The 56476-nt window shown below is 68.5% G+C and carries 55 protein-coding genes and 2 tRNA genes (2 of these 57 only partly in view); 13 read left to right on the forward strand and 44 right to left on the reverse strand.

The window, feature by feature from the left end; translation table 11 throughout:
• The 7 genes from deoC to AC1DMN_RS06140 form a co-directional block, all read right to left on the reverse strand.
• On the reverse strand, window positions 1-704 hold the 5' portion of the coding sequence (gene deoC, locus AC1DMN_RS06110; protein WP_477384020.1) for a deoxyribose-phosphate aldolase. 265 nt of this gene lie to the left of the window's left edge; 704 of the gene's 969 nt are visible here — the first part of the coding sequence; its start codon is at window positions 702-704; its stop codon lies off the left edge, out of view.
• Window positions 705-733: 29 nt separating this feature from the next.
• Window positions 734-1687 (reverse strand): sugar-binding transcriptional regulator, encoded by a 954-nt coding sequence (locus AC1DMN_RS06115; RefSeq protein WP_440731501.1) that lies wholly within the window; start codon window positions 1685-1687, stop codon window positions 734-736.
• 146 nt (window positions 1688-1833) lie between these two features.
• Complete coding sequence (locus AC1DMN_RS06120) at window positions 1834-2484, reverse strand: ATP-dependent Clp protease proteolytic subunit (RefSeq protein WP_477229246.1); 651 nt, start codon at window positions 2482-2484, stop codon at window positions 1834-1836.
• A 17-nt stretch (window positions 2485-2501) separates the two neighbouring features.
• Window positions 2502-3092 carry an ATP-dependent Clp protease proteolytic subunit gene (locus tag AC1DMN_RS06125; protein ID WP_440731499.1) on the reverse strand — a complete coding sequence of 197 codons (591 nt, stop codon included), beginning with the start codon at window positions 3090-3092 and terminating at the stop codon, window positions 2502-2504.
• A gap of 80 nt (window positions 3093-3172) precedes the next feature.
• Complete coding sequence (locus tag AC1DMN_RS06130; protein ID WP_440731498.1) at window positions 3173-3667, reverse strand: tetratricopeptide repeat protein; 495 nt, start codon at window positions 3665-3667, stop codon at window positions 3173-3175.
• An 81-nt stretch (window positions 3668-3748) separates the two neighbouring features.
• Window positions 3749-5236 carry a trigger factor gene (gene tig, locus AC1DMN_RS06135; protein WP_441975704.1) on the reverse strand — a complete coding sequence of 496 codons (1488 nt, stop codon included), beginning with the start codon at window positions 5234-5236 and terminating at the stop codon, window positions 3749-3751.
• 63 nt (window positions 5237-5299) lie between these two features.
• Window positions 5300-5373: transfer RNA gene (locus AC1DMN_RS06140), tRNA-Pro, on the reverse strand.
• Window positions 5374-5503: 130 nt separating this feature from the next.
• Between AC1DMN_RS06140 and AC1DMN_RS06145 the strand changes: the two genes are divergently transcribed.
• From AC1DMN_RS06145 to AC1DMN_RS06155, 3 genes are all read left to right on the forward strand, one after another.
• Window positions 5504-5577, forward strand: a tRNA-Gly gene (locus AC1DMN_RS06145).
• A gap of 132 nt (window positions 5578-5709) precedes the next feature.
• Window positions 5710-6078, forward strand: coding sequence for an A1S_2505 family phage non-structural protein (locus AC1DMN_RS06150; RefSeq protein ID WP_440731496.1), 369 nt, complete (start codon window positions 5710-5712; stop codon window positions 6076-6078).
• Window positions 6079-6222: 144 nt separating this feature from the next.
• Window positions 6223-7542, forward strand: coding sequence for a hypothetical protein (locus tag AC1DMN_RS06155; protein ID WP_477229247.1), 1320 nt, complete (start codon window positions 6223-6225; stop codon window positions 7540-7542).
• Window positions 7543-7642: 100 nt separating this feature from the next.
• Here AC1DMN_RS06155 and AC1DMN_RS06160 read toward each other — a convergent pair whose 3' ends face one another.
• From AC1DMN_RS06160 to AC1DMN_RS06235, 16 genes are all read right to left on the reverse strand, one after another.
• Window positions 7643-7999, reverse strand: coding sequence for an RNA polymerase-binding protein RbpA (locus AC1DMN_RS06160; RefSeq protein ID WP_045272527.1), 357 nt, complete (start codon window positions 7997-7999; stop codon window positions 7643-7645).
• Window positions 7999-8247, reverse strand: a complete 249-nt coding sequence (gene secG, locus AC1DMN_RS06165; protein ID WP_251441808.1) for a preprotein translocase subunit SecG — start codon at window positions 8245-8247, stop codon at window positions 7999-8001. Before secG ends, AC1DMN_RS06160 begins: the two co-directional genes overlap by 1 nt.
• A 99-nt stretch (window positions 8248-8346) precedes the next feature.
• Window positions 8347-9138 (reverse strand): triose-phosphate isomerase, encoded by a 792-nt coding sequence (gene tpiA / locus AC1DMN_RS06170; RefSeq protein WP_477384004.1) that lies wholly within the window; start codon window positions 9136-9138, stop codon window positions 8347-8349.
• Window positions 9129-10355: a phosphoglycerate kinase gene (locus tag AC1DMN_RS06175; RefSeq protein WP_477229248.1), complete on the reverse strand. Its 1227-nt coding sequence runs from the start codon at window positions 10353-10355 to the stop codon at window positions 9129-9131. The genes tpiA and AC1DMN_RS06175 overlap by 10 nt, the downstream gene beginning before the upstream one ends.
• Window positions 10356-10365: 10 nt before the next feature.
• Window positions 10366-11376 carry a type I glyceraldehyde-3-phosphate dehydrogenase gene (gene gap / locus AC1DMN_RS06180; RefSeq protein ID WP_477384006.1) on the reverse strand — a complete coding sequence of 337 codons (1011 nt, stop codon included), beginning with the start codon at window positions 11374-11376 and terminating at the stop codon, window positions 10366-10368.
• A gap of 100 nt (window positions 11377-11476) precedes the next feature.
• Window positions 11477-12103 carry a superoxide dismutase gene (locus AC1DMN_RS06185; protein WP_477229249.1) on the reverse strand — a complete coding sequence of 209 codons (627 nt, stop codon included), beginning with the start codon at window positions 12101-12103 and terminating at the stop codon, window positions 11477-11479.
• A 198-nt stretch (window positions 12104-12301) separates the two neighbouring features.
• The gene (gene whiA, locus AC1DMN_RS06190) at window positions 12302-13279 is read right to left on the reverse strand and encodes a DNA-binding protein WhiA (RefSeq protein WP_440731490.1); all 978 of its coding nucleotides are present in this window, start codon (window positions 13277-13279) and stop codon (window positions 12302-12304) included.
• Window positions 13280-13365: 86 nt separating this feature from the next.
• Window positions 13366-14235, reverse strand: a complete 870-nt coding sequence (gene rapZ / locus AC1DMN_RS06195) for an RNase adapter RapZ (protein WP_440731489.1) — start codon at window positions 14233-14235, stop codon at window positions 13366-13368.
• A 27-nt stretch (window positions 14236-14262) separates the two neighbouring features.
• Entirely contained in the window at window positions 14263-16254 is a 1992-nt protein-coding gene (gene uvrC / locus AC1DMN_RS06200) for an excinuclease ABC subunit UvrC (protein ID WP_440731488.1), read from the reverse strand.
• Window positions 16254-19172 carry an excinuclease ABC subunit UvrA gene (gene uvrA, locus AC1DMN_RS06205; RefSeq protein ID WP_440731487.1) on the reverse strand — a complete coding sequence of 973 codons (2919 nt, stop codon included), beginning with the start codon at window positions 19170-19172 and terminating at the stop codon, window positions 16254-16256. Before uvrA ends, uvrC begins: the two co-directional genes overlap by 1 nt.
• A gap of 46 nt (window positions 19173-19218) precedes the next feature.
• Window positions 19219-19782, reverse strand: coding sequence for a hypothetical protein (locus AC1DMN_RS06210; RefSeq protein WP_477229250.1), 564 nt, complete (start codon window positions 19780-19782; stop codon window positions 19219-19221).
• Window positions 19779-21086 carry a DUF58 domain-containing protein gene (locus AC1DMN_RS06215; protein WP_477229251.1) on the reverse strand — a complete coding sequence of 436 codons (1308 nt, stop codon included), beginning with the start codon at window positions 21084-21086 and terminating at the stop codon, window positions 19779-19781. The genes AC1DMN_RS06210 and AC1DMN_RS06215 overlap by 4 nt, the downstream gene beginning before the upstream one ends.
• Window positions 21083-22081: an AAA family ATPase gene (locus AC1DMN_RS06220; protein ID WP_477229252.1), complete on the reverse strand. Its 999-nt coding sequence runs from the start codon at window positions 22079-22081 to the stop codon at window positions 21083-21085. The genes AC1DMN_RS06215 and AC1DMN_RS06220 overlap by 4 nt, the downstream gene beginning before the upstream one ends.
• A 2-nt stretch (window positions 22082-22083) precedes the next feature.
• A complete protein-coding gene (locus AC1DMN_RS06225) occupies window positions 22084-22575 on the reverse strand; it encodes a hypothetical protein (RefSeq protein ID WP_440731483.1) in 492 nt (163 codons plus the stop codon).
• Window positions 22572-23279 (reverse strand): DUF4129 domain-containing protein, encoded by a 708-nt coding sequence (locus AC1DMN_RS06230; RefSeq protein WP_440731482.1) that lies wholly within the window; start codon window positions 23277-23279, stop codon window positions 22572-22574. Before AC1DMN_RS06230 ends, AC1DMN_RS06225 begins: the two co-directional genes overlap by 4 nt.
• An 80-nt stretch (window positions 23280-23359) precedes the next feature.
• A complete protein-coding gene (locus AC1DMN_RS06235; protein ID WP_440732414.1) occupies window positions 23360-23800 on the reverse strand; it encodes a MarR family winged helix-turn-helix transcriptional regulator in 441 nt (146 codons plus the stop codon).
• A 48-nt stretch (window positions 23801-23848) separates the two neighbouring features.
• Between AC1DMN_RS06235 and AC1DMN_RS06240 the strand changes: the two genes are divergently transcribed.
• Complete coding sequence (locus tag AC1DMN_RS06240; protein ID WP_477229253.1) at window positions 23849-24094, forward strand: hypothetical protein; 246 nt, start codon at window positions 23849-23851, stop codon at window positions 24092-24094.
• Between the two features lie 131 nt (window positions 24095-24225).
• Here the strand turns inward: AC1DMN_RS06240 and AC1DMN_RS06245 are convergent, their stop codons facing one another.
• The 3 genes from AC1DMN_RS06245 to AC1DMN_RS06255 form a co-directional block, all read right to left on the reverse strand.
• On the reverse strand, window positions 24226-24558 hold the full coding sequence (locus tag AC1DMN_RS06245; protein ID WP_441978126.1) for a TfoX/Sxy family protein: 333 nt from the start codon (window positions 24556-24558) through the stop codon (window positions 24226-24228).
• Between the two features lie 37 nt (window positions 24559-24595).
• Entirely contained in the window at window positions 24596-26665 is a 2070-nt protein-coding gene (uvrB, locus tag AC1DMN_RS06250; protein WP_440731479.1) for an excinuclease ABC subunit UvrB, read from the reverse strand.
• Between the two features lie 62 nt (window positions 26666-26727).
• Window positions 26728-27288 (reverse strand): hypothetical protein, encoded by a 561-nt coding sequence (locus tag AC1DMN_RS06255; protein ID WP_477229254.1) that lies wholly within the window; start codon window positions 27286-27288, stop codon window positions 26728-26730.
• A 306-nt stretch (window positions 27289-27594) separates the two neighbouring features.
• Between AC1DMN_RS06255 and AC1DMN_RS06260 the strand changes: the two genes are divergently transcribed.
• Window positions 27595-28194 (forward strand): DUF4126 domain-containing protein, encoded by a 600-nt coding sequence (locus AC1DMN_RS06260; protein ID WP_477229255.1) that lies wholly within the window; start codon window positions 27595-27597, stop codon window positions 28192-28194.
• A 3-nt stretch (window positions 28195-28197) separates the two neighbouring features.
• Here AC1DMN_RS06260 and AC1DMN_RS06265 read toward each other — a convergent pair whose 3' ends face one another.
• The 4 genes from AC1DMN_RS06265 to rpsA all read right to left on the reverse strand — a co-directional run bounded on the left by AC1DMN_RS06265 (window position 28198) and on the right by rpsA (window position 32519).
• Complete coding sequence (locus AC1DMN_RS06265) at window positions 28198-28983, reverse strand: GNAT family N-acetyltransferase (RefSeq protein ID WP_477229256.1); 786 nt, start codon at window positions 28981-28983, stop codon at window positions 28198-28200.
• Window positions 28980-29588 (reverse strand): dephospho-CoA kinase, encoded by a 609-nt coding sequence (coaE, locus tag AC1DMN_RS06270; RefSeq protein WP_477229257.1) that lies wholly within the window; start codon window positions 29586-29588, stop codon window positions 28980-28982. Before coaE ends, AC1DMN_RS06265 begins: the two co-directional genes overlap by 4 nt.
• Before the next feature lie 35 nt (window positions 29589-29623).
• A complete protein-coding gene (locus AC1DMN_RS06275; protein WP_477229258.1) occupies window positions 29624-30853 on the reverse strand; it encodes an MFS transporter in 1230 nt (409 codons plus the stop codon).
• 205 nt (window positions 30854-31058) lie between these two features.
• Window positions 31059-32519, reverse strand: a complete 1461-nt coding sequence (gene rpsA, locus AC1DMN_RS06280) for a 30S ribosomal protein S1 (protein WP_477384008.1) — start codon at window positions 32517-32519, stop codon at window positions 31059-31061.
• A gap of 311 nt (window positions 32520-32830) precedes the next feature.
• Between rpsA and AC1DMN_RS06285 the strand changes: the two genes are divergently transcribed.
• Window positions 32831-33766: a 5'-3' exonuclease gene (locus tag AC1DMN_RS06285; protein ID WP_477229259.1), complete on the forward strand. Its 936-nt coding sequence runs from the start codon at window positions 32831-32833 to the stop codon at window positions 33764-33766.
• A gap of 54 nt (window positions 33767-33820) precedes the next feature.
• On the opposite strand, the gene AC1DMN_RS06290 is transcribed toward AC1DMN_RS06285, so the two are convergent.
• Both AC1DMN_RS06290 and trpD read right to left on the reverse strand, forming a co-directional pair.
• Complete coding sequence (locus AC1DMN_RS06290) at window positions 33821-34807, reverse strand: PHP domain-containing protein (protein WP_477229341.1); 987 nt, start codon at window positions 34805-34807, stop codon at window positions 33821-33823.
• A 20-nt stretch (window positions 34808-34827) separates the two neighbouring features.
• Complete coding sequence (gene trpD, locus AC1DMN_RS06295; RefSeq protein ID WP_440731471.1) at window positions 34828-35892, reverse strand: anthranilate phosphoribosyltransferase; 1065 nt, start codon at window positions 35890-35892, stop codon at window positions 34828-34830.
• 181 nt (window positions 35893-36073) lie between these two features.
• On the opposite strand from trpD, the gene ctaE reads away from it, so the two are divergent.
• The 5 genes from ctaE to AC1DMN_RS06320 all read left to right on the forward strand — a co-directional run bounded on the left by ctaE (window position 36074) and on the right by AC1DMN_RS06320 (window position 40946).
• On the forward strand, window positions 36074-36706 hold the full coding sequence (gene ctaE, locus AC1DMN_RS06300; RefSeq protein WP_440731470.1) for an aa3-type cytochrome oxidase subunit III: 633 nt from the start codon (window positions 36074-36076) through the stop codon (window positions 36704-36706).
• A gap of 21 nt (window positions 36707-36727) precedes the next feature.
• On the forward strand, window positions 36728-37525 hold the full coding sequence (gene qcrC, locus AC1DMN_RS06305; RefSeq protein WP_477229260.1) for a cytochrome bc1 complex diheme cytochrome c subunit: 798 nt from the start codon (window positions 36728-36730) through the stop codon (window positions 37523-37525).
• A 33-nt stretch (window positions 37526-37558) separates the two neighbouring features.
• The gene (gene qcrA, locus AC1DMN_RS06310) at window positions 37559-38632 is read left to right on the forward strand and encodes a cytochrome bc1 complex Rieske iron-sulfur subunit (RefSeq protein WP_440731468.1); all 1074 of its coding nucleotides are present in this window, start codon (window positions 37559-37561) and stop codon (window positions 38630-38632) included.
• Window positions 38629-40440, forward strand: a complete 1812-nt coding sequence (gene qcrB, locus AC1DMN_RS06315) for a cytochrome bc1 complex cytochrome b subunit (RefSeq protein ID WP_477229261.1) — start codon at window positions 38629-38631, stop codon at window positions 40438-40440. Before qcrA ends, qcrB begins: the two co-directional genes overlap by 4 nt.
• An 86-nt stretch (window positions 40441-40526) precedes the next feature.
• Window positions 40527-40946 (forward strand): rhodanese-like domain-containing protein, encoded by a 420-nt coding sequence (locus tag AC1DMN_RS06320; RefSeq protein ID WP_477229262.1) that lies wholly within the window; start codon window positions 40527-40529, stop codon window positions 40944-40946.
• A gap of 70 nt (window positions 40947-41016) precedes the next feature.
• Here AC1DMN_RS06320 and AC1DMN_RS06325 read toward each other — a convergent pair whose 3' ends face one another.
• The 6 genes from AC1DMN_RS06325 to AC1DMN_RS06350 all read right to left on the reverse strand — a co-directional run bounded on the left by AC1DMN_RS06325 (window position 41017) and on the right by AC1DMN_RS06350 (window position 46624).
• Window positions 41017-41391 (reverse strand): hypothetical protein, encoded by a 375-nt coding sequence (locus AC1DMN_RS06325; RefSeq protein WP_477229263.1) that lies wholly within the window; start codon window positions 41389-41391, stop codon window positions 41017-41019.
• A gap of 142 nt (window positions 41392-41533) precedes the next feature.
• Window positions 41534-41968: a cytochrome c oxidase subunit 4 gene (locus tag AC1DMN_RS06330; RefSeq protein WP_477229264.1), complete on the reverse strand. Its 435-nt coding sequence runs from the start codon at window positions 41966-41968 to the stop codon at window positions 41534-41536.
• A gap of 3 nt (window positions 41969-41971) precedes the next feature.
• Window positions 41972-43699 carry an aa3-type cytochrome oxidase subunit I gene (ctaD, locus tag AC1DMN_RS06335; RefSeq protein ID WP_441978114.1) on the reverse strand — a complete coding sequence of 576 codons (1728 nt, stop codon included), beginning with the start codon at window positions 43697-43699 and terminating at the stop codon, window positions 41972-41974.
• A gap of 5 nt (window positions 43700-43704) precedes the next feature.
• On the reverse strand, window positions 43705-44610 hold the full coding sequence (gene ctaC / locus AC1DMN_RS06340) for an aa3-type cytochrome oxidase subunit II (RefSeq protein WP_440731462.1): 906 nt from the start codon (window positions 44608-44610) through the stop codon (window positions 43705-43707).
• 121 nt (window positions 44611-44731) lie between these two features.
• Window positions 44732-45091 (reverse strand): iron-sulfur cluster insertion protein ErpA, encoded by a 360-nt coding sequence (gene erpA / locus AC1DMN_RS06345; protein ID WP_233309172.1) that lies wholly within the window; start codon window positions 45089-45091, stop codon window positions 44732-44734.
• Window positions 45092-45208: 117 nt separating this feature from the next.
• Window positions 45209-46624 (reverse strand): M20/M25/M40 family metallo-hydrolase, encoded by a 1416-nt coding sequence (locus tag AC1DMN_RS06350; protein ID WP_477229265.1) that lies wholly within the window; start codon window positions 46622-46624, stop codon window positions 45209-45211.
• A gap of 54 nt (window positions 46625-46678) precedes the next feature.
• On the opposite strand from AC1DMN_RS06350, the gene AC1DMN_RS06355 reads away from it, so the two are divergent.
• Window positions 46679-47236, forward strand: a complete 558-nt coding sequence (locus AC1DMN_RS06355; RefSeq protein ID WP_477229266.1) for a DUF3043 domain-containing protein — start codon at window positions 46679-46681, stop codon at window positions 47234-47236.
• A gap of 95 nt (window positions 47237-47331) precedes the next feature.
• On the opposite strand, the gene AC1DMN_RS06360 is transcribed toward AC1DMN_RS06355, so the two are convergent.
• The 5 genes from AC1DMN_RS06360 to dnaE form a co-directional block, all read right to left on the reverse strand.
• On the reverse strand, window positions 47332-48354 hold the full coding sequence (locus AC1DMN_RS06360; RefSeq protein ID WP_441978113.1) for a quinone-dependent dihydroorotate dehydrogenase: 1023 nt from the start codon (window positions 48352-48354) through the stop codon (window positions 47332-47334).
• 45 nt (window positions 48355-48399) lie between these two features.
• The gene (gene nrdR, locus AC1DMN_RS06365) at window positions 48400-48873 is read right to left on the reverse strand and encodes a transcriptional regulator NrdR (RefSeq protein ID WP_440731458.1); all 474 of its coding nucleotides are present in this window, start codon (window positions 48871-48873) and stop codon (window positions 48400-48402) included.
• Between the two features lie 10 nt (window positions 48874-48883).
• Window positions 48884-50218 carry a histidinol dehydrogenase gene (gene hisD, locus AC1DMN_RS06370; RefSeq protein WP_477384010.1) on the reverse strand — a complete coding sequence of 445 codons (1335 nt, stop codon included), beginning with the start codon at window positions 50216-50218 and terminating at the stop codon, window positions 48884-48886.
• A gap of 6 nt (window positions 50219-50224) precedes the next feature.
• Window positions 50225-51706 (reverse strand): hypothetical protein, encoded by a 1482-nt coding sequence (locus AC1DMN_RS06375; protein ID WP_477229268.1) that lies wholly within the window; start codon window positions 51704-51706, stop codon window positions 50225-50227.
• Between the two features lie 146 nt (window positions 51707-51852).
• Window positions 51853-55371: a DNA polymerase III subunit alpha gene (gene dnaE / locus AC1DMN_RS06380; RefSeq protein ID WP_477384012.1), complete on the reverse strand. Its 3519-nt coding sequence runs from the start codon at window positions 55369-55371 to the stop codon at window positions 51853-51855.
• A 191-nt stretch (window positions 55372-55562) separates the two neighbouring features.
• Here dnaE and AC1DMN_RS06385 point away from each other — a divergent pair, with 191 nt between their 5' ends.
• Complete coding sequence (locus AC1DMN_RS06385) at window positions 55563-56048, forward strand: NUDIX hydrolase (RefSeq protein ID WP_477229270.1); 486 nt, start codon at window positions 55563-55565, stop codon at window positions 56046-56048.
• Between the two features lie 22 nt (window positions 56049-56070).
• Here the strand turns inward: AC1DMN_RS06385 and AC1DMN_RS06390 are convergent, their stop codons facing one another.
• Window positions 56071-56476 carry the 3' portion of a GNAT family N-acetyltransferase gene (locus AC1DMN_RS06390; RefSeq protein ID WP_477229271.1) on the reverse strand. 167 nt of this gene lie beyond the right edge of the window, so the window shows 406 of its 573 coding nt (coding positions 168-573); the start codon falls outside the window, past its right edge; its stop codon occupies window positions 56071-56073.

The following is a 56476-nucleotide window of genomic DNA, read 5'->3' on the forward strand; positions in this document are numbered from 1 at the left end:
GGCAGCGTAGCCGCCGGGGCGACCTTGCCGGTGGAGGTCTTGATGAAATCGCCGCCGGCCAGCATGCCCAGCCACGACGCGCGCTTGATGTTGTCGTAGGTGTTCAGCTCGCCGGTCTCGAGGATGATCTTCAGCGAAGCGGAGGTGCCGTCCTCCCGGCGGCACGCGTCCTTGACAGCCACGATCTGGTCGAACACCTGGCCGTAGCGGCCGGCGAGGAAAGCGCCTCGGTCGATGACCATGTCGATCTCGTCGGCGCCGGCCTCGACCGCGTCACGGGTGTCGGCAAGCTTCACCCCGAGCGATGMGCGGCCGCTCGGGAACGCGGTCGCGACGGCCGCGACCGAGATGCCGCCGTCGTCGGGGTCGCCGTGGCGGGGGCCGAGCGCCTCGACCGCGTACGGCACCATGTCGCCGTAGACGCACACCGCCGCGACCGACGGGCAGGTCGGATCCGAGGCATCGGGCAGCTTGGCTTTGGAGACCAGCGAGCGCACCTTGCCCGGGGTGTCGGCACCCTCCAGCGTCGTGAGGTCGATGAGTCGCACGATCGTGTCGAGAGCCCACGCCTTCGACGTCGTCTTGATGGAGCGCGTCCCGAGCGCGGCGGAGCGCTGCTCCAGGCCCACTGCATCCACTCCGGGCAGGCCGTGCAGGAATCGGCGCAGCGTGAGGTCGTCGGGGTCGCCGCCGAGCACCTCCAGCGCGGTGCGCCGTGCGAGTTCGGTCGTCGTCACTGGTCCTCCAAGAGGGTCCGGGCGGTCGCCTCGTCGGTGACCACCATCGTGCACAGGTTCGCGGTCACGACCGTGCGGGCGATGTCGTGCTTCGCCTCTCCGGCCGTGACGAAGACAGAGGTGCGCGCCTCACGCAGCCGCTCCAGGCTGAGCCCGACCGTGCGGGCATCGAGCTCAGGATCGACGATGTTGCCGTCCGCATCGATGTAGCGGCCCAGCACGTCGCCGACCGCGCCGCGCCGGCCCAGTTCGTCGATGTCCCGGACGCTCAGATAGCCGTTGTCGACGTGGGCGGATCCGGCGTCGCAAACGCCCGCGGTGAAGAGGTAGGCGTCGGCCTGAGCGGCCTGCTCGAGCACGCCGGCGACGGTGCGATCGCGCTCGATGGCCTGCTTGGTCTCCAGCCGCTCCAGGATTGCGGGGCTGGGCAGCAGTGCGACATGCCCCGAGGCGCGCTGCGCGATCGTGGCCGCGAGCGAGGCGGCGCCTCCCGGGCGGCGGTTCACGCTCACGCCGCCGTTCATCTGCACCACGGTCACGCCACGGGCCCAGCCCTCTGCCATGCGGTCGGCGATCGCGGTCAGTGTCCGCCCCCAGCTCACGGCGAGCGTCTTCGGCACGGGCCGGAGCGCGGCGAGGTGGTCTGCGGCACCCTGCGCGACGCGCGCGAGCGTCTCGGCGTCGCTCGGACCGTTCGGGACGACGACGGCGTCGGCAAGCCCGAAGCGCTCGCGCAACTCGCGCTCGATGCCGAGCTTGCGGGCGCGCGGGTGCACGATCTCGATCCGCACGATCCCATCGATCCTGGCCTGCTGCAGGAGCCGCCCGACCTTCCAGCGCGAGATGCCCAGCAGGCCACCGATCTCGTCCTGCGTCTTGTCCTCGTCGTAGTACAGCTCCGCGACGCGGACGGCGAGCAGCTCGTCGTCGTCGATGGCGGATCGGGGCATGCTTCGAGAGTACCCTCCGCCACGCGCACGCGCACCGCCCTGCTCATATGAGCAAGGCTCACCACTCACTCGCGCAACGGGAGCGGGAACGCGAAAGGGCGGCCCGGAAAGAATCCGGACCGCCCTTTCACGGGGGTGTCAGCAGGTCAGCTCAGCGCCTGGCGCTTGCGGCTCGTGAGCACCTGGTCGACGATGCCGTACTCCTTGGCCTGCTCGGCGGAGAGGATGTTGTCGCGATCGATGTCGCGGTTCACCTTCTCGACCGGCTGACCGGTGTGCCTGGCCATGGTCTCCTCGAGCCACGTGCGCATGCGCAGGATCTCCGCGGCCTGGATCTCGATGTCCGACGCCTGTCCCTGACCGGCCTCGCCCATCGCGGGCTGGTGCATCAGCACGCGGGCGTTCGGCAGCGCGAGACGCTTGCCCGGCGCGCCTGCGGCGAGCAGGACCGAGGCGGCCGAAGCGGCCTGACCGAGCACGACGGTCTGGATCTGCGGCGCGACGTACTGCATCGTGTCGTAGATCGCGGTCATCGCCGTGAAGGATCCGCCGGGCGAGTTGATGTACATCGTGATGTCGCGCTCGGAGTCCTGGCTCTCCAGGACCAGCAGCTGCGCCATCACGTCATCGGCGGATGCGTCGTCGACCTGCACGCCGAGGAAGATCACGCGATCCTCGAACAGCTTGTTGTACGGGTCCTGACGCTTGAAGCCGTAGGCGGTGCGCTCCTCGAACTGAGGGAGGACGTAGCGGCTCGAGGGCAGAGTGCCGGCGGACCGGAACGTGGGTGTGTACATGAGTGTCCTCTCCAGCCTTACTTGTCCGCGCCCGTGCCGCCGCCGCCGTGCACGTCACTGGCGTGCTCGCGCATGTGGTCGACGAATCCGTATTCGAGAGCCTCGGAGGCGGTGAACCAGCGGTCGCGGTCGCCATCCTCGTTGATCTGCTCCACCGTCTTGCCGGTCTGCGACGCAGTGATCTCGGCGAGGCGCTGCTTCATCGACAGGATGAGCTGCGCCTGCGTCTGGATGTCGCTGGACGTGCCGCCGAAGCCGCCATGCGGCTGGTGCAGCAGCACCCGCGCGTTCGGCGTGATGTAGCGCTTGCCCTTGGTGCCGCTGGTGAGCAGCAGTTGCCCCATCGAGGCCGCCATGCCGATGCCGACCGTGACGATGTCGTTCGGCACGAACTGCATCGTGTCGTAGATCGCCATGCCGGCGGTGATGGAGCCGCCGGGCGAGTTGATGTAGAGGTAGATGTCCTTCTCGGGGTCCTCTGCGGCGAGAAGGAGGATCTTGGCGCAGATCTCGTTGGCGTTCTCGTCCCGCACCTCGGATCCCAGCCAGATGATGCGATCCTTGAGCAGCCTGTCAAAGACGCTCGTCGCGACCAGGGGTTCAGCCATTTCAGCTCCTGTTTCCGTGTTCGGTGTTTCGAATCTACCGGCGACAACGCACGCGCCCGGCCGTGTTCGCCGTCGGCATATCAGGCGTCGTCGCCTGCGATCTCGTGGGCATAGGCGGTCATCGACCGGTGGTAGCGAGGCATGTGCGGCACGAGCGCCAGGACCGCGACCCCGAGCCCGCGTTCCGGCTGTCCGGCGCTGGCGAGAGCGAGCGCATGCATGGCGGCGATCGCGTCGCGGTAGATCGAGTCCGGGTGCGCCGCGTGCTCGGACTCGATGAGCTCGAGGGCGCCCCGCACGTCGCCGAGGTTGCGCAGCGAGCTGGCGAGCTGGATCGTCGCCTGGGCGCGTCGATCGTCGTCGAGACCGAGCTCGAGGGCACGCCGGTACAGCGGCACGGCTTCGTCAGGCAGCCCCGCGGAATCGCGCGCTCCGGCGCGCTCGAACGCGGCCTCAGCGTCGTCCGGCCCGCGCTCGGCGGCGATCGCGTCGATCCTCGCGATCACCTCTTCGTCGACGAGGCCGCCTGCGGCGGCGTCCCAGACAGCGTCGATCCGCTCCTGCCAGTCCTTCATCTCTGTCCTCGCGTCTTCTCGGGATGCGAAGAGGGCGGGTGCGTGGTGCACCCGCCCTCTTCCGGATCATGGATCCGATGATTACTCGGCGTCAGCGGCCTTCTCGGCGGCCTTCTTGGCCGGAGCCTTGCGGGCGGCCGGCTTCTTCGCGGCGGGCTTCTCCTCGGCGGCGGGAGCCTCATCGGCGTCCGCGACCTTGGCGGGAGCCTTCTTCGCGGGTGCCTTCTTGGCCGGTGCCTTCTTGGCCGGCTTCTCCTCGACCGGAGCCTCGGCGGCGTCCTCGGCCTCGTCCTCGGTGGCCACGAAACCGGTCAGATCCACGGCCTTGCCGTTGGAGTCGACCACGGTGACCTTGCCGAGCGCGACTGCGAGGGCCTTGTTGCGGGCGACCTCGCCGACCAGCACAGGCAGCTGGTTCTGGGACTGCAGCGCCTCGACGAACTCCTGCGGAGCCATGCCGTACTGCGCGGCGGACTGGATCAGGTACTGGCTGAGCTCGTCCTGCGAGACCTGCACATTGGCGCTCTCGGCGATGGAGTCGAGCAGCACCTGGGTGCGGAACTGCTTGGTGCTCGCCTCGGTGACCTCGGCGCGGTGCTCGTCGTCCTCCAGGCGGCCTTCGCCCTCGAGGTGGTTGTGCACCTCGTCCTCGATGAGCTGCGGCGGGACGGGGATGTCGATCTGCTCGAGCAGCGTCTCGACGAGCTTGTCGCGTGCGGCGGAGGCCTGCGTGAACACGCCCTGCTGCTCGACCGACTCGCGCAGGCTGTCGCGCAGCTCGGCGATCGTGTCGAACTCGCTCGCGATCTGCGCGAAGTCGTCGTCAGCCTCGGGCAGCTCACGCTCCTTGACGGCCTTGACCGTGACGGAGACCTCGGCCTCCTCGCCGGCGTGGTCGCCGCCGACGAGCTTCGAGCGGAACGTGGTGTCCTCACCGGCGGTGAGGGAGTCGATCGCGTCGTCGATGCCCTCGAGCAGCTCGCCGGAACCGACCTCGTAGGAGACGCCCTCCGCGCGGTCGATCTCGGCGCCGTCGATCGCGGCGACGAGGTCGAGCTCGACGAAGTCGCCGGCCTTCGCGGGACGGTCGACCGGCACCAGGGTGCCGAAGCGGGCGCGCAGGCGGTCGAGCTCTGCATCCAGGGCGGCGTCATCGGCCTCGACGGCGTCGACGGTCACGGTGATGCCGTCGAGCGAGGGGACCTCGATCTCGGGACGGACATCGACCTCGACCTCGACCTTGAGGTCGCCGGAGAAGTCCTTCTCGTTCGGCCACTCGATGACCTCGGCCGAGGGGCGGCCGACGATACGGAGGTTGTGCTCGAGCGACGCCTCGCGGAAGAAGGTGTCCAGGCCCTCGTTGACGGCGTGCTCGATGACCGCGCCACGACCGACGCGCTGGTCGATGATCGGCGCGGGCACCTTGCCCTTGCGGAAGCCGGGGATCTGCACGTCCTGAGCAATGTGCTCGTACGCGTGCGCGATGCTGGGCTTGAGGTCCTCGGGGGTGACCGTGATGTGCAGCTTGACCCGGGTCGGGGCAAGCTTCTCGACGGTGCTGTTCGCCATGCTGGTGTGTCTCCTTGTGAATGTCCCGCGCGGAGATCCACGCGAGTGCGACGTGTGTGAACGTCGGGGCGACAGGATTTGAACCTGCGACCTCCCGCTCCCAAAGCGGGCGCTCTACCAAGCTGAGCTACGCCCCGGTTAGGACCCGCGCGCGCGGGAACGGCCTCCACGAGTCTAACGGACCAGAGCACCCCCGCCGGTCAGGTATGCTCGTGGGAGTCCGCGGTGTTGTTGCGCGGGCCGGTTCCCTCGCTCGTCGAGGGATCCGGGGCTGTAGCTTAGTGGTAAAGCCTCTGTCTTCCAAACAGATGATGCGAGTTCGATTCTCGTCAGCCCCTCCACTTCTCCCTACTCCTGCAAGGGATCTCAGGCGGATCCCGATCCGACGATCGCCGGGATGCGCTCGATCCGCGACGGCAGGCTCATCTTCTCCCGTTCGCGGCGTAGAGTTCGCTGCGTCGAAGGGAGCGGGCATGGAGATCACCCCCGCGCGCATCACGGCACTCCAGCCGGACCAGGTGTTCGTCTTCGGCTCGAACGCCGAGGGCCTTCATGGCGGCGGCGCCGCCCTGATCGCGTACGAGCGGTTCGGCGCGGCGTGGGGTGAAGGGCACGGTCATCACGGCCAGACCTATGCCATCGACACCATGAGCGGGCTCGAGGTCCTCGCCGCAGAAGCACAGGGGTTCGTCGCATACGCGACCGCTCACCCTGCCCTGCGTTTCCTGCTCACCCCGGTCGGATGCGGGATCGCGGGCTACAGGCCCGATCAAGTCGCGCCGTCGTTCGCCGGCCTGCCTGACAATGTGTCGGTGCCGGCGAGCTTCGTCGCCTTCCTCTGAGGTCGCGGCGCCGAGCAGCCTCGACCGCATGCGTCCGAGCGGGCCCGGCTTGGCCGATCTGCATGAGAGGATGTCCGCACCTGCGACGACATCGAGCCGCCGCACGCCGCATCGCCTGGCCCCTCGGCCCCGAACGACAGGACCGTGATGGAAGAGCCCCGCCCTCCGCGCGGCGACGACGCCCCGTCGCACGTCGATGATGCTCCATCCCTGATCGGCGCGGTCCCGCCGTACCTCGACGGCGCCTCGCCGCTGGGCACGAGCGCCTCCGACCCCGAGACGGGCACAGACGACACCGACGCGACGCAGACCGCTCCCACCGACCCCGACGCCCGTCGTCGCCGGCGGCGCCGCGTCCTGGCCTGGGTGCTGCCTCCCGCGGTCGCCGTGCTGATGCTGGGCGCGTTGGCCGCCCTCGAGCTCACGGCATGGCAGAGCTTCGACCACGAGAGCACCTCGCTGAGCAAGGCACTCGACGATCAGGACGAGGTCACGCGCCAGGTCCAGTCCGCCCTCTCAGGTTCGCGCAGCGTGACCGACGCGGCGACCGCCGTCCTCGCCGTTGCGGACGGCGGGCTGCTCACCGCCGAGGACCGCACAATGCTCACCGACGTCACCCATCAGTCCACCGAGCAGTCCAGGGCCGCCTCAGCGCTGATCCCCGGCAGTCGCCCTCGTGCGGGCACACGGAAGTTCTGGTTCTGGGAGGTCAACACCGACACCGCACGACTCGAGAGGCTCGATGCGAGCGCCCGCGACCGGGCGAAGAAGCTCAGCGCCGCCGAGGGGCCGCTGCGGACCGCCACCGAAGCAACCCGCACCACGGCGTCGACCGCGCTCACGGCGGCGGCGGGTCGCGCTGCAGCCGCGGAGGCCGCGAACGTGCCCGCCGACAACGACGCCGTGCTCGACCTCCGCTACGCCGTCGACCAGGTCAGGCAGCGCGCGTCGCCGTTCCAGCCCCGGGTGTCCGCGGACTACACAGCCCTCGCTCAAGCCGTGCAGAAGCTGCAGGAGTCGCACGCCGCCACGCTCGCCAGCGAATCCGGGCCGCTCGAGCAGTCCCGCCTCGACCTGGAGGCGTTCGCCCGGTCTCTCGCCCCGGGCCTCCTCTTGGACTTCGAATGGGCCGACCTCATCAACGGCCTGGGGGAATCCAACGGTTACCTCTCCGGGGAGACCGCCTGGTGGTACGACAGAGGCGGATATGCGACCATCCGGCTGTCGAACTCGATCGCCCAGGAATGGCCGAGCGACGCCGCCCACGCGATCGTCGCCCACGAGGTCGGGCACGCCATCACGATCCGCTGCCGCACGATGTACGACACGACGAACGATCAGACGGCGGAGGCCTGGGCCACCGCGTGGGCGATCAGCATGGGCTTCACGTCCGACGCCAACGGCACTTCCGCCTACGGCACTCCCCCCGATTCACTGATCCAGACCGCAGCCGGCTGCCGGTGAACCCGGCGCGCCTCGTCGTCCGCACCGTCCGAAGTCGCCCGGACACGACGAGAGCCCCTGCCGAAGCAGGGGCTCTCGGGTGCGACGGTGCGCGACGAAGTCAGGACTGACCGCGCCGCTCGCGCAGCTGTGCGAGGGCGTCGCCGAGAAGCTGCTCGGCCTCCTCGTCGGTGCGGCGTTCCTTCACGTACGCGAGGTGCGTCTTGTAGGGCTCCGCCTTCGCGATCTCCGGCGGGTTCTCCTTGTCCCGCCCGGCGGGAAGTCCGGAGTGCGGGTGATCGATGATGTCCGGGATCTCCTCCTCGGGCAGGCCCGCCGCGAAGTACCGCACGGTCTCGTTGCCGAGCCCGTCCCAGTACGAGATCGCGATGCGGTCGGCGTGATAGCCGTGGTCCTGCTCCCCCATGGGGCCCGATCCGACCCTCGTCCCGCGGATCGCGTTGCCGCCGGTCGCCATCAGATGGCCTCGAACTTCGTGATGAGGCCGAGTCCGACGACCGCCACGAACCAGACCAGGGCGAGAACGACCGTGAAGCGGTTGAGGTTCCGCTCGGCGAGACCGCTGGATCCGACCGCKGASGACATGCCGCCGCCGAACATGTCGGAGAGGCCTCCGCCGCGCCCCTTGTGGAGCAGGATCAGAAGGGTCAGCAGGACGCTGGTGATGCCCAGCAGTACCTGCAGGATGAACTGGAGAATATCCACGGATCGGCCTTTCGCTCGGGCCCGCACGGGCGCGCGGGATCCCGGGTAACGGTCAATTATACGTCGAGACGTCTCCGCCGCTCGGGGCGGAGACGCGTGTCACACCCCGACGTGCTTCTGATAGCGGACGATCGCAGCGAACTCGTCGACGACCAGGCTCGCTCCACCGACCAGTGCGCCGTCCACGTCGGGCTCGCGCATGAACCCGGCGATGTTCGCCGACTTCACCGAKCCGCCGTAGAGGATSCGRGTSCGCGCGGCCGCCTCGTCGCCGAGGACCTTCGCGATSACKCCRCGCAGGACCGCGCAGACATCCTGCGCCTGCTGCGGAGTCGCGGCCTGACCCGAGCCGATGGCCCAGACGGGCTCGTACGCGACGACGATGTCCGCCTTCGCGTCGAGTCCCCGCAACGCCGCCTCGAGCTGACCTGCGGGCACGGCGCTCGCGCCGAATTTCTCCAGGTCCTCCGCCGTCTCACCGACGCAGATCACTGGAACCAGACCGTGCTTGAGTGCGGCCTTGGTCTTGGCCGCCACGATCTCATCGCTCTCCGCGTGGTACTCGCGTCGCTCCGAGTGGCCGATGATGACGTAGCTCGCATCGAGCTTGGCCAGGAACGCACCGGAGATCTCGCCGGTGTACGCCCCCGAATCGTGCTGCGACAGATCCTGCGCGCCGAAGGCGAAGGGGATCTTGTCAGCGTCGATCAGCGTCTGCACGCTGCGCAGGTCGGTGAACGGCGGGAAGACCRCCACCTCGACCGTGCCGTCTTCGTGCTTGGCGTCCTTGAGCGTCCAGTGCAGCTTCTGCACGAATGCGACGGCCTGCAGGTGATCGAGGTTCATCTTCCAGTTGCCCGCGATCAGCGGGGTTCTGCTGTTCATGCCCATCCGAGGACCTCCAGTCCGGGAAGCTTCTTGCCCTCGAGGAACTCGAGGCTCGCGCCGCCGCCCGTCGAGATGTGACCGAACTGATCATCCGCGAAACCGAGCTGACGCACGGCCGCGGCGGAATCGCCGCCACCGACCACGCTCAGGCCGTCGGTCTCGGTCAGCGCCTCCGCGACGGCTCTGGTGCCGGCGGCGAAGGCGGGGAACTCGAACACGCCCATGGGCCCGTTCCAGAAGACGGTCTTGGATCCGCGGATCGCATCCGCGAAGCGGGCGGCACTGTCCGGCCCGATGTCGAGTCCGATGCCCGAGGCCCCGAAGGACGTCGCCTCGATGGCATCGGCGGCGGCGACCTCGTGAGCGGCATCCGCGGAGAACGATGCCGCGACGACCACGTCGGTGGGGAGCACGAGCTCCACGCCGCGCTCGGCTGCTTCGGAGATGTAGCCGCGCACCGTTTCGAGCTGGTCCTTCTCCAGAAGGCTGGAGGCGACCGCGTGGCCCTGTGCCGCGAGGAAGGTGAACAGCATTCCGCCGCCGACCAGGAGGCGGTCGACCCGCGGCAGCAGGTGCGAGATCACGCCGAGCTTGTCGGAGACCTTGGACCCGCCGAGCACGACCGTGTAAGGGCGCTCGGGGTTCTCGGTGAGGCGGTCGAGGACCGTCAGCTCGGCTTCGATGAGCAGACCGGCCGCGGACGGCAGAATCTGCGCGAGGTCGTAGACGCTCGCCTGCTTGCGGTGTACGACTCCGAACCCGTCGGAGACGAGCGCATCGCCGAGGGTCGCGAGCTGCTCCGCGAAGGCGCGGCGCTCGGCGTCGTCCTTCGAGGTCTCGCCCGGGTTGAAGCGGAGGTTCTCGAGCACGACCACGCCACCGGGCTGGAGCGCCGCGACGGCGTCCTGCGCGGCGGCGCCGACCGTGTCGGCCGCGAATGCGACCGGCTGCCCGAGCAGCTCGCCCAGGCGCGCCGCGACGGGCGCCAGGCTGTACTGGGGGTCCGGGGCGCCCTCGGGACGACCGAGGTGGGAGCATACGATCACGCGCGCCCCCTGGTCGATGAGGGCTTTGAGAGTCGGCACCGACGCTCGAACACGGCCATCGTCCGTGATGACCCCGTCCCGCAGAGGGACGTTGAGGTCACAACGGACGATGACGCGCGTTCCGTCGAGCGAACCGACCGATTCCTTCAGGGATTCGAGGGTGCGCAGAGTCATGGATATGAGCTTAGAGCCGCTCGGCCACGTACTCGGTGAGGTCGACCAGACGGTTCGAGTAGCCCCACTCGTTGTCGTACCAGCTGGAGACCTTGACCAGGTTGCCGGAGACGTTGGTGAGCGTCGAGTCGAAGATCGACGAGAAGGGGTTGCCCTGGATGTCGCTCGAGACGATCTGGTCCTCGTTGTACTGCAGGTAGCCGTTGAGGCGACCCTCGGCGGCGGCCTTCGCGTATGCGGCGTTGACCTCGTCAGCCGTCAGGTCCTCGCGGTCCGTGATGAGCGTCAGGTCGACGATCGAGCCGGTGGGGACGGGCACGCGGTAGGAGGAACCGCTGAGCTTGCCGTTCAGCTCCGGCAGCACGAGGCCGATGGCCTTGGCGGCGCCGGTCGATGYCGGGACGATGTTGATCGCGGCGGCSCGGGCGCGGCGSAGGTCGCTGTGCGGGCCGTCCTGSAGGTTCTGGTCGGCGGTGTAGGCGTGCGCGGTCATCATGAAGCCGCGGACGATGCCGAACTCGTCGTTGAACACCTTGGCCAGCGGCGCGAGGCAGTTGGTGGTGCAGGAGGCGTTGGAGATGATGTGGTCCGTCTCCGGGTTGTAGGTCTCCTCGTTGACGCCCATCACGATGGTCGCGTCGTCGCCGGTCGCGGGAGCGGAGATCAGCACCTTCTTGGCGCCGGCCTCGATGTGCTTCTTCGCGAGCTCGGCCTTGGTGAAGAACCCGGTCGACTCGATGACGATGTCGACGCCCAGCTCACCCCACGGCAGGTTCGCGGGGTCGCGCTCCGCGAACGCCTTGATGTGGTGCCCGTCGACGGTGATGCTCTCGTCGTCGTAGCTCACGTCCGCCTTGAGCACGCCGCCCACGGAGTCGTACTTCAGCAGGTGCGCGAGGGTCTTGTTGTCGGTGAGGTCGTTGACCGCGACGATCTCGAGGTCGGCGCCCTGCTCGAGGGCTGCGCGGAAGTAGTTGCGTCCGATTCGGCCGAAGCCGTTGATACCGATCTTGACAGACACGAAAGTCTCCTGGTTCTTACTCAAGGAAGTGCGTGATTCTTGCGGATTGCGCGGACAACGGCGTCCTGATGGGTTTTTCGCCCATCAGGACGCCCATCTTTTACGACAGTACCAGCAGTCCGTTGGTCTTCTCGCGCGCGGCAACGAGGCGCTGGGCGACGTTCTCCCAGTTCGCGATGTTCCACGCGGCCTTGACGTAGTCGGCCTTGACGTTCAGGTAGTCCAGGTAGAACGCGTGCTCCCACATGTCCAGCTGGAACAGCGGCACCGTGCCCTGGGCGGTGTTGCCCTGCTGGTCGAACAGCTGCTGGATGATCAGGCGGGCGCCGATCGGGTCCCAGCTCAGCACGGCCCAGCCGGAGCCCTGGATGCCCATGGCCGCGGCGGTGAAGTGCGCCTGGAACTTCTCGAAGGATCCGAAGAACTCGTCGATGGCGGCCTTGAGCTCGCCCTCGGGCTGGCCGCCGCCGTTCGGCGACAGGTTGGTCCAGAAGATCGAGTGGTTGACGTGTCCGCCGAGGTTGAACGCGAGGTCCTTCTCAAGCTTGTTCACGTTCGCCAGGTTGCCGCTCTCGCGGGCCTCGGCGAGAGACTCGAGCGCCGCGTTCGCTCCGGCGACGTAGGCAGCGTGGTGCTTGTCATGGTGCAGCTCCATGATCTTGCCGCTGATGTGCGGCTCGAGGGCCGCGAAATCGTACGGAAGGTCGGGCAGCGTGTAGATCGCCATGTCGATGTCATCCAATCCGCGCCGCGCTCGCGGCGCTTGCCGGTCCCCCGAAACGCGGTGGTGCGCACGGGGCGGACGTCTTTCATCCTAATGACGGCAACGCGCGGATTGTCCGGATCCTTCCGGATGTGACGACGACGAGGGCCTGCGTCCGGGCGTGTTTCCACAGACCGGAACGCAGGCCCTCGATACGACGTGTCAGACGTCGAAACCGGCGGGTACGGCGGCTTCGGTGCCCGGGATCCCCTCGGTCTGAGCGCGCTTGTCGGCCATCGCGAGAAGGCGGCGGATGCGGCCCGCGACGGCGTCCTTCGTGAGGGGCGGATCGGCGTGGTGGCCGAGCTCGTCGAGGCTGGCGTCGCGGTGCGCGAGGCGCAGCGCACCTGCCGTCTGGAGGTGCTCCGGCACGTCGTCGCCGAGGATCTCGAGCGCGCGCTCGACGCGGGCGCAGGCGGCGACCGCGGCCTGGGCGGAACGGCGCAGATTCGCGTCGTCGAAGTTCACCAGCCGGTTGACGCCGGCGCGCACCTCGCGGCGCTGACGCATCTCCTCCCACGCGGCGGCGGTCTTGGACGCGCCCATCAAGGCGAGCACGGCGCGGATGCCCTCAGGTTCGCGGATGACGACGCGCGGCATGCCGCGTACCTCTCGCGCCTTCGCGGCGATGCCGATCCGGTGTGCGGCGCCGACGAGGGCCATCGCCGCCTCGGACGACGGGCACGCGACCTCGAGCACGGCCGAACGGCCGGGCTCGCTGAGCGACCCCGCTGCGAGGAAGGCCCCCCGCCACAGGCCGGCGAGCTCCTCGCGCGATCCGGTGGTGAGACGGTTGGGCAGGCCGCGCACCGGACGGCGGCGCTGGTCGAGCAGCCCCGTCTGCCGGGCGAGGGTCTCGCCCGCAGCGATCACCCGCACGGCGTACTTGGCGCCGTCGTGGCTGGAAGCACCCTGGATCGGGGCGATCTCGGGACGGACGCCGAAAAGCTCCGCGAGGTCGCGCGCGACGCGCCGTGCGAGCAGCTCCGCATCCACCTCCGCCTCGACCGCGATGCGGTTGGCGATCTGGTGCAGCCCCCCGGCGAACCTCAGCACCGCCGTCACCTCCGCGACGCGCACCGAGGGGGGTGCGTTCCGGATGCTGACGAGCTCGGCCTTGACGTCGGTGGTGAGTGCCACGGGTCTCCTTCTCACGGGCGGCGCCGGATCTCGGCACAAGGGATCAGTTTACCCGGCCGCGGCGCTCATCACCGGCCGGGTCCGCCTCACTCTCGCCCGAGATCGCGGTGCCGGACGGTCACCGCGACCCCTGGGATCTGCCCCAGACGCGCGGCGAGCTCCTCGACCATCGCGACCGAACGGTGCTTGCCGCCCGTGCAGCCGATGGCGACCATCGAATGGCTCTTGTTCTCGCGCTGATACCCCTCCAGCACCGGGCGCAGCGCGGCCGTGTAGGCGTCGAGGAACTCCTGCGCGCCGTCACGGGTGAGCACGTAGTCGCGCACCTCGGAATCCAGACCCGTGGAGCCGCGCAGCTCGTCGATCCAGAACGGGTTGGGCAGGAAGCGCATGTCGGCCACGAGGTCCGCATCCGAAGGCAGCCCGTACTTGAAGCCGAAGCTCATGACGGTCAGCTTGTGGCGCGCGGCGCCCTCCTCGGCGAACACCTCGTTGACCTTGGTGGCCAGCTGATGCACGTTCAGGCTCGAGGTGTCGATGATGATGTCGGCGGCTTCGCGCAGAGGGGCGACCCTGGTCCGCTCGGTGCGGATGCCATCGAGCAGCGTCCCGTCGCCCTGCAGCGGGTGCGGACGCCGGACCGACTCGAAGCGGCGCACCAGCACGTCATCGGAGGCGTCGAGGAACACCACCTGCACGGATCCGTGCTCGCGCAGCGCGCGAGCCACTCCGGGGAAGCCGTCGAAGAGATCGCGCCCGCGCACGTCCACGACCGCAGCAACCTTCGGCAGAGCCGCACCGCCGAGGTTGGCGAGATCGAGCAGGGGACGGAGCATCTGCGGCGGGAGGTTGTCGACCACGTACCAGCCGAGGTCCTCGAGAGCGTTCGCGACCGTCGAGCGCCCGGCGCCCGACATTCCGGTGACGATCAGGAACTCACCCTGGTCGGCGCTCATCTGCTCTCCTCCTCGCTCGTGTCCAGCCTAGCCAGAAGGCGGAGTCTGAGCGGCATCGGAATCGGATCCAGCGCCGACCAGGACGGATTCGACTCCCTCTCGGGATCCTGACACTGCGGCCGACCCGGCAAGATGCACGCGGATCGCCTCGGCGAGGGTCGGCCCGATCCCCTGCACCTCCTGGATCTCGGCGGCATCCGCGCGGCGCAATGCGGCGACGGATCCGAAGTGGCGAAGGAGCGTCTTGATCCGTGCCGCACCGAGCCCCGGGACCTCGGCGAGGATCGAGGCGATGTCGCGCCGGCGACGCTTGCGCTGATGGGTGATCGCGAAGCGGTGCGCCTCGTCGCGCAGGCGCTGCACGAGGTAGAGGGCCTCGCTCGTCCGCGGCAGGATCACGGGATAGTCCTCCCCCGGCAGCCACAGCTCCTCGAGGCGCTTGGCGATGCCGCACAGGCCGATGTCGCTGCGGCCGGCATCGCGGAGCGCCCGCGCCGCCGCCTCGACCTGGGGCTTGCCGCCGTCGACGATGAGCAACTGCGGCGGGTAGGCGAACCGCGGCTTGCGGCGTTCGGTGACGACGAGTTCTTCGCCGTTCTCGTCGAAAGCCGCGGTCTCCGCGGTCTCCTCGGGTGCGTCGATGTGCGCGAGCCGGCGCGTGAGAACCTGGTACATCGAGTCGGTGTCGTCCGTGGTCTCGGCGATGTTGAACGAGCGGTACTGGTCCTTGCGCGGAAGGCCGTCCTCGAACACGACCATCGACGCCACCACGTTCGTGCCGCTCAGATGCGAGATGTCGTAGCACTCGATCCGCAATGGCGCCTCGTCGAGGCCGAGCGCGTCCTGCAGGTCGGTGAGCGCCTGGGTGCGCGTCGTGTAGTCGCTGGAGCGCCGGGTCTTGTGGCGGATGAGCGCCTGCTGCGCGTTGAGAGTGGCGTTGCGCATCAGCTCCGCGCGCTGCCCGCGCTGCGCGACGGCGATCTCCACCTTCTTGCCGCGCCGCTCCCGGAGCCACTCCTCCAGCTCGACGGTGTCGTCCGGCAGCGACGGCACGAGCACACGCCGTGGCACCTGCTCGCCGCTCGCCTCGCCATACACGCGCTGCAGGATCTGGTCCACGAGCTCCGCGCCCGAGATGTCGATCTCCTTGTCGAGCGTGGACGCACGGACACCGCGCACACGCCCGCCGCGGATCACGAAGTGCTGGATCGCGGCGGACAGCTCGTCCTCGGCGATGCCGAACAGGTCGGCATCCTCGTCCTGCGGCAGCACCAAGGCACTGCGACCCAGCACCGCCTCGATCGAGGAGAGCTGATCGCGATACTTCGCGGCGCTCTCGTAGTCCATCGCCGCCGACGCCTCGTGCATCCGCCGCGTCAGGTCGCGGGTGAAGCGCTCGTCGCCGCCCTCCATGAAGGCGATGAAGTCGTCGACCATCGCCCGGTGCTCGGCGATCGTGACCTTCATGGAGCACGGCCCGCCGCACTTGCCGATCTGGCCCGGGAAGCATGGTCGCCCGGTCTGCATCGCCTTGCGATAGCTGGCGTCGCTGCAGGTGCGGATCGGGAACACCTTGATCATCAGATCGATGGTGTCGTGCACYGCCCAGACCTTCGGATACGGCCCGAAGTACTTCGCGCCGGGGATCCGCCGGTTGCGGGTGACGATCACGCGCGGCGCCTCGTCGGCGAGCGTGATCGCCATGAACGGGTAGGACTTGTCGTCCTTGTAGCGCACGTTGAACGGCGGATCGAACTCCTTGATCCACATGTACTCGAGCTGCAGSGARTCGACGTCSGTSGGCACCACGGTCCACTCCACCGACGCGGCCGTGGTGACCATGCGCCGCGTGCGCTCGTGCAGGGTGCGCAGCGGCGCGAAGTAGTTCGACAGCCGCTGCCGCAGGTTCTTCGCCTTACCGACGTAGAGCACCCTGCCCTGCGCGTCGCGGAAGCGGTACACCCCGGGATCGGTCGGGATCTCCCCCTGCCTCGGCTTGTACGGGAGTTCTTCGGCCATCAACCCGCCTTGCGCTCGAGCACGCGCTGCGCGCCGGGGCGCGCTCCGGCCGGTGCCGTGCCGAGGACCTCGGCGAGGAACACGCCGGTGTGGCTGTCGGCGTTGCGCGCCACCTGCTCCGGCGTACCGGTCGCGATGATCTGACCGCCGCCGGATCCGCCTTCGGGACCGAGGTCGATCACCCAATCCGCCGACTTGATGACGTCCAGGTTGTGCTCGATCACGATGACCGTGTTGCCCTTGTCCACGAGTCCGTTCAGCACTTCGAGGAGCTTGCGCACGTCCTCGAAGTGCAGGCCCGTGGTGGGCTCGTCGAGCACGTAGATCGAGCGGCCGTTGCTGCGACGCTGGAGCTCGGTGGCGAGCTTGACGCGCTGCGCCTCACCGCCGGACAGGGTCGTCGCCGACTGGCCCAGCCGCACGTAGCCGAGCCCGACATCGACGAGCGTCTTCATGTAGCGGTGGATCGCCTGGATCGGCTCGAAGAACTCGGCGGCCTCCTCGATCGGCATCTCGAGCACCTCGGCGATGTTCTTGCCCTTGTAGTGCACGGCCAGGGTGTCGCGGTTGTACCGCTTGCCGTGACAGACCTCGCAGTCCACGTACACATCGGGCAGGAAGTTCATCTCGATCTTGATCGTGCCGTCGCCCGAGCACGCCTCGCAGCGCCCGCCCTTGACGTTGAAGCTGAACCGGCCCGGCTGGTAGCCGCGCACCTTCGCCTCGGGCGTCTCGCTGAACAGCGTGCGGATCCGGTCGAACACGCCCGTGTAGGTGGCCGGGTTCGAGCGCGGGGTGCGTCCGATCGGGGCCTGGTCGACGTGCACGACCTTGTCCAGGTTGTCGAGGCCGGTGACCCTGACGTGCTTGCCGGGCACCGTGCGCGCCCCGTTGAGCCGCGATGCGAGCACTCGATACAGGATGTCGTTGACAAGCGAGGACTTGCCGGATCCGCTCACGCCGGTGACAGCCGTGAGCACCCCGAGGGGGAAGTCCGCCGTCACGTTGCGGAGGTTGTTCTCCTTCGCCCCGACCACGCTGAGCATGCGCTTGCGATCGATCCGACGGCGCTTCTTCGGCGTGACGATCTCACGACGTCCCGCCAGGTAGTCGCTCGTCATCGAGGCCTTCTCACGCAGCAGCGCCTCGTAGGGACCGGAATGCACGACCAGGCCGCCGTTCACACCGGCGCCCGGGCCGATGTCCACCACCCAGTCCGCCGCCTCGATCGTCTCCTCGTCGTGCTCGACCACGATGAGGGTGTTGCCGAGGTCGCGGAGCGTCAGCAGCGTCTCGATGAGCCGCCGGTTGTCGCGCTGGTGCAGACCGATCGACGGCTCGTCGAGCACGTAGAGCACGCCGGTCAGCCCGGATCCGATCTGGGTCGCGAGGCGGATGCGCTGAGCCTCGCCGCCGGAGAGGGACCCGGCCGAACGGCTCAGGTTCAGGTAGGACAGGCCGACCTGCAGCAGGAAGTCGAGTCGAAGCCGGATCTCGCGCAGCACCTGCGCGGCGATCTTCGCCTCGCGCGGGCTCAGCTCGAGGCGCTGCATGAACTGCTGCGCCTCGGCGAGGCTCTTGTGAGACACCTCGGCGATCGAGTGCCCGTGCACCCGCACGGCCAGGACCTCCGGCTTGAGCCGGTCGCCGTTGCAGACGGGGCAGGGCACCTCGCGCAGGTACTCGCCCCAGCGGCTGCGCTGGGTGTCGCTCTCCGCCTGCTGGTACTGCCGCTCGATGTAGGGCACCACGCCCTCAAAGCCGGAGGAGTAGCGCATCTCACGGCCGTACCGGTTCTTCCACTTCACGGTGACCTTGTAGTTCTCACCGTGCAGCACCGCCTCCTTCACATCGGAGTGCAGCTTGTGCCAGGGCGTGTCGAGAGAGAAGTCGAGGTCGACCGCGAGGCCTTCGAGCAGGCGCTCGTAGTACTGGAACAGGCCCTTGCCCTGCGTCGTCCAGGGGATGATCGCGCCCTCGCGGATCGACAGGGTCTCGTCGCCGAGCATGAGCTCGGGATCCACCGACATCCGGGTGCCGAGACCGGAGCAGGCGGGGCATGCGCCGAACGGCGCGTTGAAGGAGAAGGTGCGCGGCTCGATCTCGGTGAGCGTGATCGGATGCCCGTTGGGGCACGCCAGCTTCTCCGAGAACGACTGCCAGGCGTCGTCGCCCTCCTCGTCCACGAAGTTCACCTGGACGACACCGCCCGCGAGACCCAGCGCGGTCTCCACCGAGTCGGTGACCCGGCCGAGGATGTCGGGAGCCGCCACGAGGCGGTCCACGACCACGCCGATGTCGTGCTTGTAGCTCTTCTTCAGCACGGGGGGCTCGGCCAGCTGCACGAGCTCGCCATCGACGATCGCGCGCGCATAGCCCTTGGCTCCGAGCTCGCGGAACAGGTCGACGAACTCGCCCTTCTTCTGGCTCACCACGGGTGCGACGATCTGATACCGGGTGCGCTCGGGCAACTCCATCAGCTGATCCGCGATCTGCTGCACCGTCTGCCGCTGGATCCGCTCACCGCATTGGGGGCAGTGCGGGACGCCGATGCGCGCCCAGAGCAGGCGCATGTAGTCGTAGATCTCGGTGATCGTGCCGACCGTGGAGCGCGGGTTGCGGTTCGTCGACTTCTGGTCGATCGACACCGCCGGGCTCAGCCCCTCGATGAAGTCGACGTCGGGCCGGTCGACCTGTCCGAGGAACTGGCGGGCGTACGCGCTGAGGGACTCGACGTAACGGCGCTGCCCTTCGGCGAAGATCGTGTCGAACGCCAGGCTCGACTTCCCGGATCCGGAAAGACCGGTGAAGACCACCAGCGAGTCGCGCGGGATCTCGAGGTCGACGTTRCGGAGGTTGTGGACACGAGCGCCTCGGACGCTGAGTCTTCCGGGGCTGGTTACGGGTACGATCGGCACCCGTCAAGTCTAGGAGCGGCCGCCGACATTGGATCCGGAAGGCCCCTCAGCGCATCCGATCAGCGTCGGGCGGGGAGCTGGAAGGCGTCTTCGGCGCGGGATCGGGCCCCCACGAGACCCGCAGAACAGCGGCGCTCACCCCGGTGAGAACGGCGGCGCCGAGCGGCGCCAGCCAGGCGAATCCGGGTCCGTGCAACGGCGGCACGGCGAGCAGCATGAGCGTCGCGGCCGATTGCGCGATCGCCTGGATCAGAAGCAGACGGCGCACGCCGGGCAGCAGCACGGCGGGCCGGATGCGGGAGCGCCATGGCACGGCCCACGCCCAGGCGGCGAGGACGTGCGCGGCATGGATGAGCAGGACCGCCAGGGCCGTGCGGCCGGCCGACGGCTCGGTCAGGATCATGCCCACAGCCATGCACGCGATGCCGATCCAGGACCCCATCGATCGTGGGACGATCACCGAGAGGAGCGATGCGCCTCCCGCCACCCACCACCACATCGGATACGGGTTCAGCAGCAGAACGCCGCCGGTGATGATCGCCGCTGTGCCGATGCGCAGCACCGGTGCCGGTAGCGAACCCGGAGCGATCAGCTCATGCGGACCCCTCATCTCCGCGCTCCGCGTCCGCGATCGCGTCGCGCGGTGCGGGCCGCGATCCGGAGGGCCGCCATCGGATCGTCCGCATCCCAGGAGATCACCTCGACTCCGGCGCCGCGGAGATCCTCGAGCACGCCGGCACGTTCGAGCAGCAGGGTGCGCATCGCGAGGTTCTGCGCCGGGGTCAGCCGCTGCGTCCGCGGCGCCGGTAGCACGTCGATCGCCACGACAGCCTGTCCTCCCGCGCTCCAGCGCAGCGCGAGATCCGCCGCGACCCCGTCGAAGAACGTCGAGAGCACGAACACGATGGACCCCGGCGGCACCGGCGGTGTGCGCCGGTACCGAGTGCCGTCGCCGTCCACGCCGGTGCCGGCGATCACGCCGCGCAGCCGCTCCAGATGCCGGGCGCCGGATCCGCTGCGCAGCGAACGGCCGCCCGGTGAGAGCGCATGGAATGCGACGCGGTCACCGGCCCCGATCGCCGCTGTCGCGACTGACAGCGCGGCTTCCCGCCCGAAGTCCATCGATGTGGGGCCGCTGTGCGCGGTCGCGCCGCTGCCCCAGGTCGCCACCACCGCACCCAGGTCGTCCGCGGTGTCCAGCGCGATGACCACGGCACTGTCGCTCAGCGCGTTCGTGCGCCGCACCAGCAGTTCGCCGGGACGCCGGGCCATTCGCGCCGTCGCACGCCAGTCCACGCGGCGCAGCTCGTCGCCCGGCGCGTACGGATGAATATCGCGGAAGTCGCCGCCGGTGCCTCCGCGCTGCCCGTCGTGGGCGCCGTGCAGACCGATCAGACGCGATGAGAGCGGGAGCTCGGCGACCCGCCGCGTCCGCGGCGCTGCCGCCCACATGGCAGAGAGACGCGCCGTCGGCGCGCTCGCCCAGGCGCCGTCGTGCTGCAGCGCCCGGGCTGAGACGGCGAGCGCCTCGGACGGACCGGAATGCAGCGTCCGGGTGCGGGTGCGCGCCGCCTCCCCCTGGCACGTCTCGACCTCGCCCGTGCGCTCGCAGCCCTGATCGACGGCGAGCTGGATCCACTCCGCGTCCGTCACGAGCTCGATCCGGCCCTGCACGGACTCCCGGTCCGCCGCCGCGTCCACGCTCAACTCGATCTCCATCGACGTCGATCGAGGCGGTCGCGCCAGCGCCCACACCCCGGCGAGCGCGAGCGGGAGCCCTGCGGCGATCACGTCGGGACGGCCGAACACCAGGCCCGCGCCCGCGAGGAGAACCGCCCCGGCGAACGCCGCAGCCAGGATGGGCGTGCGCTGCCAGTCCAACCACGCGCGCAGCGTCGAGTGGCTCTCAGTCATGTGCGGATCGCACCCGCTTCCGCCACCGTCGGCGGCACGGGGGTCGCGTTGACGACCGCGGCGACGACGCCCGCCGGATCCACGCCCTGCGCCCACGCCTGAGGGGTCAGGGTCAGCCGGTGCGCGAGCACGGGGACCGCGATGCGCTTGACGTCGTCGGGGCGGACGTAGCCCCGTCCTTCGATGGCCGCGACGGCCCGTGCGAGCAGGATCAGCGCCTGCGATCCACGCGGCGAAGCCCCGACCGCGACGTTCTGAGCAGTACGGGTGGCACGGGCAAGGTGCACGGCATAGCGGATCAGGTCGTCCTCGACGTGGATCCGTTCGACTGCCGCCTGGAGCGCGAGCAGCTCCACGGCCTCGATCACGGCGTCCACCTCCGTGTGCTCCCGCTGCCGACGGATGCGCTGTTCGACGATGCCCGCCTCGTTCTCGGGCTCCGGGTACCCCACCGCGAGCCGCACCATGAACCGGTCCAGCTGCGCTTCGGGCAACGCGTACGTGCCCTCGTATTCGATCGGGTTCGATGTCGCGATCACATGGAACGGGTCGGGCAGGGGGTACCGCCGTCCCTCGACCGTCACCTGACGCTCCGCCATCGCCTCGAGCATCGCGGACTGGGTCTTCGGCGTGGTGCGGTTGATCTCGTCCGCGAGCAGCAGGCCGGTGAAGATCGGACCGGGGCGGAATCGGAACTCCCCCGAGTCCGGGGCGTACACGAAGGATCCGGTGACGTCGCCCGGGAGCATGTCCGGCGTGCATTGCAGCCGTCGGAACTCCAACCCGAGCGCCGCCGCGAGGCTGCGGGCGGCGAGCGTCTTGCCCAGACCGGGGACGTCCTCGAACAGCACATGACCACCGGCGAGGATCGTGGCCAGAGCCAGCGTCAGCGGCTCGTCCATGCCGACGACCGCGGTGCGCACGCCCGCGAGTACTCGCGCCGCCGCATCGGTGATGGCGGCGGCATCGCCGTCTCTGGTCTGATCGATGCTCATGCTCACTCCGTGGTCGTCGTGGCGGACAGGGGTCGGGTCGAGGGGACGGTCGGTTGCTCCAATGCGCGCAGGAGCCGTTCGAGATCGGGACGGCGCATCTCGGCGGCCACGAGCACGGCGTGCGAGCCCGGTCCGAGGATCGTGTCGACCGCGTCGGCGTCCGCGTCCTGCGCGGTCAGCCCGTGCTCGCGCAGACGCCGGTCGGCAAGCGCGGTGACGCGACGGCGCAGCGAGATCCCCACGACGCCGGTGCGGGCGTCCACGGCCCAGGCGAGGCGAGAGACATCGGACCCGCGCTGGAACTGTTCGGGTGGTGGCGGAGGCCACGGACCGGACTCATCGAGGAAGCTCTGCTGCGCGATCAGGAGCGCGGCGGCGAAGGCGAGGATCCATGCGATCCCGAACGGGAGCGGGACGCCGAGGAAGCTGAGCAGCAACGCGACGGGAACGCCGATGACGATCCACAGCACGACCAGCACGATCCACCGCTTCACCGCCAGGCCTCCTCGATGGTCGCGAGGCACCGACGCGCGGTGGCGCGCCCGGTCTCATCGGCCCGCGCGCCGCCGAAGCGCACGGATTCGTAGAGTCCGAGCAGGGTCTCCAGCTCGCCGTCCAGTCCCGGCCGCCGGCGCAGGATCCGCAGCGTGAACTCCCCCGGCGTCTCGGACGGCACGCGGGCCCGCCCGGCGCGAGCCGATGCCTCCTCGAGGCGCACCCAGGCAGCGACGATCGCATCACCGGGGTCACGGTGCCCGTCGATCTCCTCCTGCGCGTCCGCCGCCGCCGTGCGGATCGCCCCCGCGTCCACCGGCTCTTCTCCGCCCCCCGAGATCTCACCGACCTCGACCGCGCTGCCGGTCTCGCGGCTCAGCGGGCGCCCGGCCCAGAGGGCACGAGCCATGCGCCAGAACAGCCAAGCGAGCAGCAGCAGGAAGCCGAGAGCGACCACGAGCTCGATCACGACGAGGACGACGCCCAGGATCGGGCTGTCGGGAAGTTCCGCTCCCCCGGCGCCGGGCGTCTGAGTGCCGGGCCCGGGGGTCGGCGCCGGGATCCGATGCTCGAAGGCGATGTCGCCGAACTGCGGAACTCCCTGCAGGGACGAGATGGCCATGAGCAGCGCGGCCAGAAACACCACACCGGCGAACATTCCCGAAAGCGGAAGGGTGCGAAGGCGCCGGTCGTCGCGGACCATTCCCTCACCCTACGTGCTGACACCCGCCACCGCGATCACCGAGAACCGTCCGTCGCGGGCCTGGCCGTGCAGAGACAGCGTCAGAGATCGACAGCGCCGGCGAACCGGTTCAGCGCGTCGCGCACGGCTTCCACTTCGGGCACCGTCATGCCGAGCCGCGCCATCACCTGCCGGGGAACGTCCAACGCTTGCGTTCGCAGTGCCGCGCCGCGCGACGTGAGAGCGATGTCGAGTCGGCGTTCGTCGGCGGCACTGCGCTGACGCTCTATCAGCCCGTCGGACTCGAGCCGCTTCACGAGGGGCGAGGCCGTCGCCGGATCCATGGCGAGGGCCGTCGCCAGTTCCCCCAGCGACCGCGGAGACTGCTCCCACAGCGCCAGCATCGCCAGGTACTGGGGATGCGTAAGACCGAGGGGCTCGAGGATCGGCCGGTAGACACCGACCACGTTGCGCGCGGCCGTCACGAGGGCGAAGCACAACTGGTTGTCCAAGCGGAGCAGGTCGTCGGGGGTGGGATCGATCACCCCGACATGTTACCAACCGCCCTAATCATTAGTACACTAATCATCATGACGAACAATCCCGTGGAACGACCGCCGCTCCGGCAGCGCATCCGTGAGGCGGGCGGCCTCTATGCATGGATCAACGCCAACCTGATCCGCTTCGCCGGCCCGGCCTCGGTCGGCCCCTACGAGGCGACACCGCCGCCGTCAGCCGCGGAACGCGCGCAGCGCGGCTGCCCGCTGTGCGGCGCCCCGATGACGGCGCACGAGATCGACCGCAGCGGCCCGAAGCCGCTCGTGCACTGTCCCTGAGCCCGCCCCGCGAGGTCACCTCGGAATCGCGTCGCGATCCCGCGCCCCCGGCGTCCCGAGCGAGCGCATCATGCCGCGCCGGCATCCTCCCACAAGCGCATCACCCCGCACCGGCGCCGCCCGAAGCCGCCTCACGCGGCACCGGCGTCCTCCCGCGCGAGATCTATCCATTCCATGAGCGCCCTGTCGTCGGCGATCGCCTCGGGCGCCACGTCGAGCCAGTTCTCGCTCATGGTGCGGGCGCCCATGACCGCGCGAGCGACTCCTTGCCCGGTCAGCAGCACCGCGCCGCGCTCCGCGCCGACGCGCACCAGCAGCACCCCACCCTTGCGCGCGCCCACCAGGATCCGCCCTTCGCTGAGGAAGGCGCGACTGCCGAACATCGCGCGCTCCTCGACGTCATCCGTACCGCCGAGCAGTGCGCGGATCCGGTCGGCCAATTCAGCCACCGACGCGTCCACCATGTGGCCTCCTCCGCCATGGGCGCTCTGCACGATCGAGTCAGGCGTGTCCGGCCCGCTCCATGGCACGCAGCTCCTTCTTCAGGTCCTGCACCTCGTCGCGCAGGCGCGCGGCGAGCTCGAACTTCAGCTCCCCGGCCGCGGCCAGCATCTGCGCGGACAGATCCGCGATCGTCTCCTCGAGCTGCTCCGCACCCTCGGCCGCGATGCCCACGCGCCGCAGGTTCGGAGTCGGCGATTTGCCTCGCCCGGACTTGGTGCGCTTGGCGAGCATCTCGGCGGTGTCCGCCCCTTCGCGCGCGAGCACATCGGTGATGTCCGCGATGCGCTTGCGCAGCGGCTGAGGATCGATGCCGTTCGCSGTGTTGTACGCGATCTGCTTCTCRCGYCGRCGCTCRGTCTCCTCGATCGCTTTGCTCATCGAGTCSGTCATGTTGTCGGCGTACATGTGCACCTGACCGGACACGTTGCGCGCCGCTCGGCCGATGGTCTGGATGAGTGACGTGCCGCTGCGGAGGAACCCCTCCTTGTCCGCATCGAGGATCGCGACCAGCGACACCTCCGGCAGGTCGAGGCCCTCGCGAAGCAGGTTGATGCCGACGAGCACATCGTAGACACCCGCCCGCAGCTCGGTGAGCAGCTCGACGCGGCGCAGAGTGTCGACGTCCGAGTGCAGGTAGCGGACCCTGACCCCGTGCTCCCCGAGGAAGTCGGTGAGTTCCTCCGCCATCTTCTTCGTGAGCGTGGTGACGAGCACGCGCTCATCACGTTCGACCCGCAGCCGGATCTCCTCGAGCAGGTCGTCTATCTGCCCCTTCGAGGGCTTCACGACGATCTCCGGATCCACGAGCCCGGTCGGCCGGATGATCTGCTCGACGACGCCGTCGGCGATGCCCATCTCGTACTTGCCGGGGGTCGCAGAGAGGTAGACGGTCTGCCCGATCCGGTTCTTGAACTCATCCCACCGCAGCGGGCGGTTGTCCAGCGCGCTGGGCAACCGGAAGCCGTGGTCGACGAGGGTGCGCTTGCGGGATGCATCGCCCTCGTACATGGCTCCGATCTGGGGCACCGTCGCATGCGACTCATCGATGACGAGCAGGAAGTCGTCGGGGAAGAAGTCCAGCAGCGTGTGCGGGGGCTCGCCCGCCTCGCGGCCATCCATGTGCCGCGAGTAGTTCTCGATGCCGGAGCAGAAGCCGAGCTGCTGCAGCATCTCCAGGTCGAACGATGTCCGCATGCGCAGCCGCTGCGCCTCGAGCAGCTTGCCCTGGCGTTCGAGCTCGGCGAGCCGCTCTGTGAGCTCCTCCTCGATCTGGCCGATCGCCCGCTGGACGACGTCGGTGCCGGCCACATAGTGCGAGGCGGGGAAGATCGGCACGGAATCCAGCTTGGCGATCACCTCTCCGGTGAGCGGATGCAGCGAGTACAGCGCCTCGATCTCGTCACCGAACAGCTCGATGCGGATCGCGTGCTCCTCGTAGACGGGGATGATCTCGATCGTGTCGCCGCGCACGCGGAAGTTGCCGCGGGAGAAGTCGACATCGTTGCGGTTGTACTGCATGGCGATGAACTGCCGGATCAGCGCATCGCGGTCGTAGCGCTCCCCCACCTGCAGCGCGACCATCGCCCGCAGGTACTCCTCCGGCGCGCCGAGCCCGTAGATGCACGACACCGTGGAGACGACCACCACGTCGCGGCGGCTGAGCAGCGAGTTCGTCGTGGAGTGACGCAGCCGCTCCACCTCGGCGTTGACCGACGAGTCCTTCTCGATGAAGGTGTCCGTCTGCGGGACGTAGGCCTCGGGCTGGTAGTAGTCGTAGTACGAGACGAAGTACTCGACGGCATTGTTCGGCATCAGGTCGCGGAACTCGTTCGCCAGCTGTGCGGCCAGCGTCTTGTTGTGCGCGAGCACCAGCGTGGGGCGCTGCACCTGCTCGATGAGCCACGCCGTGGTCGCGGACTTGCCGGTTCCGGTCGCGCCGAGCAGCACCACGTCGGTCTCACCCGCGTTGATGCGCGCCGCGAGCTCGGAGATGGCCTGCGGCTGATCACCGGCGGGCACGTACTCCGAGACGACTTCGAACGGCCGGACCGAACGCGTGGGTTGCATCCCTTAACACTACGAGGAGCCTCCGACATTGGCGTCGGGGCTCCTCGATGGATCCCAAGGGATCAGGCGTCGTGGACCTTGGGCCCCACGACCGGACCGTTGTCGAGGGCCGAGATCAGACCATCGATCTTTCGCGTCCCGTCCGTGCTCACCCCCGAGATGTTCAGAGTCAGCGAATTCAGCGGAGGCACGGCGGATCCGGCGTTGTACGCCAGGTCGAACCCGGTGATACCGGCGTAGCAGGTCACCGTCTGCGTCGCTGTGAGCGTCACCGACGTCGCCGTGCGACTGGCGACGGCCCAGACGTTCCCGGCCGACGTGACAGTGGCCCCGGCGAGGGAGAATGCCGGGTCGCTGTTGTCGAAGGTGATCGTGGCGATCAGGTTGAACGGGGTCGAGAAGGTGTCGTTCGGGAAGCACGCCTCGACGCGCGACGAGGACGCAGACAGCACGCTGTCCTTCACGTTCGGCGAGGACTCGACGAGCGATCCGACACTCGTAGGGTTGGTGTTCGTGCTCGCGGCAGCCAACGGCGCGGCCGCCGCGACGGCGATGACGGGCACCGACCACGCGGCGCCCTTGATCACGGTACGGCGCGAGAGGCCGCTCTTGACGTCGGTCATGATTCTGCACTCCAGATATCGGTTGAGCGAGAGGCTCRGAAACCGAGATCGCGCACGTCACAGGGTCGACGCGCACGACGGAGACGCCGCACGTCCAGCACCCAGATACTCCCCAGAGCTTTCCCCATTGTCCCCACAGCGCTTCCCCGCACTGCCCCGCGAGCGAACATATACGATCCAATCGAATATTGCAAACCATACGAACAAACCGCGCGATCGATCAGCGCTCCCCGCTGTCGCCCCCTTGTCATTCCGGCTCAGGGGGCAGCAGGCGGCAAACCCCGGTCGCTCACCTACAGTGGTGCCGTGCTCGAATTCGTGATCGGATCCAGCCTGGCTGCGGCGGCCGGCCTGAACGCCTGGATACCGCTGTTCCTGCTCGGCCTGGCGGCGAAGCTCCTGCCCGCCGTCACCCTCCCCGCCGGCTGGTCCTGGTTGGGCAGCGACGTCGCCCTCTGGATCATCGGCGTCCTTCTGGTGCTGGAGATCGTGGCGGACAAGATCCCCGCCCTGGATTCTCTGAACGACGTCGTGCACAGCATCATCCGACCCGCCGCCGGCGGCATCGCCTTCGGCGCCGGCGCGAGCGCGCGGACTGTCGCCGTGGATGATCCCAGCGCGTTCTTCTCCGAGCACACCTGGATCCCCATCGTCGTCGGGATCGTCATCGCGCTCGCCGTGCACGCCACCAAGGCCACTGGGCGGGTCGCGGCGAACGCAGCCACGGCGGGCGTCGCCGCCCCGGTGCTCAGCACGACGGAGGACATCGCCGCGTTCGTTCTGAGCGCGGCCGCGATCCTCGTCCCCGTCGTCGCGGCGATCCTGCTGGTCGTCCTGATCGTCGCAATCATCGTCGTCATGCGGCGACGGTCCCTGCGACGTCGCGCACGCACGCACGCGGAGTAGCCGTCAGCCTCCGCGCGTCCAGACGTACGGCGTGGTGGTCGTGACCTTGCGCATCCCGGAGCGCTCCAGGATCGGCCGGGAGAACTCGGTGGAGTCGGAATGCAGATATCGCAGCCCGCGATGCAGGGCTGCCTGCGCCCGCTTCGCCGTCAGCGCGCGGTACACGCCCCGCCCGCGCCACTCCGCAACGGTGGCGCCGCCCCAGATCCCGGCGAACTCGGTGCCGGCGACGGGTTCGAGGCGGCCTCCGCTGATCACGCGCCCTTCGGCCTCCGCGATCCACAGCACGACGTCGTCGCCGGCCGCGACACGCGCGATCGTGCGCTGCGCCCTCTCGGCGCCATCGCCGTGCCCGAAGACGGCCGCCTGCATCCGCTCCATCTCCACGATGTCCGTCTCGTCCCGGATCTCGCGCAGCACCACGCCCTCGGGCACCGGCACTGCGCCGGCGAGGGCAGCCGCTTCGCCGAGCATCACCGACTCCGCCTCCTGCGGTACGAAACCCGCATCGCGCAACGCCTCCTCGAGGCCGGGAGCGACGTCGTGTCCGCGCGTCTTCCACTCCGCGGAGCGCACCTCCGGCAGCACCTCGAAGTGAGCACGCACTTCCCGCACGAGCGCTCGGATCCGCCGCTCGCCCAGGCCTGCGAGATCGACGTAGCTCGCGAATCCGGCACCGCCGGGAAAGAGACCGACCGAGACAGGGCCGATGCTCCGCACATCCGCGGCACCTGCCAACTCCGCCTCTCCGCGCAGCTGCAGATCATATGCCGCCAGCAGATCCGTCACGCCCGCGCCTCGGTCCGCAGCCGCTGCCACAGCTCGTCCGTCTGGCGGAGGGTGTCCGCGAGCGAGTTCGCCGTATCGACGAGCACGTCCGCGATCTCGCGACGGCGCTCGTCCGGCACCTGCGAGGCGATCCGCTTGCGCGCCTCGTCTCGGTCGAGACCTCGTTCCGTCACCAGCCGGTCCTCGCGCACAGAGGCCGGGGCGTCGGCGACGACGATCAGATCCCAGGGATCGTCCACCCGCGCCTCCACCAGCAGCGGGACGTCGTAGACCACGACAGCGGCGGGATCCGCCGCCAGGGCCGCCGCGAACCGGCGCTGCGACTCGGCCTTCACGGCGGGATGCACGATGGCGTTCAGACGGCCGAGCGCCTCGGCGTCGCCGAAGACCCGTGCTCCGAGCCTCGCGCGATCCAACGCGCCGTCGGGCTGGATCATCTCGGCGCCGAATTCGGCCGCGATGCGCGCGAGCACTGGTGAGCCCGGTGCCTGCACGTCGCGGACGATCCGATCGGCGTCGATGACGACGGCGCCGTGCTCGGCGAGCCGTGCCGCGATCGTGGATTTGCCCGACGCGATGCCGCCGGTGAGCGCGATGAGGGGCATGCTGCCAGTCTTGCACGGGGATCCGGTGCTCGCCGTCAGGGCCGACTGCTCCCTCCCTGGGAAGACGGATCCGCCGCACGCAACGCGACCACGGCCGCCAGGGCAGCCAGAGCGCACATCCCGATCACGATCCCCCCGAACCACGCCCAACCCCATGAGCCGAAAGCGATCCCGAGTGCCCACCCGAACAGGCTCGATCCCGCGTAGTACGCGAAGTAATACAGCGACGACGCCTGCGCACGGCTCTCCGCGGGGGCAGCAACCGGCGTCCAGCCGGACGCCACCGCGTGCGCGCCGAAGAATCCCGCGGTGAAGAGCAGCAGGCCGACGAGCACGATGATCGTGAGCGGCGCGAGCATGAGGGCGGCTCCCCCAGCCATCACCGCGACCGAACCCAACAGCACGGGGAAGCGTCCGGCCGTCGACGCGAGGACGCCGGCCCACGGCGAAGACGCGGTGCCCGCCAGATACGCGAGGAACAGCAGCGTCACGAACCAGACGGGCAGCGCGAACGGCGGCGAGGCGAGATGGAACCCGAGGTAGTTGTACACCGCCACGAAGGCRCCCATCAGCAGGAACGCCTGSGCGTASAGYGCGAGCTGRCGGGGCGAWCGCAGCAGGCCGAGGATCCGCGCCAGCACGCCGGAGCCGCGGTCGGCACGTCGCCGCAGCGGCACGAAGCCCTGCGACCGCGGCGCAAGCCAGAGGAACAACGCGGCGGCGACGGCGCAGAGTCCCGTCGCTGCCCACACGCCCGTCTGCCAGCCCGCGACCTCGGCGACCAGGCCCGACACGATCCGGCCTGCGAGCCCGCCGACCGTGGTGCCGGCGATGTAGCTGCCCGCGGCAGCGGCCGCGTGGCGAGGGCCGACCTCCTCGGAGAGGTAGGCGAGGGCGACGGCGGGCACGGCGCCCAGTGCGACCCCCTCGGCGCACCGCAGGGCGAGCAGGACGCCGATGTCTCCGCTGAACGGCGCGAGCAGCCCCAGCGCGGTGGCCGTGATCACCCCGACCGCCATCGCCGGTACTCTCCCGATCCGGTCGGCGACGACCGACCAGCCGATCACCGAGGCCGCAAGACCCAGCGTGGCCGCGGAGACGCTCAGTGCGGCGGTCGCCGGGTCCACGGCGAGATCGCGGGCCAGTTGCGGCAGCACGGCCTGCGGCGCGTACAGCTGCGCGAACGTCGCGATGCCCGCAAAGAAAAGTCCGAAGATGAGCCTCCGGTACGCGGGGGATCTCGGGGCGTGACCGACGAACGTCACCGAACGCGGATCCGCCCGTGCGCATCGCGAGCACCCAGAGCGATCGCATCCATGGTCTCCATCCTCACACGTCCGTGCGGCCATGATTCACGGCGAACCACCGCCGCGGGCTCAGTCGCCTTCCCGGCATCCATCCGGGTACGCAGAACGGGCCGCCACCCCGCCCGAAGGCGAGGCGACGGCCCGTTCTGAAGGGTGATGCTGCTTACGCGTTGCCGCCCGAGAGCTTCTCGCGCAGAGCCGCGAGAGCCTCGTCGTCGGCCAGCGTGCCGGCACCGGCGGAGTCGCTCGAGAACGACTGCGCGGCCGCGCCGAAGTCGTCGCCCGCAGCAGCCTCGGCCTCGGCGGCCTTGATGACCTGAGCCTTGTGCGCCTCCCAGCGAGCCTGGGCAGCCGCGTACTCCTGCTCCCAAGCCTCGCGCTGAGCGTCGAAGCCGTCCTTCCAGGCACCGGTCTCGGCGTCGAAGCCCTCCGGGTACTTGTACTCGCCGTTCTCGTCGTACTCGGCGAGCATGCCGTACAGGGCCGGGTCGAACTCGGTGCCGTAGGGGTCGACCGACTCGTTGGCCTGCTTCAGCGACAGCGAGATGCGACGGCGCTCGAGGTCGATGTCGATGACCTTGACGAAGACCTCTTCGCCCACCGAGACGACCTGCTCAGCCAGCTCGACGTGCTTGCTGGACAGCTCGGAGATGTGCACGAGGCCCTCGATGCCGTCCGCGACGCGCACGAACGCACCGAACGGAACCAGCTTGGTGACCTTGCCCGGCGTGACCTGGCCGATGGCGTGGGTGCGGGCGAAGACCTGCCACGGGTCCTCCTGCGTCGCCTTCAGCGACAGGGAGACGCGCTCGCGGTCGAGGTCGACCTCGAGGATCTCGACGGTGACCTCCTGGCCCACCTCGACGACCTCGGASGSGTGSTCGATGTGCTTCCAGGACAGCTCGGARACGTGMACSAGGCCGTCYACACCGCCGAGGTCGACGAACGCACCGAAGTTCACGATCGACGACACGACGCCCTTGCGGACCTGGCCCTTGTGCAGGTTGTTGAGGAACGTGGTGCGCGACTCGGACTGCGTCTGCTCGAGCAGGGCGCGGCGCGAGAGCACGACGTTGTTGCGGTTCTTGTCCAGCTCGAGGATCTTGGCCTCGATCTCCTGGCCGAGGTACGGCGTGAGGTCGCGGACGCGGCGCAGCTCGATGAGCGAGGCCGGCAGGAAGCCACGGAGGCCGATGTCGACGATGAGTCCACCCTTGACGACCTCGATGACCGATCCGGTGACGACGCCGTCGTTCTCCTTGATCTTCTCCACATCGCCCCAGGCGCGCTCGTACTGGGCGCGCTTCTTGGACAGGATCAGACGGCCTTCCTTGTCCTCCTTCTGGAGAACGAGGGCCTCGACCTGATCGCCGACGGAGACGACCTCGTTGGGGTCGACGTCGTGCTTGATGCTCAGCTCGCGCGAGGGGATGACGCCCTCGGTCTTGTAGCCGACGTCGAGGAGGACCTCGTCGCGGTCGATCTTGACGATCGTGCCCTCGATGATGTCGCCGTCGTTGAAGAACTTCAGGGTCTTCTCGACCGCAGCCAGGAAGTCCTCGGCAGATCCGATGTCATTGATCGCGACCTGCTTGGTGGCCGGGGCGGCCGTTGCGGTAGTCATGTAGTGGGTTGTCCTTGTTGATGGATACTCGGGCTGCGGCGCGCGCTCATCAGAGCATGGGATCGCCCCGCGGCGAATGAATGTGTCTTGGTCGTCACGCACGCGAGAGGATGCCCCCACGGGTGACACTTCATGCTATCAGGTCGCTGAGGGTTCCGCTGCCCGCGTTCCTGCGGCCCCTGGCCGCCGAGCGTCCTGCACAGCAGATGTTCAACGCCACGGGATCTCGCGATGTTCCCGCGGATCCGCGTGGGTGCTCCCCGCGGTTTCGACGGCCGCCCTTTTGACGAAGGCACTGGCAGACTGTGGGCATGACCGACGCCGCTCCCAAGCTGCTCCTCCTGGACACCGCCAGCCTCTACTTCCGCGCGTTCTACGGCGTGCCCGACGCGGTCAAGGCGCCGGACGGCACCTCGGTGAACGCGGCCCGCGGGCTGCTCGACATGATCGCGAAGCTCGTGTCCGCGTATCGCCCGACGCACCTCGTCGCCTGCTGGGACGATGATTGGCGTCCGCAGTGGCGCGTCGACCTCATCTCGAGCTACAAGGCGCACCGCGTCGTCGAGGTGGTTCCGGGCGGCGCGGATGTCGAGGAGGTTCCGGACCCGCTCGAGGCACAGATCCCGATCATCCGCGAGGCGCTCGGCGTGCTGCGGATCCCGATCATCGGCGTCGCGGAGCACGAGGCCGACGATGTGATCGGCACCCTGGCGACCGTGTCCGACATGCCCGTCGACATCATCACCGGAGACCGCGACCTGTTCCAGCTCATCGACGACGGCCGTGGTGTCCGCGTGATCTACACCGCCCGCGGGATGAGCAATCTCGAGGACGTCACCGAGGAGACCGTGGTGCGCAAGTACGGTGTGCTGCCCAGCCAGTACGCCGACTTCGCCACGATGCGCGGCGACGCCTCCGACGGGTTGCCCGGAGTCGCGGGCGTCGGGGAGAAGACCGCGGCGAACCTCCTCGCCGTGCACGGCGACCTCGCGGCGATCCGCACCGCCGCCGAGGGTGCGGAGGGGATGTCGGCGAGCGTGGCGAAGAAGATCCTCGCCGCGTCGGACTATCTCGACGTCGCTCCCACCGTGGTGCGCGTCGCGACCGCGCTGCCGATCGCCGTTCCCGCCGAGGCCCTGCGGCCCCTCGACGCCGCCGAGACCGCCACCGCGGTCGGGGTCGCGGAACGCTGGAACCTCGGCACATCGATAGCACGTGCGCTGGAGGCGCTCAGCCGCACGGCCTGAGCCGTCCCGTCGCCCGTCCCTCCCAAGGCTCGAACGGCCCGTCTTCGGTGCGACTCAACCGGCCCAGCGCAGCAGCCGGTCGAGCCCCCAGGTCGTCACGATCCGCTCTGCGGGGACGCCGGCGCGCTCGGCGCGCTGAGCTCCGTGGTCCAGCAGCGACAGCTGCCCTGGCGCGTGYGCGTCGGAGTCGATCGAGAACAGGCAGCCGATCTCGAGCGCGAGTGCGAGGAGCCCGTCCGGCGGATCGTTCCGCTCCGGTCTCGAGTTGATCTCGACGGCGACGCCGTTCTCGGCGCACGCCTCGAACACGGCCCTGGCGTCGAACCTCGAGGGCGGGCGAGTGCCCCGCTCCCCCTGCACGAGTTGACCAGTGACGTGTCCGAGCACGCTGACACGCGGGTTCGAGACCGCGGCGACCATGCGCCGGGTCATCGGCCCCGGCTCCATCGCGAGCTTGGAATGCACCGATGCGACCACGACATCCAGTTCGCCGAGCAGCCGGTCCTCCTGGTCCAAGCGCCCGTCGTCGAGGATGTCGACCTCGATTCCGGTGAGCATCGTGAACCCGTCACCGCTGAGCGCACGCACCTGCGGCAGCTGCAGGCGCAGCCGCTCAGCGGTCAGGCCGCGCGCCACGCGCAGTCGCGGCGAATGGTCGGTGATCGCGAGGTACTCGTGCCCCAGGGCGCGGGCGGCGCCCGCCATCGCCTCGATCGGGGTCGTCCCGTCCGACCATTCGGTGTGCGCGTGCAGATCGCCGCGCAGCCGGGAACGCAGCTCCGAGACGATCTCCGGTTCGACCTCGCCGCGAAGCTCGACGAGGTAGGACGGCGTCTGCCCGTCGAGTGCCTGCCGGATGACCTCGAACGTCGAGGATCCGATCCCTTTCGCCTGCTGGATCCGATTCAGATCCGACCGTGCGTCCTCGGGGAGCTCGGCATAGGTCGCCGCGGCGGCGCGGAACGCCTTGGCCCGATAGCGCGACGCCCGCTCGCGCTCGAGCAGCCTGGCGATCTCGAGCAGCGCCTCTTGCGGATCCATGCCGACCGTCCCTGCGCCGCTCAGCTCGCGGCGAGCTCCTTGGATGCCGCGACCCACGCGTCCAGCTTCGCGAGTGCGCGCCCGTCGTCCACGGCTGCTTCGGCGAGGCCCAGGGCGGCGCGCAGACGCTGCACGATCGGCACCTGCGCCTGGGACGCGTCGTGGGACAGTTCGTAGGCGACGATGCCGGCCGCCGCGTTCAGCAGCACGATGTCGCGCACGGCGCCGCGCTCGCCTTCCAGCGTGCGGCGCAGCACGCCCGCGTTGTGCTCCGGGGAGCCGCCGATGAGGTCGGCGAGATCGGCGAGCGGGATGCCCAGGTCGCGCGGATCCAGGTCGTGCTCGTGGATGTCTCCGCGGGTGACCTCCCAGATACGGCTGTGCCCGGTCGTCGTGAGCTCGTCCAGTCCGTCGTCACCGCGGAACACGAGAGCCGTGGCGCCGCGGGTGCGGAACACGCCGGTGATGAGCGGCACCCGGTCGAGCTGGGCGACGCCCACCGCATTCGCTTCGGCGCGCGCCGGGTTGCACAGCGGGCCGAGCATGTTGAACACGGTCGGCACACCGAGCTCTGCGCGGACGGCGCCCGCGTTCTTGAACCCGGGGTGGAACGCCCCCGCCCAGGCGAACGTGATGCCGGTACGGTCCAGGATCTCGGCGACGGCCTGCGGGTCGAGGGTGAGCTGGAGGCCGAGCGCGCCGAGCACGTCGGAGGATCCGGACGCGGAGCTGGCCGCGCGATTTCCGTGCTTGACGACCGGGATGCCGGTCGCGCCGATGATGATGGCGGCGGTGGTGGACACGTTCACGGTCCCGATCCGGTCTCCCCCGGTTCCCACGATGTCCAGCACATCCGAGGACACGGGCAGCGGCACGGCCGCTTCCAGGATGGCGTCGCGGAAGCCGACCACCTCGTCGATCGTCTCCCCCTTGGCGCGCAGCCCGACGAGGAAGCCGGCCAGCTGCGCCTGGGTGGCCTGCCCGCGCATCACCTGACGCATCGCCCAGGTCGACTCGTAGACGCTCAGGTCACGCCCGGCGAGGAGCGTGGAGAGGACATCGGGCCAGGTCAGAACATCCGCCATGCCAGCGATCCTAGCGATGTGATGCAGTCGTGATCCCCGCTCCGGCACCCGGCGACCCGCCCGCAAGCCCGCGTCTCTCAGGGGATTCGCGGCTGGTTCCGAGGCCACACCGAGGCCCGGACGGGCTGAACCGCCGCCGCCGGTGCGACAATCGGCGTCTCGGATCGGCCATAATGGACGGGTGACGACCTCAGCGACGTATGCCCCGGCGGCGAGAACGATCAAGCGCCCCAACCCGGTGGCTGTGGGAACCATTGTCTGGCTCGGCAGTGAGGTGATGTTCTTCGCGGGACTCTTCGCGATCTACTTCACCCTGCGCAGCACCTCTCCGGAGCTCTGGGCATCACGCACAGAGAGCCTGAACGTGCCGTTCGCCGCGATCAACACCCTGGTCCTGGTGGCGTCCTCGTTCACCTGCCAGATGGGTGTCTTCGCCGCGGAGCGCATGCAGCCCTACACGTCGGTGAACGACAAGGGACGCAAGCGCTGGGGCATGGTGCCGTGGTTCTGGCTGACCTTCGCCATGGGCGCGTTCTTCGTGTCCGGCCAGGTCTGGGAGTACTCGCAGCTGGTCGCGGAGGGCATGCCGATCTCGGCCGACTCCTACGCTTCCGCGTTCTACATCACCACGGGCTTCCACGCTCTGCACGTCACCGGAGGTCTGGTCGCGTTCCTGCTGACCCTCGGCCGCGCCTTCGCCGTCAAGAACTTCACGCACAAGGAGGCGACGACCGCGATCGTGGTGTCCTACTACTGGCACTTCGTCGACGTCGTCTGGATCGTGCTGTTCTTCGTCATCTATTTCCTCAAGTAAGAAGCGGAGCGGATTCCCGACATGGCACGTGAGAAGAAGCGCCGTACTGGCCGTCGCAGCCCCCTGGCCGCTGCGGCTCTGATCGGCGCAGGCCTGATGATCACCGGCGGCGTCTACGCCGGCGCGAGTGCGGCGTTCGCCGCGACCGAGCCGGCGTCCGTCACCGCCGCGGTCTCGACCGAGGACGGGCAGAAGCTGTTCCAGGCGAACTGCGCCACCTGCCACGGCATGAACCTGCAGGGCACCGCCACCGGACCGAGCCTGTACGGCGTCGGCGAGCTCGCGGTCGAGTTCCAGATGTCCACCGGGCGCATGCCGCTGCAGATGCAGGGCCCCCAGGCTCCGCAGAAGCACCCGCAGTTCTCCGAGGAGCAGATCAAGAACGTCGCCGCCTGGGTCCAGTCCGTGGCGCCCGGCCCGACCTACCCCGAGGAGAAGATCCTCGACGGCAAGGGCGATGTCGCGCACGGTGCCGAGCTGTTCCGCATCAACTGCGCGATGTGCCACAACGTCGCGGGCGCCGGTGGCGCTCTGACCGAGGGCAAGTACGCCCCGGGCCTGATGAAGACCAGCGCACTGCACATGTACGCCGCCATGGTCACCGGTCCGCAGAACATGCCGGTCTTCGGCAACATGAACCTTTCGGCCGAAGACAAGCGCGACATCATCTCCGCGCTGCTCTTCCAGCAGAACGCGACCCAGGTCGGCGGTATGGACCTCGGATCCCTCGGACCCGTCTCGGAGGGTCTGTTCATCTGGATCTTCGGAATCGGCGCATTGGTCGCCATCACCGTGTGGATCACGGCGAAGTCCAACTGACGCCGACATATCGAAGAACGTACGAGGAGAACCATGGCACACGACGACCCGCACGCTCTTGACCGGACCTATCAGGCACCGGCCGGGCTGAGCGTCGACGTCAGCGACCCCGCGCACAACCCGGGGCTGCCCGCGCACCGCGAGCGCGTCACCGACCAGGACCCGAAGGCGATGAACGCCGCTGTCCGCACGGTCTACACGCTGTTCTACCTCTCGCTCGCAGGCAGCATCTGGGCGGTCGCCGCCTACATGCTGTTCCCGATCGAGAGCGGCTCGCTCATCGACGTGCGCTACAACAACCTGTTCATCGGCCTCGGAATCGCCCTCGCCCTGCTCGCACTCGGTCTCGGTGCGATCCACTGGTCGAAGGCGATCATGGCGGACCACGAGCACATCGAATACCGCCACCCCACCCGTGGCCGCGACTCCACCCGCGAGGCCGCGATCAAGGCCTTCGCAGACGCGAACGAGGAGTCCGGGTTCGGGCGCCGTGTGATGATCCGCAACTCGCTCATCGCCGCGGTCGTCGCCTCGGTCGTCCCCGGTCTCGCGCTCTTCCGCGGTCTCGCCCCGCACAGCACCCCGGAGAACCCGATCGCGGGCGACCCGGTGCAGCTGCTCAAGCACACGATGTGGGAGAAGGGCATGCGCCTTGCGCACGACCCCGATGGAACGCCCATCCGCGCCGCCGATATCACGATCGGCTCGGCCGTGCACGTGATCCCGGAGCCGCTCAGCAAGGTCGGCCACGAGGAGGGCTACCTCGAAGAGAAGGCCAAGGCGATCGTCCTGCTGATGCGTCTGCTCCCCGAGCAGCTCATCGAGTCCGAGGAGCGCAAGACGTGGTCCTACGACGGCATCGTCGCCTACTCGAAGGTCTGCACGCACGTCGGCTGCCCTGTTGCGCTGTACGAGCAGCAGACCCACCACCTGCTCTGCCCGTGCCACCAGTCGCAGTTCGACGTCACGGAGCACGCGAAGGTGATCTTCGGACCGGCCGCACGCCCGCTGCCGCAGCTGCCGATCACCGTCGATGACGAGGGCTACCTCGTCGCGCAGAGCGATTTCCACGAACCCGTCGGTCCGAGCTTCTGGGAGCGTCATTGAGCACCGCAACTGTTACCGAGCAGAAGTCCTCGGAGAAGCCTTCGGAGGCGCCCCTGGGCGGCCGATTCGTCGGCGGTCTCTCCAACTACATCGATGAGCGGACGAGCCTCTCCGGCTTCGTCAAGGAGCTCGGCCGGAAGATCTTCCCCGATCACTGGTCGTTCATGCTCGGCGAGATCGCACTGTGGAGCTTCGTCGTGGTGCTGCTGTCCGGCACCTTCCTGACGTTCTTCTTCCAGGCGTCGATGGTGCCCACCCACTACGCCGGGGCTTACGCGCCCATGCGCGGCGTGGAGATGTCCGCGGCCCTCGACTCGACGCTGCGCATCTCGTTCGATCTGCGCGGCGGCCTGCTGGTCCGCCAGATCCACCACTGGGCGGCGCTGACCTTCGTGGCCGGCATCGGCGTGCACATGCTGCGCGTGTTCTTCACGGGTGCGTTCCGCAAGCCCCGTGAGCTGAACTGGGTGATCGGCTTCGTGCTGTTCGTCCTCGCCATGGCCGAGGGCTTCACCGGCTACTCGCTCCCCGACGACCTGCTCTCGGGCAACGGTCTGCGCATCATCGACGGCATGATCAAGGGCCTCCCGCTGATCGGCACCTGGACCTCGTTCATGCTGTTCGGCGGCGAGTTCCCGGGCGACCAGATCGTGGGGCGCCTCTACACGCTGCACATCCTGATCCTGCCGCTCCTGGTGATCGGCCTGGTCGTGCTGCACCTCATGCTGATGGTGATCAACAAGCACACGCAGTTCGCCGGCCCCGGCCGCACGGACGAGAACGTCGTGGGCTACCCGATGATGCCGATCTACATGTCGAAGATGGGCGGCTTCCTGTTCATCACGTTCGGTGTGATCGTACTGATCGCCTCGCTGTTCCAGATCAACCCGATCTGGAACTACGGCCCGTACGACCCCTCCCCCGTGTCGGCGGGTACGCAGCCGGACTGGTACATCGGCTTCGCGGACGGCGCGCTGCGTCTTGCCCCATCGAACCTCGATGTCGTGTTCCTCGACCACACCTGGTCGTTCGGGATCATCATCCCGGTGCTGGTACTGGGCCTGTTCATCGTCCTGGTGGCGATCTACCCCTTCATCGAGGCCTGGATCACCGGCGACAAGCGCGAGCACCACATCGCGCAGCGTCCCCGCACCTCGGCCACTCGTACCGCGATCGGCGTGGCCGGCATGGTCTTCTACGCCACGCTGTGGGCGGCCGCGGCATCCGACCTCATCGCGACGCACTTCTCGCTGACGATGGAGGGCGTGATCCACACCCTCCAGGCGACGCTGTTCATCGGCCCGGTCCTCAGCTACTTCATCGCGAAGCGCATCTGCATCGCGCTGCAGAAGAAGGACCGCGAGATCGTGCTGCACGGCTACGAATCCGGTCGGATCGTGCGCCTTCCGGGTGGCGAGTTCATCGAGGTCCACAAGCCGGTCGACGTGTACGACCGCTGGAAGCTCATCGACACCGAGGTGTACGAGCCGCTGGTGGTCCGCCCGAATGCCAAGGGCCGCATTCCGTGGACGCAGAACCTGCGCTCCTCGATGTCGCGCTGGTTCTTCGAGGACCGCCTGTCGCCGCTCACGCAGGCCGAGGTCGCCGCAGCCGACGCGCATCAGCGTCACGCGCTGCACGACACGAACGAGGCCGCTCACGACGAGATCGTGGCGTCGCACACCCGTGCCGGTGTGAGCGAGGACCAGATCGCACCGGTCGACACGGGCCACGTCAGCGAGACTCCGAACACGCCCAGCTCGGCGCTCGCCCCGGAATCGCTGCCCGCGAAGGAGAGCGGCGAATAAGCCGCTCCCCCAGCACGATCGAAGGCCCCGTCACCTGACGGGGCCTTCGATCGTTACCGGCCACCGCGCCGGAGTAACCTGGCGGTATGACCTCCGCCATGGACCACTTCGCCGCGAAGCTCACCCACGAGACCGATGCGAGCGACGTGCACGCCGCCCGCAAGGCCGGCGAACAGCTCGCCGTCGTCGACGTCCGCAGCGACGAGGCCTGGGCCCAAGGGCGCATCGTCGACGCGATCCACATGCATTACAGCGAGATCGCAGCAAGGGCGCCGCAGGAGATCCCCCTGGGCACCCCCGTGGTGGTCTACTGCTGGAGCCCCGGCTGCAACGCAGGTGACAAGGGCGCCCTGGAGTTCGCCAAGCTCGGATACGACGTGAAGCTCATGATCGGCGGCTTCGAGTACTGGGTACGTGAGGGCTACCCCGTCGAAGACGCCGATGGCGTGCACCGGCGCCCCGTGGATCCGCTCACGGGCATCGCCCGCGTCCGCACACACGCCTGACGACGTCGCCGCTTCTCCGCGCCTTCTCCCGTGCGGCGCCCGCCAGGCTCATGGCGGTCACCGCAGAGGGTCAGGTAGCCTCTGGCCGGGTTCCGACGGGCGCGGTCTGCGATACACCTGTCCAGACCTCGGTCATCTGATCGATCAGTTCGTCCCGCACTCGGACGAACGTCGCACACTCGAAATGATCCACGCCCGCACGGCCACTTGCGGTGACATGGGAACGACAGGCCGCGCGATCCGAAGTCCCAACGATCTCTTCGACGCGCAAGTGCTCGAATCCCGGATACTCCGCGTTCAGGCGAATCCAGGACCCACGGTCGAAGGACTCACCGGTATGAACGTATCGGCAGGAGAAGTCCTCGTGAAGATAGTCATGCAGATCGCTCCAGCGATGATCATCAATCGCCGACATCAAACCACTCAGAAGCGCAACTGCCGTCATGTAACCAGGCTATTGGCTTCTACCGGCCCCAAGACTCCGACCTCACCACCCGTTCCACGATCGCCGACGACGAACGCCTGGCGCGGACATACGGAGAAGGCCCTGGAGCGTTGCTCCAGGGCCTTCTCGCGGGGATCTCCGCTCAGCGGGCGAAGTGACCGCGGTAGTACTCGTACACCCAGCCGACGATCGCGACCACGAAGATTGCCAGCGCGACCGGGAAGAGGAACACGCCCACGGCGAGAGCGATCATGCCGACCGCCGCGGCGCCCGCGAGGACGATCGGCCACCAGGACCACGGGCTGAACTCTCCGAGCTCCGGGTCACCGTCATCGATGTCGCTGGTGAGGATGTCCTCGGGGAGGGTGCCGCCCTGCGCCTTGTGGGTGCGGTCGAGGTAGAACGCGATCATCGCGCCCATGAACGTTGCGAAGAACAGGGCGACGGTGCCGACCCACTCGATCGCCCTCACGGGGGGCTCACCGGCGTGCGCGACCAGGTTCCAGACCGTGTAGGTCACGCCCATGAGGGCGAAGAATGCGGTGAGGATCCACCACAGAACGATGTTGTCGCGCATGGGTCAGCGGGCCTTTCCGTCAGCGGCCGCAGCAACCGGGTGCTCGGCGGCCTCCGGGTGGTTGAGGTCGAACGCCGGACGCTCGCTGCGGATACGCGGGATCGAGGTGAAGTTGTGCCGCGGCGGCGGGCAGGACGTCGCCCACTCGAGCGAGGCGCCATAGCCCCACGGGTCGTTCACGGTTACCTTCGGCGCCTTGCGGGCGGTCAGCCACACGTTCAGGAAGAACGGCAGCATCGACGCGCCCAGGATGATGGCGCCGATGGTCGAGACCTGGTTCTCCCACGTCCAGTTGTCGTAGGCCGAGTAGTCGGCGTAGCGACGCGGCATGCCGTCGACACCCAGCCAGTGCTGGATGAGGAAGGTCATGTGGAAGCCGATGAACAGCATCCAGAAGTGCACGTAGCCGAGGCGCTCGTTGAGCATCCGGCCGGTCCACTTCGGCCACCAGAAGTAGAAACCGGCGAACATCGCGAACACGACCGTTCCGAACACCACGTAGTGGAAGTGCGCGACCACGAAGTACGAGTCGGAGAGGAAGAAGTCCAGCGGCGGAGACGCCAGGATGACGCCGGTCAGTCCGCCGAAGACGAACGACACCAGGAAGCCGAGGGCGAACACCATCGGCGTCTCGAAGGTCACGGACCCTCGCCACAACGTGCCGATCCAGTTGAAGATCTTCACACCCGTGGGGACGGCGATGAGCATCGTCATCAGGGCGAAGAACGGCAGCAGCACCCCGCCGGTCACATACATGTGGTGCGCCCACACGGCCACAGACAGCGCCGCGATCGCGATCGTCGCGTAGACCAGGGTCTTGTACCCGAAGATCGGCTTGCGGCTGAACACCGGGAAGATCTCCGACACGATGCCGAAGAACGGCAGCGCGATGATGTAGACCTCGGGGTGGCCGAAGAACCAGAACAGGTGCTGCCAGAGGAGCACGCCACCGTTGGCCGGGTCGTAGATGTGCGCGCCGAGCACGCGGTCGGCGGCAGCGGCCAGGATGGCGGCGGCCAGCACCGGGAACGCCATCAGCACCAGCAGGCTGGTGATCAGCGTGTTCCACGAGAAGATCGGCATGCGCCACATCGTCATTCCGGGCGCACGCATGGTGATGATCGTGGTGATGAAGTTCACGGCGCCGAGGATCGTGCCGAAACCGGACATGCCGAGCCCCAGCATCCAGAGGTTGCCGCCGGCACCCGGAGTGAACGACGCACTCGCGAGTGGCTGATAGGCGAACCACCCGAACGAGGCCGCGCCCTGCGGCGTGAGGAAGCCCGCGACCGCGATGGTCGAACCGAACAGGAACAGCCAGAACGCGAAGGCGTTCAGACGCGGGAACGCCACGTCGGGGGCGCCGATCTGCAGCGGGAGGATCGCGTTCGCGAAGCCCGCGAACAGCGGGGTCGCGAACATCAGCAGCATGATCGTGCCGTGCATCGTGAACAGCTGGTTGTACTGCTCCTTCGTCGGCACGATCTGCATGCCCGGCGAGAACAGCTCAGCGCGGATGATGAGGGCCATCACGCCGCCGAGGAGGAAGAACAGCACCGAGGCGATCAGATACATGTATCCGATCGTCTTGTGGTCGGTGGAGGTGATCCACTTGACGACGATGTTGCCCTTCTGCTCGACGCGGGTCGAGCTGAGCAGAGCCGCCTGACGCGGCGGGATCGTCGTCGGACGCGCGCCGGCCTCGGAGGTGTCGGGAAGAGTGCTCGTCATTCTGCTTACTTCGCTTCCGAGTCAGTCGCGGGCTTCCCGGTGCCGGGGAAGTTGGTGAGGCGGTCGTAGGCGTCGGTGATGTCGCCCGTGTTGCCCTCGTCCTTGAGCTTGGTCAAGTACGACTGGTACTCCGCATCGCTGACGACCTTCACGTTGAAGAGCATCATCGAGTGGTACTCGCCGCAGAGCTCGGCGCACTTGCCCTGGTAGGTGCCCTCACGGGTCGGCGTGAACGACCAGGAGTTGTCCTTGCCGATGTACATGTCCTTCTTGTACAGGAAGTCGATGATCCAGAAGGAGTGGATCACGTCGCGCGACTGCAGGGTGATCTTCACCTTCTTGTCGACCGGCAGGTACAGCGTGGGCAGGGCGGCCTGATCGATGTTGCCGGCCTTGTCGGGCTGGGCCTGGACACCCATGGTCCAGACGGCGTCGGAGTTGTCCTTCTCCGTGCCGTCGTACTGGAAGTCCCACGCCCACTGCTTGCCGATCGCGGTGATCGAGACATCGGGCTCATTGCCCGGGCCGTACTGGGTCTCGATGATCGTCTGATCGCGCGCCGTGAAGGCGAACATGCCGAAGATCAGGATCAGCGGAACGAGCGTGTAGAAGATCTCGATCGGCATGTTGTAGCGCAGCTGCACCGGCAGGCCGGTCTGTCCCTTACGACGCCGGTAGGCGATCGCAGCCCAGCCCATGAGACCCCAGGTGATGAGGCCGACGATGAGGAGGACGATCCACGAGTTGACCCAGAGCGACGTGACGCGCTCGGTCTGATTCGTCGCGTGAGTGCCGTCGTCGAAGCCGGGCAGGAAGCCGCGCTCCATGAGCGGGGCACATCCCGAGAGGGCCACGGCTGCCGCTACTCCCAGGGGGAGTGCGGCCCAACGAAGGCGGCGTTTCGAGGGCACGATGCACCTTTCAGATCACGGACGTGGGCTACCCCAGTCTAGGGCAAGCTCACACCCGATTCACGCCATCCACGCAGGTTCGGCGTGGATGGCGCAGGGGTGGGAGAAGGGATTTCGCGGCTCAGTGGAAGCTGTCGCCGCAGGCGCAGGAACCCTGCGCGTTGGGGTTGTCGATCGTGAATCCCTGCTCCGAGATGGTGTCCTTGAAGTCGATCGCCGCGCCGTCGAGATACGGCACGCTCATGTTGTCGACGATCACCTCGACGCCATCGAAATCGACGGTCTCGTCGCCTTCGAGATAGCGCTCGTCGAAGTASAGCTGGTAGATCAGGCCGGAGCAGCCGCCGGGCTGCACGGCGACGCGCAGGCGGAGGTCGTCGCGACCCTCCTGCTCCAGCAGGCTCTTCACCTTCGCCGCGGCGGCGTCGGTGAGCTTCACGCCGTGGGCGGTGGTCTCGGGGGTGAGGGTGATGTCGCTCATGTCGCTCCTTGGATCGGCCGTGCACCGGCACGGTTCCCGTGCTTCGAGTCTACCGCCGCGCACGAGGGCGGCATCGAGCGCGGCCGGTCATGACCGCGATCGATGCGCCCTTCCTCGTCAGAGGGTGATCTCGTTCATCCGGGTGAGCAGCAGCGCCTCCGTCGCCACGGCGTGGCGGAAGGTGTCCAGGTGCAGCGACTCGTTGGGGCTGTGCGCCCGCGCGTGCGGGTCCTCCACGCCGGTCACGAGGATCTCCGCGCCGGGGAAGCGCTCCACCAGGTCGGCGATGAACGGGATGGATCCGCCGATACCGAGGTCGACGGGTGCGGTGCCGTAGCCGTCCTTCATGGCGCCGCGCGTCAGCCCGACCGCCCAGCCGCTCGTGTCGACCAGGAACGGGTTGCCGAGGTCGACGTCGGAGAAGGAGAGCTCCGCGCCGAAGGGCGCATGAGCACGCAGGTGCGCCTGCAGCGCGGCGTACGCGTCGTCCGCGCTCTGCCCCGGCGCGATGCGGCAGCTCAGCACGACCGTCGTCTCCGGCGAGAGCGTGTTGGATGCGGCCGCAACGGAAGTGGCGTCCACCCCGATCACGGTGACCGAGGGCTTGTTCCAGATGCGGCTGAGGATCGTGCCGTCGCCGATGGGCGTGACGCCGGGCAGCAGCCCGGTCTCCTCGCGCAGCGTCTCCTCGCTGTACTCGGGCGTCTCCGCATCGCGTACCGTCAGCCCCTCGACAGCGACGGATCCGTTCTCGTCCCAGAGCGTGTTCAGCAGGCGGATGGTCGCGAGCATGGCATCGGGCACCGCTCCCCCGAACATGCCGGAGTGCGAGGCGTGGCCGAGGGTCCGCACGGTGAGGGTGAAGCGCACCGCGCCACGCAGAGACACCGTGAGACCCGGTGTGACGGAGTCCCAGTTGCCGGAGTCGGCCACGACGATGGCGTCGGCGCGCAGGGCGTCCTCGTTGTCGCTGAGGAACTGCCCGAACGAGCGGGATCCGTACTCCTCCTCGCCCTCGATGAACATCGCGATCCCGAGGTCGAGGTCATCGCCGAGCGCCTCCGCGACCGCACGGATGGACGCGATGTGCGCCATGATCCCGGCCTTGTCATCGGCGGCCCCTCGACCATACAGACGCCCGTCCCGGACGGTGGGCTCGAACGGCGGGTTGTCCCACAGCTCGTCATCCCCAGGGGGCTGGACGTCGTGGTGCGCGTAGAGCAGGATCGTGGGCTTGCCGTTGCGTGCGGCGCGACGCGCCAGGATCGCGGGCTGGCCGACCTCGTCGGTGCCGGGGATGGCCGCACGCAGCACGCGCACGCTGTCGAACACGCCTGTGCCCTCGGCGAGCTCGGCGACGGCGGCGGCGCTGCGCACGAGCTGGGTCTGATCGAACGCCGGCCAGGCGACCCCGGGAATGCGCACGAGAGCGCCGAGATCGCTGAGCGCAGCGGGGATCCCGGTGCTCACGGCGGCGGTGACGGCGGCTTCGACGTCACCGGGTGCGGTGACCGAGGAGGAGGGAGAAGTCATGCAGGTAATCTTAGAGAACACCCGTTTCCCGCTCTCTCGACATCAGGAGCCTTCGTGCCCAGCACTCCCACCCCCGCACCAGAGGACTCAGCCGACGCGAACGGCAAGGGGCGCCGCACGCCGACGCGCGCGGAGCAGGAGGCCGCTCGACGCCGGCCGCTCGTGCCGGACACCAAAGAGGCCAAGGCGCAGGCGCGCGCTGACCTTCGCCAGCGCCAGGAGCGGCAGCGCGTCGGCATGGCSAACGGCGAGGAGAARTACCTCCCSGTYCGYGACCGCGGKCCKCAGCGYCGCTGGGTRCGCGACTACGTCGACGCCGGCTGGCAYGTCAGCGAGTGGATCATGGCYCTCATGGTCGTCGTGATCGTSGTSTCGCTGATCCCGAACACCCTGGTCGCCTACTGGGCGTTCATCGGCCTGTGGGGCTTCATCGCGATCGCGATCATCGACATGGTCTTCCTCGGCATCCGCGTGAACCGCCGGATCGCCGACAAGTTCGGCAAGGACAAGCGTGAGCGCGGACTGGCCTGGTACGCCGCCATGCGATCCCTGCAGATGCGCTTCATGCGTCTGCCGAAGCCGCAGGTCAAGCGCGGACAGTACCCGGACTGATCCGGATCCCCTGACAGAGAAGAAGGATCCCGTGCGCGTGGCGCCGGGATCCTTCTTCGTGTACGACGTGGTCCGCGCCGCTCTTCCGTGTCGGATCAGCGGCGACGCAGCCCCGCGCGGATCTGGCGCGCCCAGAGCGGCCCGCGATAGAGGAACGCGGTGTAACCCTGCACCAGCGTGGCACCGGCGTCGAGCCGTTCCCGTACCTCGGCGCCCGTCTCGACCCCGCCCACCGAGATGACGCAGAAGTCAGCGGGCACGGCGTCGCGCACGAGGCGGAGGACGGCGAGCGAGCGCTCCTTGAGCGGGGCGCCGGAGAGGCCGCCCTCCCCCGCCGCGGCGACCTTCTCCGGATCCGTGACGAGACCGTCGCGGGTGATCGTGGTGTTGGTGGCGATGAGTCCGTCCAGCCCCTCGGCGACGGCGAGCTCAGCGATCGCCGTGACCTCGTCGTCGGGAAGGTCCGGGGCGATCTTCACCAGCAGCGGGGTCGCACCGGCCGCGGCCTTCACGGCGCGCAGCAGCGGTGCGAGGGTCTCCACGGCCTGCAGCCCCCGAAGGCCCGGCGTGTTCGGCGACGAGACGTTGATCGCGAGGTAGTCCGCGAGCGGCGCGAGGCGCACGGCCGATGCGACGTAGTCGGCGGTCGCGTCCTCGACGGCGACCACGCGGCTCTTACCGATGTTGACCCCGATGACGGCGACCGGCCTGCGGCGGCGGAGTTTCCAGAGTCGCTTCTCCGCGGCCTCGGCACCAGCGTTGTTGAAGCCCATGCGGTTCACCACGGCGCGATCCGGGATGAGCCGGAACAGGCGCGGCTTGGGGTTGCCCGGTTGCGGGATGGCCGTGATCGTACCGACCTCGACATGTCCGAAGCCGAGCGCGGACAACCCGCGCACGCCGACCGCGTTCTTGTCGAACCCCGCCGCGATACCGAACGGAGTCGGGAATGTGAGCCCCAGTGCCCGCACCTCATCGCCCGCCGCCGGCCGGGTCAGCGCACGCGCGACCCAGGAGAACGGAGGCACTCCGAGAATCCGCACCACGACCATGCCGGCATGGTGGGCGAATTCGGGATCGAAGCGCGCGAGGACGAGGCGGAAGAGCAGGGCATACATTCCTGCCAGGCTACCGGGGTCAGGCCCCTGATACCGACCCGTCGCTCAGAGCGCCGTCTGCTCGGCCGCCCTCTGATGGTCGGCGCGCAGTTCGGCGATGGACGCCTCGAAGTCCTCAAGTGAGTCGAACGCCTGGTACACGCTCGCGAAGCGGAGGTAGGCAACCTCGTCCAGATCCCGCAGCGGGCCCAGGATGGCCAGGCCGATCTCGTTGGTGTCCAGCTGCGAGACGCCGGTCTGCCGTACCGCTTCCTCGACGCGCTGCGCGAGGATCGCCAGATCCGCCTCGGTGACAGGGCGCCCCTGGCAGGCCTTGCGGACGCCGGAGATGACCTTCTCGCGACTGAACGGCTCCATCACACCGGATCGCTTGATGACGTTCAGGCTCGCGGTCTCGGTGGTCGTGAACCGCCCGCCGCACTCCGGGCACTGACGGCGTCGACGGATCGAAAGGCCGTCATCGCTCGTGCGCGAGTCGATGACGCGGGAGTCCGGGTGGCGGCAGAACGGGCAGTGCATTCGTGAAAGCCTACGCCCCGGTCGCCGCGGCGGGCTCCGGCGCTCCTGCGAACCGGGCTTGGACGGCCTCGCCGTGCGCCGGCAGGATCTCCGCGTCGGCGAGTGCCACGACGCCCTTGCGGGCGCGCGCCAGCGCATCGCGGTCGTACGAGATCACCTGCTGCGGGCGGAGGAACGTGTAGGCGCCGAGGCCGGAGGCGTAGCGCGCCTGTCCCCCGGTCGGAAGCACGTGGTTGCTGCCCGCCATGTAATCGCCCAGGCTCACCGGCGTCTGATCTCCGACGAACACGGCACCGGCGCTCGTGAAGACCGCGGCCGCCTCCTCGGCGTCCACGAGATGCAGTTCGAGGTGCTCGGGGGCATAGGCATTGCTGAACGCCACGGCGGCGGCACGGTCGTCGACCAGCACGATCGCCGACTGCGGACCGTCCAGCGCGGTCTGCACACGCGCGCTGTGTCGTGTGGCGGCTGCGGCCGTCGCGACCTCGACCGCCACACGGTCCGCGAGTTCGGCCGAGTCCGTGACGAGCACAGCGGAGGCCTGCTCATCGTGCTCGGCCTGGCTGATCAGATCTGCGGCGACAAGACGAGCGTCAGCTGCGGCATCGGCGACGATGAGGATCTCGGTCGCCCCTGCCTCGGAGTCCGTCCCGACGACGCCGGCAACGGCGCGCTTCGCGGAGGCGACGTAGTTGTTGCCCGGTCCGGAGATGACGTCGACCGGGTCGAGTCCGATCGCCGCGACACCGTGCGCGAGAGCGCCGATCGCACCTGCACCGCCGATCGCGTAGACCTCGTCCACGCCGAGCAGGGCGGCCGCGGCGAGGATGGTCGGGTGGATCCGGCCGTCTTCTGCCGACTGCGGCGGGGAGGCGAGGGCGATGCTCTCGACGCCCGCGACCTGAGCGGGCACGACGTTCATCACGACGCTCGAGGCGAGGGGAGCCTTCCCGCCGGGGATGTAGACGCCGACCCGTCCGACCGGCTGCCAGCGCTGCACGATACGGGCGCCCGGTTCGATCTCGGTGACCTGCGGCGCGGGCACCTGCGCGGCGGAGCCCCGGCGCACCCGCTCGATCGCCGCCTCCAGCGCGTCCCGCACCTGCGGGTCGACACCGGCGAGAGCGTCGTCGAGGTGCTCGCGAGGAACCCGGATCGCGTGCCCGCTGACSTKGTCGAAMCGCTCGGCCTGCTCACGCAGKGCCTCCTCACCGCGGACGCGSACGTCCTCCACGATCGCGGTCGCGGTCGCCAGCGCCTCGGCGCGGGCGGCGGTCGCGCGTGGCACGACGGCCAGCATCTCAGCGGTGGAGAGGGAGCGTCCCCTCAGGTCGATCGTCTGCATGCGTCTTCAGCCTCGTGTCATGTTCTCGGTGTCGTGCAGGTAACCCACGCGACCGTCGTCGTGGCGCACCACGAAGGCGCCGCCGCGGTCCTCGAGAACAAGGATCCATGCTTCGGGTCCGATTGTGAAAATCGTGTCACCGCGTGCGTCATGCACGGCCCGGGTGTCGGGCGCGAGCGCCCAGAACGGCTGGGGCTGCTCATCCCGCGCCGCTGATGCTGCGGCAGCGCCCCGGTTGCGCTCCTGCGGCACGACGTCGACGGCGTGCGTGGCCACTTCGTCCGCAGGCGAGGGCTCGAGCAGATCGCCGAGGACCTGGGTCATGGTGTCGGACAGGTCGTGCGGCGCGGCCGCTGCATCCTGCTCATCGGCGGATCCGTGGCCGGCGTCCGCGTCGGGCCCCGATGCCGGCGACGCTTCTGCATCGGCGGCGCGGCGGGCGTCCGTGCGAGTGGCGGGTTCGCCTTCTTCATCCGGCGAGTCCGTGGTCGAGGTCCGTGTCTCGGCGTCCTGCCGGGTCTCGGGGACCGCGTCCTGGCGGGTCTCGGACGGCGCCTCCAGGATCGCCTCGGTCGGCGCATCCTCCGCAGGCACGACGTCGAAGGGGGCGTCGTCTGCGACCCTCGGCATCCCCGCGCCAGAGGGGTTCTCCGCCGATGCGGGCGCGGATCCGTCGTACTCCTCCGATGCGAGGAAGGACTCCCGGTGATGCTCGGGTACGTAGCCCGCCTCGCCCTGCACCACTGCACCGGTGACCCCGGTGGCGGAGAGATGTCCTGCGGCTCCGACCTCGTTCTCGTGCAGCAGTCCCGGATCCACATCGTCCTCGTTCTGCGGGTCGGAGATGCTCCCCCGCGCACGCACGGGACGCGGCCGGGAGAACACCGGTCGCACGGGGTTCGCGTTGCGGTGCGCGAGCGTCTCGATGCGGTCCTCGAAGTCCTCGCGGATCCCGGGGATGAGGGCTGCGAACACCGTGACGGCGACGAGGACCAGCGCCAGCAGGATCTCCAGCCACAGCGGCCAGGTGACCAGCGCGGACCGTCGTGTCGCGGCGACCAGATCCAGCTGCTGCCACAGCAGCACGACCCAGCTGACCAGGGCGACGGAGAAGGCGACCGAAGCGAACTGGTCGATGCCGAGGGATCCGACCCGGCGGATCCCCTCGGGAGAAAGCCGTCGCAGTACGACGAGGAACACGGCCGCGGTGGGCACGCCGATCGCCAGTGCCCAGGCGCCGTTCATCGTCCAGACCGTTGCGGAGGCGTCCAGGACGCTCCCGGCACCCGGCACGAAGGACAGCGCGAACGCGATCACCCATGCCGCGATGACGATCAGCTCGCGCAGCGTGAAGCCGAACCAGCCCTGCTGCGGGGCGGCAGCGGGCAGCGGTCCGTCGTCGACTTCCGTGTCAGACGAGGCGAGGGGGCTCGATGTCGGATCCTGTTCGTCCTGCGCCATCTCAGCGGAGGGGACGTCGCCGGTCATCAGTACTTCCTTTCGTCGTGCGGCCGCTGGGGACTTCGGCCGTCGAACGGGACCAGATACTACCTGGCGGCGGTGGGGAGCCCCTGTGCGGTACTCGCGTACCCGAGGGAAGCGCGGGCAGGGAAGAGAGGAAAGCGGCGCCCTGCTCAGCCCAGACACTGCGGGCCGAGCAGCGACTTCAGGTCGCCGAACAGGTCCGCGGTGACGGTCACCGGCATGGGCACTTCGAAGACCTTGGCACGGCCGCCGCGATGCATCTTCAGCATGACCTCGGTCTCGCCCGCATGCCGGCGCAGAACGTCCGCGAGATCCTCGATCACCCGCTCCGTAGCGCGCTGCTCGGGCACCAATAGCGACAGCGGACCCGCGGCGTCGAAGGATCCGACGTCGGGCGTGAACGCCGACTGCGCGTGCAGGTTCATTCCGTCGTCGCGACGGGAGACGCGACCGCGCACCGCGAGGATCGTGTCCTGTTGCAGCGTGCTCTGGAACTCCAGATACGTCTTGCCCATGAACATGATGGTGATCTCGCCGCCGAAGTCCTCCACGGTGATCATGCCGTAGGGGTTGCCGCTGGCCTTGGCGACGCGGTGCTGCACGCTCGTGACGAGCCCGGCGACGGTCACCTGGTCGCCGTCCTGCAGGTCTTCGGACTCCAGCAGGCTGTTGATCCCGATCGAGGCATGCTTCGCCAGTGGCACCTCGAGACCGGCGAGCGGATGGTCGGACACGTACAGGCCGAGCATCTCTCTCTCGAATGCGAGCTTGTCCTTCTTCGTCCATTCCGGACGGACCGGCACCTTGGGCGGAGCGACCTCCTCGATCTCGTCGTACAGGCTGTCGAAATCGAAGCCGATCGCGCCCTGCGCCTCGTTGCGCTTCTGGCCCACCGACGCCTCTACGGCGTCCTCGTGGATCTCCACGAGCGCGCGCCGGGTGTCGCCCATCGAATCGAAGGCTCCAGCCTTGATCAGCGACTCGACCGTGCGCTTGTTCGCCACGTGCAGTGGCACCTTCTTCAGGAAGTCGTGGAAGGAGGTGAAGTTCTCCTCCTGACGCCCCTGGACGATGCCCTCGACGACGTTGGATCCGACGTTGCGCACAGCGCCGAGACCGAAGCGGATGTCCTCGCCGACGGCGGCGAAGAAGTTGATCGACTCGCGCACGTCGGGCGGCAGCACCTTGATGCCCATGCGGCGACACTCGTTCAGGTAGAGCGCCATCTTGTCCTTGGAGTCGCCGACGCTCGTGAGCAGCGCGGCCATGTACTCCGCGGGGTAATGCGCCTTGAGGTACGCCGTCCAGTACGAGATGACACCGTAGGCGGCGGAGTGCGCTTTGTTGAAGGCGTAGTCGGAGAACGGCAGCAGGATCTCCCAGAGCGCATTGACGGCGCCGTCCGAGTATCCGTTCGCGTGCATGCCGGCCTGGAAGCCCTCGAACTGCTTGTCCAGCTCCGACTTCTTCTTCTTGCCCATCGCGCGACGCAGGATGTCGGCTTGGCCGAGGGAGAACCCGGCCACCCGCTGCGCAATCGCCATCACCTGCTCCTGGTAGATGATGAGGCCGTAGCTCTCTTCCAGGATGTCCTTCAGCGACTCGGCGAACTCCGGGTGGATCGGGGTGATCTCCTGCAGGCCGTTCTTGCGGAGCGCGTAGTTCGTGTGGGAGTTGGCGCCCATGGGGCCCGGGCGGTACAGCGCGATGAGGGCCGAGATGTCGCCGAAGTTGTCCGGCTTCATCAGACGCATCAGCGCACGCATCGGACCGCCGTCGAGCTGGAACACGCCCAGCGAGTCGCCGCGGGTGAGCAGGTCGTAGGACGGCCGGTCGTCGAGCGCGAGGTCCTCGAGTACGAGCTCCTCGCCCCGGTTCATCCGGATGTTCGCGAGGGCGTCGGAGATGATCGTGAGGTTGCGCAACCCCAGGAAGTCCATCTTGATGAGGCCAAGGGACTCGCAGGACGGGTAGTCGAACTGCGTGACGATCTGGCCGTCCTGCTCGCGCTTCATGATCGGGATGATGTCGATCAGCGGATGCGAGGACATGATCACGCCGGCGGCGTGCACACCCCATTGGCGCTTCAGATTCTCCAGGCCCAGGGCCGTGTCGAACACGGTCTTCGCCTCGGGATCGGACTCGATCACGACGCGGAACTCGCTGGCCTCCTTGTACCGCGGGTGCTCCGGGTTGAACATGCCGTCCAGCGGCATGTCCTTGCCCATCACGGGCGGCGGCATGGCTTTGGTGAGCTTCTCCCCCATGCTGAACGGGAAGCCGAGCACACGGCCCGCGTCCTTCAGCGCCTGCTTCGCCTTGATCGTGCCGTACGTGACGATCTGCGCGACGCGCTCGTCGCCGTACTTCTCGGTCACGTACTGGATCACCTCGCCACGACGACGGTCGTCGAAGTCGACGTCGAAGTCGGGCATGGAGACGCGATCGGGGTTGAGGAACCGCTCGAAGATCAGGCCGTGCTCGAGCGGGTCGAGGTCTGTGATCCTCATCGCGTAGGCCGCCATGGAGCCCGCACCGGACCCACGTCCGGGGCCCACACGCACGCCATTGTCCTTCGCCCAGTTGATGAAGTCGGCGACGACGAGGAAGTAGCCCGGGAACCCCATGGACGAGATCACCTCGACCTCGTAGTTCGCCTGCTTGCGCACCGCGTCCGGGATACCGCCCGGGTATCGGTACTGCAGGCCTTTCTCGACTTCCTTGATGAACCAGCTCTCCTCCGTCYCTCCCTGCGSGACGGGGAAGCGCGGCATGAAGTTGGCACCGGTGTTGAAAGAGACGTCGCAGCGCTCGGCGATGAGCAGCGTGTTGTCGCACGCCTCGGGGTGATCGCGGAACACCTGGCGCATCTCCGCTGCGGACTTCACGTAGTAGCCGTCGCCGTCGAACTTGAACCGGTTCGGGTCATCGAGGGTGGAGCCCGACTGCACGCAGAGCAGAGCCGCGTGACTGGTCGAGTCGTGCTGGTGCGTATAGTGCAGGTCATTCGTGCCGACGAGCGGGATCCCGAGGTCCTTCGCGATCTTGAGCAGGTCGCCGGTGACGCGGCGCTCGATCTCGAGACCGTGATCCATGATTTCGGCGAAGTAGTTCTCCTTGCCGAAGATGTCCTGGAACTCCGCGGCCGCCGCACGCGCCACGTCGTACTGGCCCAGGCGCAGGCGGGTCTGGATCTCACCCGAGGGGCATCCGGTCGTCGCGATCAGACCCTTGGAGTACTTCTGCAGGATCTCGCGGTCCATGCGCGGCTTGAAGTAGTAGCCCTCCAGGCTCGAGGTCGAGGAGAGGCGGAACAGGTTGTGCATGCCCTCGGTGGTCTCCGAGAGCAGCGTCATGTGCGTGTAGGCACCGGATCCGGAGACATCATCGCGGCGCTGCTCGGGAGAGCCCCACTGCACGCGCGACTTGTCGCTGCGGTGCGTTCCCGGGGTGACGTAGGCCTCGATGCCGATGATCGGCTTGACGCCGGCGGCCTGGGCCGCCTTGTAGAACTCGAACGCGGCGAAAGTGTTGCCATGGTCGGTGACAGCGACCGCCGGCATGCCCTGCGCGACGGCCTCCTGCACCAGCGGCCCGATGCGCGCAGCCCCGTCCAGCATCGAATACTCGCTGTGCACGTGCAGGTGGACGAAGGAGTCTGATGCCATGCTTCGAGTCTACGTTTCTGGGTGGGACATCGAGGTGCCGCGCCCGCCGATGGGCGTCACCATCACTTCCTTTGGGCCCGCATCCATTTGGCTGGCGAGATGCCAGCCGGCGGGCGATTCCACCCGATTCCACCAGCCGAACGGTATTCCTCCAGCCATTCGGTTCAGGAGACGCCCGGTACCCTGATCCGATGACCACTCCCGACTTCGTCCTCGCCCTCCGGGAGCATGTGGGCCATGCCCCGCTGAACCTCGTCGGCGTCACCGCGATCGTGTTCCGCGACGAGAAGGTGCTGCTCGGCAAGCGCGCGGACAACGGCGCATGGCAGGCGGTCTCCGGCATCGTGGAACCCGGCGAGGAGCCGGCGGACACCGCCGTGCGGGAGTGTCTCGAGGAAGCCGGCGTGGCCGTGAAGGTCGAGCGGCTCGCCCTCGTGCAGCAGCTCCCCCGTGTGACCTACGCGAATGGCGACGAGGTCGACTACTTGGATCTGGTTTTCCGCTGCGCGTGGATCTCGGGCGAGCCGCACCCTTCCGACGGCGAACTCACCGAGGTCGGCTTCTACGACCTCGCCGCGATGGGTTACGTCGACGATGCCCACGTCCGCAAGATCGCGCTCGCCATGGCCGAGGACGACCCTGCGCACTTCCGCGGCGGGCGACCGCCGCGGACCTGAGAGCCCGCTGCTGCTCGGGTGCTCAGCGCAGATCCCGGCGCATCAGCACACGGGGGAACCCGTTGAGCACGGATCCGGTGTCCGCAGCCTTTGTGAAGCCGGCCGACTCGAACAGCGCCCGCGTGCCGACATAGGCCATCGTCAGATCGACCTTCGCACCCCGGTTGTCTACCGGGTACCCCTCGATCGCCGGCGCGCCGCTGTCCCGCGCATAGGCGACGGCTCCGTCGATCAGCGTGTGCGTGATGCCCTGCTTCCGGTACCCCGGTCGCACACGCAGACACCACAGCGTCCATACGTCGAGGTCGTCGACGAGTGGGATCAGCTTGTTGCGGGCGAAGCTCGTATCCCACCGCGGGTGCACCGCCGCCCATCCCACCGGCTCGTCGTCGAGGTAGGCGATCACTCCCGGCGCCGGATCCTGCTCG

The organism is Microbacterium sp. 01T413_2 (assembly GCF_056398985.1).

Coding starts and splice junctions, on each gene's coding strand:
- AC1DMN_RS06220 (WP_477229252.1), bottom strand. CDS start 22,081: ATGAGCATCGATCAGACCAGAGACGGCGATGCCGCCGCCATCACCGAT.
- AC1DMN_RS06285 (WP_477229259.1), top strand. CDS start 32,831: ATGACCGACGCCGCTCCCAAGCTGCTCCTCCTGGACACCGCCAGCCTC.
- qcrC (WP_477229260.1), top strand. CDS start 36,728: ATGGCACGTGAGAAGAAGCGCCGTACTGGCCGTCGCAGCCCCCTGGCC.
- AC1DMN_RS06330 (WP_477229264.1), bottom strand. CDS start 41,968: ATGCGCGACAACATCGTTCTGTGGTGGATCCTCACCGCATTCTTCGCC.
- AC1DMN_RS06125 (WP_440731499.1), bottom strand. CDS start 3,092: ATGGCTGAACCCCTGGTCGCGACGAGCGTCTTTGACAGGCTGCTCAAG.
- AC1DMN_RS06130 (WP_440731498.1), bottom strand. CDS start 3,667: ATGAAGGACTGGCAGGAGCGGATCGACGCTGTCTGGGACGCCGCCGCA.
- AC1DMN_RS06210 (WP_477229250.1), bottom strand. CDS start 19,782: ATGAGGGGTCCGCATGAGCTGATCGCTCCGGGTTCGCTACCGGCACCG.
- AC1DMN_RS06115 (WP_440731501.1), bottom strand. CDS start 1,687: ATGCCCCGATCCGCCATCGACGACGACGAGCTGCTCGCCGTCCGCGTC.
- AC1DMN_RS06375 (WP_477229268.1), bottom strand. CDS start 51,706: ATGACCGGCGACGTCCCCTCCGCTGAGATGGCGCAGGACGAACAGGAT.
- AC1DMN_RS06255 (WP_477229254.1), bottom strand. CDS start 27,288: ATGACCGACGTCAAGAGCGGCCTCTCGCGCCGTACCGTGATCAAGGGC.
- AC1DMN_RS06360 (WP_441978113.1), bottom strand. CDS start 48,354: ATGTATGCCCTGCTCTTCCGCCTCGTCCTCGCGCGCTTCGATCCCGAA.
- AC1DMN_RS06385 (WP_477229270.1), top strand. CDS start 55,563: ATGACCACTCCCGACTTCGTCCTCGCCCTCCGGGAGCATGTGGGCCAT.
- AC1DMN_RS06240 (WP_477229253.1), top strand. CDS start 23,849: ATGACGAACAATCCCGTGGAACGACCGCCGCTCCGGCAGCGCATCCGT.
- tig (WP_441975704.1), bottom strand. CDS start 5,236: ATGGCGAACAGCACCGTCGAGAAGCTTGCCCCGACCCGGGTCAAGCTG.
- AC1DMN_RS06350 (WP_477229265.1), bottom strand. CDS start 46,624: ATGACTTCTCCCTCCTCCTCGGTCACCGCACCCGGTGACGTCGAAGCC.
- AC1DMN_RS06325 (WP_477229263.1), bottom strand. CDS start 41,391: ATGACGGCAGTTGCGCTTCTGAGTGGTTTGATGTCGGCGATTGATGAT.
- AC1DMN_RS06120 (WP_477229246.1), bottom strand. CDS start 2,484: ATGTACACACCCACGTTCCGGTCCGCCGGCACTCTGCCCTCGAGCCGC.
- AC1DMN_RS06160 (WP_045272527.1), bottom strand. CDS start 7,999: ATGGCGACCGGCGGCAACGCGATCCGCGGGACGAGGGTCGGATCGGGC.
- nrdR (WP_440731458.1), bottom strand. CDS start 48,873: ATGCACTGCCCGTTCTGCCGCCACCCGGACTCCCGCGTCATCGACTCG.
- AC1DMN_RS06150 (WP_440731496.1), top strand. CDS start 5,710: ATGGAGATCACCCCCGCGCGCATCACGGCACTCCAGCCGGACCAGGTG.
- AC1DMN_RS06175 (WP_477229248.1), bottom strand. CDS start 10,355: ATGACTCTGCGCACCCTCGAATCCCTGAAGGAATCGGTCGGTTCGCTC.
- AC1DMN_RS06215 (WP_477229251.1), bottom strand. CDS start 21,086: ATGACTGAGAGCCACTCGACGCTGCGCGCGTGGTTGGACTGGCAGCGC.
- AC1DMN_RS06320 (WP_477229262.1), top strand. CDS start 40,527: ATGACCTCCGCCATGGACCACTTCGCCGCGAAGCTCACCCACGAGACC.
- AC1DMN_RS06230 (WP_440731482.1), bottom strand. CDS start 23,279: ATGGTCCGCGACGACCGGCGCCTTCGCACCCTTCCGCTTTCGGGAATG.
- AC1DMN_RS06245 (WP_441978126.1), bottom strand. CDS start 24,558: ATGGTGGACGCGTCGGTGGCTGAATTGGCCGACCGGATCCGCGCACTG.
- rapZ (WP_440731489.1), bottom strand. CDS start 14,235: ATGAGCGCCGACCAGGGTGAGTTCCTGATCGTCACCGGAATGTCGGGC.
- qcrA (WP_440731468.1), top strand. CDS start 37,559: ATGGCACACGACGACCCGCACGCTCTTGACCGGACCTATCAGGCACCG.
- coaE (WP_477229257.1), bottom strand. CDS start 29,588: ATGCCCCTCATCGCGCTCACCGGCGGCATCGCGTCGGGCAAATCCACG.
- ctaD (WP_441978114.1), bottom strand. CDS start 43,699: ATGACGAGCACTCTTCCCGACACCTCCGAGGCCGGCGCGCGTCCGACG.
- AC1DMN_RS06185 (WP_477229249.1), bottom strand. CDS start 12,103: ATGGCGATCTACACGCTGCCCGACCTTCCGTACGATTTCGCGGCCCTC.
- trpD (WP_440731471.1), bottom strand. CDS start 35,892: ATGGCGGATGTTCTGACCTGGCCCGATGTCCTCTCCACGCTCCTCGCC.